We start from the raw sequence: 56,253 nt of genomic DNA, 5'->3' as shown, positions 1-56,253 counted from the left end.
GCGGCCTGGTTGAGTTTGGGTACGGCGTTGGCGGTGACCTGGTCGCTCTGGCCGCCCTTGGGGGCCTGGACCGCCTCCGCCTTGGTGATCTTGCCGCCGTTGACGGTGATACGGACCTGGACCGCGCCGTACTGGGTCTGGACGGCGTCGCCGGTCGCCGTGGCGGCCTGGGCGGAGCCGGACCCCTGCGACGCTCCGGCGCTCGCCTGCGCCTTGTCCAGGGCGGACTGCAGGGATTCCTTGTAGCCGGCGCTGGTGTAGGTCGCTCCGGACACGGCGTCGATGTCGGCGGTGCCCGCTGCGACGGCGGCCTGGTTGAGTTTGGGTACGGCGTTGGCGGTGACCTGGTCGCTCTGGCCGCCCTTGGGGGCCTGGACCGCCTCCGCCTTGGTGATCTTGCCGTTGGCCACGGTCAGCCGTACCTGTACGGCACCGTACTGGGTCCGCGCCGCGTCACCGGTGAACGTGCCGGTGGCCGCCGCTTGGGCGCCGCCCTGGGCCGAGGCCGCAGGCGGTGCGCCGATGCCCGCCGCCTGGGCGGAACCCGGGTCGGAGGCCGGTTTCAGCGACAGCAGCAGCACGATCCCGGACACGGTGGCGGCACCGGCCAGCACGACACGCCGGATGGGGTGACTCTTCCTCATCGCTCCTACAGCTCCTGAAGTCTGAAGTGTGGGTGTGAAGTCCCGTCGCTCACATCTCGAACGACTCGTGATGGATGCGGCGGGCGGGCACACCCGCGCCGCGCAGCGCTTCGTAGACGGACTGCGCGAAGCCGGCCGGCCCGCACATGAACACGTCGTGCTTGTCGATGTCGGGCAGCTTCTGCTGCAACCGCTCCGCCGAGATGTCGGGCCGCTCGCCGTCCGGGCTGTTCACCGCGTACATCAGACGGGCGCCGCGCTCGTCGGCGATCTTGGCCAGCTCGTCCCACAGCGCCAGGTCCTGGGTGCTGTTGGCCCGGTAGAGGAGGGTGATGTCACCGGACGCGCCCGGCAGCGTCTCGAACAGCGCCCGCATCGGTGTGATGCCGACGCCGCCGGCGACCAGCAGCACCTTGCCGCGGCTGCGCCGCTGCGCCGTCATCGCGCCGTACGGTCCCTCGGCCCACACCTTGGTGCCGGGCTTCAGGTCACGCAGCCGCGACGTGTGGTCGCCGATCGCCTTGACCGTGATCCGCAGCATGTCCGGGCGGGGCGCCGCCGACAGCGAGTACGGGTGGGAGCTGAACCGCATCCCGGGCGCCTTGAACCGCCACCGGAAGAACTGCCCCGCCTCTGCGCCCATCCGGTGCAGCTTGCGCCCGCCGATCAGCACCGACACGATGCCCGGCGTCTCCTCGATGACCGCCTCGACGTACATCCGGTGCCGCAGGTTGAGCCGGATCGGGGTGAGGACCCGGTACCAGAGCACCAGCGCGGTCACGATGCCGTACAGCCCGTACCAGAAGGTCTTCGCGGTGGGCTCGACGGCGAACTCGTTGCCGGTGGTGATCTGGTGCCAGAACGTCAGGTACACGGCCGCGTACGTCAGCAGGTGCACGTGGTACCAGGTGTCGTACGGGATCCGGCGGCGGACGCCCCCGATCGAGAGGAACGCGATCAGGAACAGCAGCCCGGTGCCGATGGCCGCCTTGCCCATGTCCGGCAGCGTGTTGACCGAGTCGATCGTCTGCTGCACGACATCGCCCAGCGTCTTTCCGGCCTGGAGCGCGTACGCCCACATGGTCAGGAAGACATGCGCGATGACCAGGCAGATCGTGTAGCGCCCGCTCATCGCGTGCCAGCGGGCGACCCGGTCCGAGCCCACCCGCCGCTCCAGCGCCGGCACCCGCGCCATCTGGAGCACGACCAGCGCCATCAGATACCCGGCGAGCAGCCCGGTGATCCGCCCCGCCGCGAGGATCTTCGCCGTGTTGTCCGCGAGGGACGGCGTGTTGTCCCACCACAGCCACAGCACCGCCGCCGCGCCCGCCCACAGGGCGACCACCAGCGGCACGGCCGGGGAGCGGCGCGGACGGATACGGCGCATCGTCTGACGGCGAGCGGCACGGCCGCCTGCGAGCGTGGTGGTCACGGTTCCTCCGGGGACGGGGCAAGGGGGGTGCGTGTTGGGCTTGGTCCCTTGGCCCTGAGATACGTGCCTCGACGCCCCCGTGTTCAGCCGTCCGTCGAGTTGGAGGCGAATGAGGGTGACCGGCGGTAACCCGTTCTCCGCACAAGACGCCCGAGGTGCCAAGCCACTAGGTGCACGCAGAGACCGGAGTCATCGACTTCACCGTCCGCCCGGGCAGTACGGCCCTCTGCTCCGTCTCGGTGCGCAGCACCACACCATCCGGCCCCGAGCCCAGGAACTCCCCACAGCGCTCGCCGCTCGTCGTCACCACCCGGACGAGATGAGCGGGCGGCGAACCGGTCGTCGCCCAGACGACCACGACAGCGACGGCGACGACGGCCACGCCGGAAACACAGCACACCGCGGCGAGGCCCAGTGACCTGGTCACCCGGGTGATCTCCTGCCGTGTCCAGTCGCGGAGCGCTTGACCCGCCAGCAGCACCCGGTCGCCAGGGCTGCCATGCGCGGCACGGACGGCGAGTACGGAGCCCAGCAGCAGGAGCACGAAGGCGAGCCCGACCAGGAGGCCCACGATGCTGCGCGCGGCCGTCGGTAGCTGTGCCACGTCGTCTCGCCCTTTGAGGGTAACGAGCACGGCGAGGAGCGCGGTGAGCCCGGTCAGTCCGTTACGCCATCCCTCGGCCTGGCGTCTCAACTCGGGGAGCTGGGTGAACTCCAGTTCCTGGGCGAGCCGCGCCCATCGCCGATCGGACTGTGCGCTCACCCGACGTCCCGGTTGCTCAGCTGCCCCACTCGCCAGCTTGCCCCGCAGCCGACGAACGGCGCGTCGGCAGGCAGGTCTGGATGAGGGTGTCCGCACTCGCAGAAGTGCACTTCACGCAGGATGAGGGAATGCGTGTCGTCCTGCGTCGGGGCGACCGGTGTTCTCCTCAGCGCCGAGAACAGCCCCTTGGTGCCGGTGCCCGGAACGCCGTATCGGTACTCGGAAGCGGTGTCGCCGTGACAGCGCGGGCAGGTGCCCTGGACCCGAAGCCCCTCGCCGTCCTCGGCGGTCAGCCGGACGAAGCCGTTCGGGGCCACGCCCAGGTAGCTCTCCAGATACGTCGCGTTGAAGTCGTGGACGGCACCGGATGCCTCAGTCATCGCAGTCGCTCCCGTTCTCGTCGATGACCAGTTCGAACATCGCTGCGTACAGACGCAGCCGGTCGATGACCCATTCCTCGCTCTCGCCCACGGCCTCGGCGGCGAGAGCGATGTGCCTTTGTGGCACACGGCCTTCGACGGCGGGCAGCACGCCGTTGAGGCCTTGCGTGAGCAGAGCCAGGTCCTGCCAGCGAGGGACGACATCCGGTACGGCAGGCAGGACGGACGTCGACGGGCACAGGGGGAGGTAGGGAACGATGCGGGCGGCGGTGCGCGGCAGTGGCTCCCCCAGTCGGCCGGCGATGCTCACGAGGTCGAGCGGGCTGTAGGCGGTGCCGGACTCCGTCACCCGGTGCTCGGCGCCGAGCGCGACGAGGTCGCGTGGGTCCGGCGTGCGGCCGCGTAGCGCGTCCAGGGCACTCTCCGAGAGCTCGGGAACGGGTGCGCCGATCGCACGCAGCGGACGGAGGCGTTCGTACGCCGTGGCCGCGTCGAGTGCGGTACGACTGGCATACCGGGCCAGACCGAGCGGAGTCAGGGGATACCACGTCGCCGTCCTGAAGGTCCCGTAACCGTCCTCAGGCTGATCGACGAGGGCCAGGCATATGTCACCAGTGGGTCGGAACTCAGTCAGGGACGAGGGGAGTGTCGGCACCGTGAGGCCGAAGCGATCGGCATGGCTTGCTGCCAGGTCCCACACTTCGCGCAACGGCTCGTTGAGGCGCTCAGCCGCGAAGACGAGGACGGCGGACGTCAGTTCCGACGCCGGGTAGTCCTCATCCTCCATGGAGGCTTCCTTGCCTGCCAGGACATAGCGGTCGCGCAGCGGGAGACCGTCCCACTCGTGAACGAGAGTCAAGTCGTCCGGGACGGAGACGCCGGCGACCCGCAGGTCCGCGAGGGCTCGCTCCAGGTCGAGATCGTCATCGTCTCCGAACTGGGCGGGGACCAGGTCCTCCAGGTCCACTCCCTGCTCCAGCGCCCGCTCCCTGTGCGCCAACCTGCGCACCAGCACAGCTGCGTCGTACGACGGGACGTGGCGAGCCGCTGCGGAGTCCTGTACGTACCGCCGCTCGTAGTGCAGACCGAGCTTGTCAGCGACTGCGGACAGCTCCCGCTCGGCTTCCCCCAGGCTCGCTTCCAGCGTGTCGGCGTAGTCCACCGTGGCCGCCCAGTGCAGCATCCGGCTCCCGTCGGTCAGCCGGCTCGTGAAGATGGCCGTGACTTCGGAGAGATCCGAGTCCAGTTCTGTCCAGCAGGAGACCTCGGCAAGGGCGGGAGGCGTCCAACCCAGCCAGGAGAAGGCGTCAAGGCGACGGAGGATCTCTCCCGCCGAGAGATCAGAGCCATTGACAAGGTCGCGCACTGCCTCGGGTGTGTCGGCGAGTCGCCACGAAGCGGATCGCGGAGCATCGGCACGGAGGAAAAGACCGCGGATGTCGTCCGAGGTGCACACATGGTCCTCATGATGCGCGGGGACGTCGGGGACGGGACTCGGTAACAGGGGAGCGAACCGGGCCAGTCGCCGGACCAGGTCACCGAGGGGGAGGGAGAGCTCCATCGATGCCTGGACCAGTGCCCCCCAGTGACGGGAGCCGTCGCCGGCCGCGACCGTCCCTGTGTCACCGCCCCGTATCACGCGCGCGAGCCGATGGTCGACGGAGTCGGGAACCCAGTCCAGGGCGCCACCGCGGACCGGCACGGGGGCCTGACCGCGGTGGGTGATGCGCAGGGCTCGTTGACGGCGGAGAACTTCTGACAGTGGCCGTTCGTGCTCTGCCGCGTAGCAGACCACCCTGGTCCAAGAACCCAGCTCTGATTTCGCGATATCGGCATCGCCGGGTTCGGCTACTGGATGCCCGACGAGGTCGGATGGCACGGCGCGGCCGTAACTGCCGCTCACTTGTCCGAGGACAGCGGTGCGCCAGGGTATGAAGGTGTCGTCGTCGATTCCGGAACTTCTGTCACGGGTGACCTTGTCGTCGAGGTGGAACCAGCCCACCTTGTCCAGGTCCATGCCCTTCCCGTTCGGGCTCTGTACACGAACCCCCTTTCCCCGCCACTCGCGAGCCAGAACTCTGGCCAGGGAGTTGCTTCGTTGGTCCAGCCGTCCCAGCCAGCTCAGCGACAGACCGGACCAGTCCACCAGTTCCTTCGCCCCCTGTCGCCACAGCCCCTCGACCCACTCCTCATCGAATGCCTGGAGCTCCTTTCGGCTCACGCTGAGCTTCCCGGCGTGAGCCCCTGCCAGGTTCACCACGTAGCCGAACGGGGTCTGGTCCGTCACGATGCCGTCGCAGAGGATCGCTCCCTCCCCCAGCACCCACCAGAGCGACCCCGGTATTGCCGCCAGAGATTCGTCAGAGTGGTGGTCCAGCAGGGGCTGCAATGTGCCTGGCTCCCACACGTACTCCGGCCCTGCCTCCTCCTGAGCGGTCAGCGTGAAGTCGCTCACCCTGACCAACTTCCGCAGGACCGCGACGCACGACAGCCGTCGGCCCACCGCGTTCTCGCGCAGGTACAGCCGCACCCGGGTGCCGCCTTCGGCGAGGCCGTCGTCCGAGCCGTCGTGACGCTGGATGCGGAACAGGCTTCCGCTGCTGGGGATCTCGACGCGGAGCGCGTGCTCTGCCGGAATGCCGTCCGGGCTGACCTGACGGGTGACGATGCTCATCTCGTCGGCCAACATGAAGTAGCTGAACACACCGATGCCGAAACGGCTGTTGGGGTACAGCCGCAGCGCCGGATCGTGGCGCAGCCATCGGGACTGCTCCTTGCGGAACGCCTTGGACCGTTCGAATCGGCTGCCCGCCCGGGTGAACGTCTGCTTGAGTTGTTCGGCGCTCATGCCCACGCCGTTGTCGCGGCACTCGACGTATGCGCCCCGTTCGTCCCGGCCTTGGGTGAACACGATCTGCCCGGTCCAGAGGGCGGGGCGGGTGCCGACGCCGCGCAGGTAGTCCCAGCGCATGGCGCGGTAACGGCACGCGTCCATGGCGTTCTGATACAGCTCGCGCAGCGCCAACTCGGGCTCGCCGCCGTAGAGTTGCTCACCCATCAGGAGGTCGCGTACCTCCGTGTGGGCGAGGTGGAAGCGCAGGAGGGGAACCTCGTACACGGCCTGGCTCCCCACGTGTAGGGGGCGGAGATCCCGGTCGGTGACGCGATGGGGCACTGCGGCCAGCAGGTCCGTCTCCGGCTCCCTCATCTCGCCGCTCAGTTCCCAGGTACGAGAGACCAGTTGGTCGGCTTCGTCGGCGACTTCCGTGAGCGCCGCGTGCACCGCCTGATGCGGGCAGGGAGCGTCCAGGTGCAGGGAGTTGCCTTCGCGATGCCAACTCAGGCCGCGTGCGATGGCCACGATGTCCTGCGGCAGCACAGGATCCGTGACGGCCAGATGTTCCGCCACGACACCCGGGAGGACACGGACGTCGACGGCCAGCAGTGTGGCGAGCCGGAGCAGGGCGACGAGCGGGCGGACCCTCAGCGGCTGACGGCCGCCTGGCAGGAGCACCATGCGGGACGCTCCGGTGTGCGGGGCGCCGAACGACTCGTCCATGCCGATGCCGGAGGCCGCGGTCCGTAACAGCTGCGAGAGTTCGTGTACCCGGCCGTCGGCCACACCCAGCTGTGCGGCGAGCGACTCGGTCCTGGTCACGGATACGACATCGTCGTCCGTCTGGAATCGGTCCTCGACCCAGCGGTGGACCAACCACATGGTGATCGCGGCCGCGTCCTCGGTGTGCTCGCGGGCCTGGCAGTCGGCCAGTTTGCTCGCGACACGGCCGTACTGTTCGACGATCTGCTCGTAGTGGCGACGATGAGCACCGGCGTGCTTGTGCCGGCCCAGCGCATAGGGACTGATCTCCGCCGCCTGACTCAGCCGCTCGGCCCAGGCCACTTCGTGCAGGAAGGGAGCGGCGACGAGCGCGACCACCTCGATGGCGGAGAGCTTCGCGTCGTCGGACAGCAGGAGCGGAAGCCGGTCGCACAGCACCCTGACCGGGAAGTCGTCGTCGATCCATGGGTCTGGGTGCGACAGGCGCTGTTGCGCGAGATGGACCGTACGCGCGCACTGCTCGACGAACTCGCCCAGGACGCCCTGGAACGAGTGCACGCTCGCCGCGCTGTCGGTGGTGACGTGCTGCCACAGTGGGGTGGAGTGGGCCGCTTCGAGCCAGGCCTCGAGGAGGGGGCGGCCGGCGCAGATCTCCCTCTCCTTCGTCTCAGCCTCGGCGTGGGTGCCGAAGCGGATCCGTGGGGTCTGGGTCAGCCCGTGCCGCAGTGCGGCCTCGCGGGTCTTGGCGCGTGCCGTGGCGAACACGTCCTGGACGGTGCGGGAGGGCGTCAGCGGTCCCAGCGCGTTCGCCATCGCGTGGGTGAAGAAGCTCCCCTCGTCCGTGAAACCGCTGTGTTCCCCGGCGGAGCATCCGGTGAGCACGGCGAAGCCACCGTCGGGCGAGCCGTTCTCGATGCTGTTGCCGAACGCCTCAGAGACGCTCGCGGCGTCTGTCCGGCAGGCGTCGATGACCCACAGGACGGCGCCCGCCCGGCAGTCCTTCAGCAGAGGACTGATGTTGGCGGGAAGCAGCGAATCCAGATACGGCTCCCGCCAGGATCCGTCCGGCGGAGCGATGGCGTCTGCCGGGACGAGGTAGTCGATGCGGTCGATGTTCAGACCGTGCCCGGTGAAGTAGAGCAGAAGTGTTCCACCCTGAGGGGTGTCACGGGACACTTCGTAGATCTTCGACTTGATCTCGCTCCGGCCGGCGTTGTGGAGTGTCTCCACGAGGTAACCCGAGGCGTGCAGAGCAGTGCTCATCACCCTCAGGTCGGCCTCGACGGCCTCGTCGAGCGGCTCCAGCGCACCCCCGGCCGCGGCTGCCTGCCCGATTCCGATCAGCAGCGCCCTGCGCTCCTCGTCCACGTTCCCCTCCCACCAGCAGGAGAACATGATGGCACCGCATGCGGACGGCGGTGGGGAAACGGCCGTTCAGGGGTGCTTCTCAGTAACGGACGATCGCCGTAGGCCCCTTCATGGTCCCGATGGCGATGTGCGGCCGCGCGGACGGCTCGGCCCACTCCAGAATCCTCCGCATGGCATCAGCGGGCACCGACACACAGCCCGCCGTCGCCCCCCGCCCCTTCACATGGAGGAAGATCCCGGCGCCCCTGCCCTTCACGGGCCGCTCGTAGTTGAACCCGATGACGAGCGCGTGCGCGTACAGAGCCCCGTACGAGACGAGGTGCTCGGACTCGGCGGCCCGGCAGTCGCGGGCCCGCGGCTCGGTCCAGCGGTTGTAGGCGCGGGAGTCGGTGTCCTGGCACCACCAGGAGTTCTGGCGCACCCGGCGGTACTCGTACTTCGTCCCGCGCGGCGCCGCCTCGATGCCGAAGGCGTACGGCAGCCCGTACAGGCCGGTCGGCGTGGTGTTCGTGCTCTGCTTGCGCCTGGTGCCCTCGACGAGCCCCTTCGCGCCGAACCGGGCGGACGCCGAACCGGCCTTCACCCAGGTCCCGTCGACCCGGTCCCACCAGGTCACGGTGCCGGAGGTCGCGCCCGCTCGCGGTGCCACGGCGGTGATCAGCTGGGTGCCGCCCCCGGTGTCGGCCATGCGTGCGGGCAGTGGCCGCGGCGGGCCCTCACCCGGCGCGGCGCCGAGTACGAGGAGGGACGCGGACGCTAGGGCGACGACACCGGGGCGCATGGCTCAGACGCTAGACGGGGGGAGCGGCAACGGCACTCCGGGTAGGCCATCCAGGCTGGTCGCGATGGCTCTCTTGGAGAAGTACGCGCTCAACGAGTCGTCGTCCTCGCGCGCGAACCGCCGGCCGTGCAGGTCGCGGTCCTCGTCGTACGTCATGAGCGGGACGGCGTATCCGCAGGAGTCGCGAATGACGTCGGCCCGCACCACGACGATCGCGCGCAGACCGTGCAGGGACGGGTCGATGTCGGGAAAGTGCCCGAGCAGTTCCTTGAACCGTGGGTCGTCACGGAAGACGGCCTCACCGCGGCCGTGCACCCGGACGATGTTGGGCGGGCCCTGGAAGGCGCACCACATCAGGGTGATACGGCCGTTCTCCCGCAGATGCGCGACGGTCTCGGCGTTGGAGCCGGCGAAGTCGAGGTAGGCCAGGGTCAGTTCGTCGAGGATCGCGAACGAGCCCTTCAGGCCCTTGGGGGAGAGGTTGACCGTGCCGTCGGCCGACAGAGGAGCGGTCGCGGTGAAGAAGAGGGGCTGCTCCTCGATGAACTTGCGGAGTCTGCCGTCTATGCGTTCATAAGTTTTTCCCACGTCAACCGATTATGGACGCAGGTCGTTCGTTTGTCTAAAGAATTATGGGTGCGTGCGGAATCACCGCGGCCGCCCCGGCCGGCGTGCCAACGGGGCGGCCACGGCTGCCTGTCACGTCACTGGGTGAGCGTGCAGGCGGCGAACGCCTCCAGTCCCTCGGGCTTCGCGGCCGCGCGGCCGATGGCGGTCTCGATGCGGTTGAGGGCGGCGACGCGCTTGTCCTCGAGCGGGCCGAGGATGGCGTTCTGGACGAAGTTGGGTCCGCCCTGGCCGACGGTGTCGACGAGGCGTTGGTTGGCTTCGTCGATCTGGGTCTGGAGCTGGGCGAGGTTGCGGTCGACCTCGGCCTGCGCGGAGGCCGGGATCGCGGGCAGCTGGCCGGTCACGTCCGGGCAGCTGATCGTGCCGACCCCGGCGTTCCCCGCATCGCCCGCCGCGTCCCCGGCGCCCTCGCCCGCACCGGCCTCGGCGCCTGCGCCCGCGTCCTCGCCGGCACCTGCACCTGCACCAGCCTCGGCGCCGGCACCTGCGTCCTCACCGGCACCGGCTTCTGCGCCGTCGCCGGCACCGGCCTCCTCACCCGCCCCCGCCCCACCGCCGGCGCCCTCGGCGTTGAGCGTGCAGGCGGCGAACGCCTCCAGTCCCTCGGGCTTCGCGGCCGCGCGGCCGATGGCGGTCTCGATGCGGTTGAGGGCGGCGACGCGCTTGTCCTCGAGCGGGCCGAGGATGGCGTTCTGGACGAAGTTGGGTCCGCCCTGGCCGACGGTGTCGACGAGGCGTTGGTTGGCTTCGTCGATCTGGGTCTGGAGCTGGGCGAGGTTGCGGTCGACCTCGGCCTGCGCGGAGGCCGGGATCGCGGGCAGCTGGCCGGTCACGTCCGGGCACGTGATGGTGCCGGGTCCGGCCAGCGTGCGGGCGTTCGTGCCGGCGCTCTTCGAAGACGAGTTCGTCTCCCCGGCGAGGGCGAAGCCGGCGATCACCGTGCCGGACAGCGCCACCGCGGCGGCGCCGCCGATGAACGCGACACGGCGCTTGTTGTACTTCGGAAGAGCCCTGGACATGCGGATGCCTCACTCGGGTTCGGGGGGTCGTCTGTACGTGGTGTCTGTTCCAAACGCGGCGCCTGCGTTCGGCGAGAGGTACGGGTAAGCGGTTTCCCGCGTTCAAAGGGAGCGCGAATTTCCCGCTGCCGTCGACCGACCGGCTGCCTGGATTGACGAATCATGCAGAGCTCTGCATACTCATGCAGGTGAATGTGTGGTCAAGCGCACTAGCCTGACGACCGCCTCCCCGTTCACGCCACGGGGAGGCGGTGCCACATCCAGACCCTCCCGAGGAGCGCAGCAAGTGAGCAGCAACAGCGGTGACGTCCGGCTCTGGGGCGGCCGTTTCGCCGACGGTCCCGCCGAGGCCCTGGCCAAGCTGTCCGCATCGGTCCACTTCGACTGGCGGCTGGCCCCGTACGACATCGCCGGTTCACGCGCCCACGCGCGCGTGCTGCACAAGGCGGGGCTGCTCACGCAGGACGAGCTGACCCGGATGATCGCGGGACTGGACCAGCTCGAAGCGGATGTCGCCGACGGCTCCTTCGTGGGCACCATCGCCGACGAGGACGTGCACACCGCCCTGGAGCGCGGCCTGCTGGAGCGCCTCGGCGCCGACCTCGGCGGCAAGCTGCGCGCGGGCCGTTCCCGCAACGACCAGGTCGCGACCCTCTTCCGGATGTACCTCCGGGACCACGCCCGCATCATCGGCGGCCTGATCGCCGACCTCCAGGACGCGCTGGTCGGCCTCGCGGAGGCCCACCCGGACGTGGCCATGCCGGGCCGCACCCACCTCCAGCACGCCCAGCCGGTGCTCTTCGCCCATCACGTCCTGGCCCACGTCCAGTCCCTGTCCCGGGACGCGGAGCGGCTGCGCCAGTGGGACGAGCGCACGGCGGTGTCGCCGTACGGCTCCGGCGCCCTCGCGGGCAGCAGCCTCGGCCTTGACCCGGAGGCGGTGGCGAAGGACCTCGGCTTCGAGCACGGGTCGGCCGCCAACTCGATCGACGGCACGGCCTCCCGTGACTTCGTCGCCGAGTTCGCCTTCATCACCGCGATGATCGGCGTGAACCTCTCCCGGATCGCCGAGGAGATCATCATCTGGAACACGAAGGAGTTCTCCTTCGTGACCCTGCACGACGCGTTCTCCACGGGCTCGTCGATCATGCCGCAGAAGAAGAACCCCGACATCGCGGAACTCGCGCGCGGGAAGTCCGGCCGCCTGATCGGCAACCTGACGGGCCTCATGGCCACGCTCAAGGCCCTGCCCCTCGCCTACAACCGCGACCTCCAGGAGGACAAGGAGCCGGTCTTCGACTCCTGCGACCAGCTGGAGGTCCTGCTCCCCGCCTTCACCGGCATGATGGCCACCCTCACCGTCAACCGTGAGCGCATGGAGGAACTGGCCCCGGCCGGCTTCTCCCTCGCCACCGACATCGCCGAGTGGCTCGTCAAGCAGGGCGTCCCCTTCCGCGTCGCCCACGAGGTCGCCGGCGAGTGCGTCAAGGTCGCCGAGGCGCAGGGCAAGGAACTGGACGAGCTGACGGACGAACAGTTCGCCAAGATCTCCGCCCATCTCACGCCGGAGGTGCGCTCGGTGCTGAACGTGCCGGGTGCTCTGGCCTCCCGCAGCGGCCGGGGTGGTACGGCCCCCAGCGCGGTCGCGGTGCAGCTGGCAGAGCTGAAGGCGGATGTGGCGGCGCAGCACGAGTGGGCGGCTGCCAAGAAGGGCTGACGGCAACGCCGTGAAGGGGCGCGGGGAACCGCGCGACACGCCACGACGTTCCCGCACCCGCCGGAACACCGCACAACCCGAGCTCAAGGGCGAAGGTCATCCCGGGTTACGTTGGTCGGAAGCCGTACCGGAGCCGACCGAACGGAGCCCCCGATGCCCTTCGCCCGACTGGCGACAGCGACGACCCCCACCTGCCATATCGGCCTCGGCCTCGCCGCAGTCGGCCGCCCCGGCTACATCAACCTCGGCCGGGACCAGGACCTCGGAGAGAACCGCAGCGTCGAAGCGCTGCGCACCCGCACCCACGAACTCCTCGACGCCGCCTACGCCCAGGGTGTCCGCTACTTCGACGCGGCCCGCTCCTACGGACGCTCCGAGGAGTTCCTCGCCGAGTGGCTGAACGCCCGCCCCGCGTTCGACGACATCGTCGTAGGCAGCAAATGGGGCTACACCTACACCGCCGACTGGTCCACCGACGCCGAGAAGCACGAGGTCAAGGACCACACCCTCCAGACCTACGAGCGTCAGCGCGCCGAGTCCGACGCCCTTCTCGGCGACCACCTCGACCTCTACCAGATCCACTCGGTGACCCCGGACAGCCCCGCCCTCACCGACAAGGACCTCCACGCGAGGCTCGCCGAGGCCGCCGCCCAGGGCCTCACGATCGGCTTCTCCACCAGCGGCCCGGCCCAAGCGGCAGCGATCCGCGCCGCCCTCGCCGTGACCGTCGACGGCGAGCCCCTCTTCCGTACCGTCCAGTCGACGTACAACGCCCTGGAGACCTCGGCCGCCCCCGCCCTGGCCGAGGCCCATGACGCCGGGCTCACCGTGATCGTCAAGGAGGGCATGGCCAACGGGCGGCTCGCCGACCCGTACGCGCCGGACGCGCTGAAGGCCGTGGCAGAGGAGACGGAACTCGGCTGCGACGCCGTCGCCCTCGCCCTGATCCTGCGTCAACCCTGGGCCGGCGTGGTCCTCTCCGGCGCCGCGACGACCGTACAGCTCGTGTCCAATCTGCACGCCGCCGCCGTGGACCTCGACGAGTCCCAGCTGGAGCGGCTCGGCTCGCTGGTCGAGGAGCCGGGCGCGTACTGGGAGCGGCGCGGGCAGCTGCCCTGGCACTGACACGACCCGCCGATCCGGAGACCCGACGATCGACGGCCATGAGTCACGCATGCCCAGCATGAGACATCGACGTCTCACATGGTCTACTCTTGTCTCATGGCCGTCGATCGTGACCACGTGCTGCGCACCGCCGCAGCCCTGCTGACCCGTAAATCCACCGCGACCATGGACGAGGTCGCCAAGGCCGCCGGGATCAGCCGCGCCACCCTGCACCGGCACTTCGCCGGACGGGACGCGCTCGTCCGGGCGCTGGAGTCGCTCGGCATCGCCGAGTGCGAGGCCGCACTGCAGGCCGCCCGTCTCGACGAGGGGCCGGCGCGGGACGCCGTGCACCGGCTGGTCCGCGAGATCGAGCCGGCCGCCGGACTGCTCGCCTTCCTGTACACGGAGAACCAACTGTTCGAGGGCGAGCAGCAGAACGAGGGCTGGGCACGCATCGACGAACGGATCGCCGCGCTCTTCCGGCGTGGCCAGCAGAGCGGCGAGTTCCGTATCGACCTCAGCCCGGTCTGGCTCACCGAGGCGCTCTACGGCCTGCTCGGCTCAGGAGCCTGGGCCGTCGCCGAGGGCCGGGTCGCCCGCAACGACTTCACCCACATGATCGTCGAGCTGCTGCTCGGCGGCGCACTACGGAGAGAGGCATCATGACCAGCACCGTGCAGGCGGCGACCACGACCGAGGCGGTGACCAAGCGCCCGGGCCGTTGGCTCGCGCTGTCCGTCCTCGTGCTCGCCGTGCTGCTGGTGGCCGTCGACGCGACCGTCCTCGGTCTCGCGACCCCCTATATCAGCGAGGACCTGAAGCCCTCCGGCACCCAGCTCCTCTGGATCGGCGACGTCTACTCCTTCGTCATCGCCGGTCTGCTCGTCTCGATGGGCAGCCTCGGCGACCGCATAGGCCGCAAGCGGATCCTGCTCGTCGGCGCCACGGCGTTCGGCGCGATATCCGTCCTCAACGCCTACGCGACGACCCCGGAGATGATGATCGTCGCCCGGGCGCTGCTCGGTGTCGCGGGCGCGACCCTGATGCCGGCGACCCTCGCCCTGATCCGCAACCTCTTCCACGACCCGCGCGAACGCAGCCTCGCCATCGGCATCTGGGGCGCGACCGCTTCCGCAGGTACCGCCGTCGGCCCGATCGCCGGTGGCTTCCTGCTCGAACACTTCTGGTGGGGCTCGGTCTTCCTGATCAACCTGCCCGTGATGGTCGTCCTCGTCCTCGTCGGCATCAAGCTGCTGCCCGAGTCGCGCAACCCGAGCCCCGGCCCCTGGGACACGACCAGCGTCGCCCTGTCCCTCGTCGGCATGATCGGTGTCGTGTACGCCGTCAAGGAAGCGGCCGCTCACGGCTTCACCTGGACCACGCTCGCCGCGGGCCTGGCCGGCGGGGCCGCGCTCTACGCCTTCGTGCGCCGCCAGCTCACGCTGCCGTCCCCGCTGCTGGACATGCGGCTCTTCCGGCACCGTGGCTTCAGCGGCGCGGTGCTGGCCGACCTGCTGACCATCCTCGGCCTGTCCGGCCTGGTCTTCTTCCTCTCCCAGTTCCTGCAACTCGTGCAGGGCAGGGGGCCGTTGGAGGCGGGCCTCGCCGAACTGCCCGCCGCGATCGGCGCGGTCGTGGCCGGCCTGATCGCCGGCCGCGTGGCCCGCCGCTACTCGGTTCGCGCCGTCGTCTCCGGCGGCCTCGCGGCGATCGGCCTCGCCCTGGCCGCGCTCACGGTCATCGACCGCACGACGGGCTACCCTCTGCTGGGCGCCGCCCTCCTGGTGGTCGGCGTCGGCGCCGGCTTCTCCTTCACCGTCACCTCCGACGTCATCCTCTCCTCCGTACCGAAGGAACAGGCCGGCGCGGCCTCAGCGGTGTCGGAGACGGCATACGAACTGGGCGCGGCCCTCGGCATCGCGGTACTCGGCTCCATCGTGACGGGCGTCTACCGCGACTTCGCCGGCCCCGCCGGAACCCCGCCCGAGGCCCACGAGTCCCTGGGCGGCGCGGTGGAGGCAGCGGCGGGTATGCCGACGCAGACGGCCGAGCCCATGCTGGACGCGGCCCGAACCGCCTTCATCGACGGCCTCGCCCTGGCGGCAGGAGCGGGAGCAGCCGTACTGCTCGCAGCGGCAGTGGCAGCCTGGTTCATGCTACGAAACCAACGGTTGGACACCGGGCCTCAGGGCCGCGGCAGCGCCTGAGGGGCGCGGGGCTGTACCGATCTGCGGCTCCGCCGCGTGGGGCGCGCCCAGCCACAACGCACCGGCACCGGAAAGCCGGCGGTCGGACCCAAGGGGCGCGGGGAACTGCGCGACCAGCCACGACGAACCCGCGGCCGACACCCGACCCGCACCCCCACGACCCCCCGCCCCAACCAGCGGAGCTACGCCGCTTGCTTGGCCTTCGTGGCGTACATGTCCACATACTCCTGCCCCGACAAGCGCATGACCTCCGCCATCACCGAGTCGGTCACGGCCCGCAGGACATAACGGTCGCGGTCCATCCCCTCGTACCGAGAGAACTCCATCGCCTCACCGAACCGCACCGTCACCTTGCTCGGGCGGGGCATCCCCGCCCCGCCCGGCTGGATCTTGTCCGTGCCGATCATGGCGAACGGGACGACCGGCGCGCCGGTCATCAGGGTGAGCCGCGCGATTCCGGTGCGCCCCCGGTACAGCCGCCCGTCGGGGGAACGCGTGCCCTCGGGGTAGATACCGAAGACCCGGCCCTCCTCCAGGATGCGGCGGCCGGTCATCAGCGCCGCGACACCGCCCTTGCCGCCGTCCCGGTCGACCGGGATCATGCCGACGCCGGTGAAGAACCAGGCCATCAGACGGCCCTTGAGGCCCTTGCCGGTGACGTACTCGTCCTTGCCGATGAAGAGGACCTGACGGTCGCAGACCAGCGGCAGGATCATCGAGTCGATGAACGTGAGGTGGTTCCCGGCCAGGATGACCGGACCGTCGCCCGGGATGTGCTCCGCGCCCTCCACCTGTGGGCGGAACATCAGGCGCATGATCGGTCCGAGCACTGCCTTGATGAGCGCGAAGCGGGACAACGGGCCCTCCGGTGTCAAGGGATTCGGTATAAGTCTGTGCAGGTGAGGACGATACTCGCGGTTCCCGGGGTCCCGCACATCGGGTGGGCCGACTTCACCGAGGTCTTACGCACTGTTGACACAGGTTTACCTGCGGTGACGCGGCGTGGACGGGCGGTAACCCGCCCGACACGATGTGACGGACATCGCCCCGAGGGCCTAAGGGGGTGTTTCGAAAGTCCCGCACAGCACCCACGGCGCCCGCCACGCATCCTCGCCGCACCGGCCAAAGGCCCGAGTACGTCCAGTACGAGGGCCTTCGTCCGGCGCGCCGGGCACGCACCGGACACCGCGGGCACCGCGCGGGGACTTTCGAAACACCCCCCAGCGCACGACTTCCCCGCACTCCCGCACCCATTCCGACGGAACGTCACCTCACCCTCCCCGTACGACATTCAGCGTCACCCGCGAGTTCCGCCGGAGGTCTCCCATCCGTCACGCACGCGCACCTACGATCGGCGCGCACTGAATGAGCGGACGGTCAGGGAGGGCCCACATGGGAACCCAGGAGAACGAGCAGACGGGCGTCACCGGACGGCGGATGCTTCTCGGCGCGGCCGTACTCGGCGCGGGCGGAGCGGTCCTCGGGCTCTCCGGCACGGCGAGGGCGGCGGAGACCCGGCACGGAGGCGGTGGTGGTGGCGTGAAGAGCCTGCCGAAGCCGACGATCATCGGCCACCGCGGCGCCAGCGGCTACCGGCCCGAGCACACCCTCGGCTCGTACCAGCTGGCCCTCGACATGGGCGCCGACATCGTCGAGGCGGGCGACCTGGTGCCCACCAAGGACGGCCATCTGGTCTGCCGCCACGAGCCGGAGATCGGCGGCACGACCGATGTCGCCGCCCACCCCGAGTTCGCCGACCGCAGGAAGACGAAGCTCCTCGACGGCGTCTCCACCACCGGCTGGTTCACCGAGGACTTCACGCTCGCCGAGCTGAAGACCCTGCGCGCCACCGAGCGCATCCCGGCCAACCGCCCGCACAACACCCTCTACGACGGCCGCTGGGAGATCCCCACCTTCGAGGAGGTCCTGCGCTGGCAGGACGAGCAGACCCGTAGGCGCGGCAAGCAGGTCTGGATCTACCCCGAACTCAAGCACCCCACCTACTTCCGCAAGCAGGGCCTCGCCCTGGAGGAGCGGGTCGCCAAGGTGCTGCGCAAGTACGGCCGCGACCGGCGGAACTCGCCGGTCATCCTCCAGTCCTTCGAGCCGACCAGCATCCAGCGCCTGAACAAGCTGGTCGACAACCCGCTCGTGGTCCTGCTCTCCGGCGCGACCTCCCGCCCCTGGGACTTCGTGGAGACGGGCGACCCGCGCACGGTCGCCGACCTGATCAAGCCGGCCGGCCTCAGGGAGATCGCCTCCTACGCCCAGGGCATCGGCCCCACCCTGGACCTGGTCATCCCGAAGGACGCGGGCGGCAACCTCACCACCCCCACCACGCTGGTGAGCGACGCGCACAAGGTCGGCCTGATCCTCCACCCCTACACGATGCGCAACGAGAACCCCTTCCTGCCCGCGAACTTCCGCAAGGGCACCGACGCGGACGCCTACGGCGACGTCTTCGGCGCCTACCGGACGTACTTCGCGACGGGCATCGACGGTGTCTTCACCGACAACCCCGACACCGGTCTGCTGGCCCGCGAGGACTTCGTCAACAGCTGAGCACCACGCCCCGGTTGGGGTGACGGACGGCCGCCCGGGCAACCCCCTGCCCGGGCGGCCGCGTCGTGCCGCATATGACGCACGACCTGGTTGCCGCCCTGCGCCCGCTGCTCCTCGCGGAGGCCTCCGCCGAGGCCCACGCCTGCGGAACAGAGCCGGCCGACCTGGAACAGGCGGTCTGGCTCCGCCTCCTGGAACGCCTCGACACCGACGGCCCGCCCCCGGACCCGCCGAGCTGGCTGCGCCGCGCCGTCCGCTCCGAGGCCCGCCGAAGCCGCCGTACGACACGACGGGAACGGCCGTACGAGCACGAACCCGCCGCCGACACCGACCGGCACGACCCCGAACACCTCGCGCTCATGGCCGCCCGCCGCCGCGCCCTGCACGAAGCGGTCCGCCGACTCCCCGGCCGCTGCCCCCGGCTCGTCGAGGCGCTCCTCTCCCCGCGGGACCCGACATACCGGGAAATCGCGGGGGAGTTGGGTATCTCACAGGGGAGTCTCGGCCCGGAACGTTCCAGATGCCTGGGATGTCTGCGCCGATTGCTCACACCGGAGGTTGCGGCCCGCGGAGCGCGGGGATAGGAGTGGGGGACGACAGGTGATCAGGTGAGCGGGAGGCGTGCGCACATGGGCATGAGCGTGACCATCTCTGCGGCGACCGAGCAGGACGCGGAGCAGATCTTCAGGTTGCAGTACCTGTGCTTCCAGAGCGAAGCGGCGCTGTACGGCAACTACCGCATCGGTCCCCTCGTCCAAACCCTGGACTCGGTCCGGGCCGAGGTCGCCGGGGACTGTGTCTTCGTGGCGCGGCTCGGCGAGGAGGTCGTCGGATCGGTCCGCGGCAGCGTCACCGAGGACGGCTCGGCCGCCATCGGCAAGCTCTGCGTCCACCCCCGCCTCCAGGGCCACGGCATCGGTGCGAGGCTGCTGCGCGCGGCGGAAGCGGCCCTGACCGAACAGCGCGGCGCCAAGAGGTTCCGCCTGGAGACCGGCCACCGCAGCGAGGGCAACCTCCGCCTCTACCGCAAGGTGGGGTACGAGGCGGTCGGCACGTCGAAGGGCGCGGACGGCGTCCCGATGGTCGTCCTGGAGAAGCTGGCGGGGACGTACGCAAAGACGGCGTGACGACAGCGCCCCTTCAGGGGCGCGGGCCCGTATCGACGGGCGCGGGGACGCCGCCTGACCACCTCAGGCGGCATCCCCGCGCGGCGCACGCTTCCGCAGCCAGTAGAGCGCGGACAGCGGCAGGAGCACCGGAATGAACAGGTACCCCATCCCGAAGTCCGACCACACGGTCGCATCGGGGAACGCCGACGGCTCGACCAGCGTCCACGTCCCGACCGTCAGCACCCCCAGCAACTCCGCGACACAGCACACCGACGCCGCCCTGCGCGCCGTCTCCCCACCCCGCACCAGCGAGTACGTGATGAACCCGTACACGAGCCCCGCCACCGCCGACAGCGAGTAGGCGAGCGGCGCCCGGTCGAACTCCGTCGCGATCTGGTACGCCGACCGGGACACGGCCCCGACGACCATCACGCCGTACAGCCACACGAGCAGGATCCCGGGCCCGCTGATCAGCCGCGTCGGCCTGCCCTCGGTCACGGCCACCTCAGCCTCCCCAGATGTCATAGAGCCGCACCTCGAGCACGGCCAGCACCACACCGCCGGCGGCGACCGTCACCGAACCCCACTTGGAGCGCTCGGCCAGCGACATGAAACCCGCGGCCGGAATGCACGCGAACGACCCCAGCAGATACGCCACGAAGATCGTCGTGCCCTGCTCCGGCTTCTCGCCCCGCGCCAGCTGCACGATCCCGACCACCAGCTGCACCAGGGCCAGTGCCGTCACCACGGCCATCCCGATGAAGTGCCAGTCCTTCGTCGGCTGGTCACGGTAGGCCGCCCAGCCGCACCAGGCGGCGAGCAACAGCGCGGCGACCCCGGTCACCAGCGTCAGGGCATCAAACATGCGGCGAGCCTATTACGGCGCAAAAGACCTGATGCCGCCGACCCCGGCGGTCAGGCGGGCAGCTCGTCGGCGACGAGTCCGGTGTTCACGCACCGCTGCCACAACCTGTGCTGCCACGCGTTGGCATCGGGTGCGGGCCGCACCGTGAACACCGGGTTCGGCCCCGTCTCGATCAGATGAAGCAGCGTCCAGGCCACGCCGTAGCAGTCGTCGGGCCCGAAACAGCCGGCCAGCGCGCGGGCCTCGTCGGCCGTCACCGGTTCCGTGATCGCCTCCAGCTGCGCCACCCGCAGGTCGATCTCGTCCTCTTCGGCGTCCTCGTCGGGCAGCGGTCCGGCGGCCAGAAAGGCCTGTACCTCTGGTCTCATGCCGGTCATGATCGACGCCGGAGGGCGGATCCGGCAATCCGCGGCGGCCCCGTAGGGTCTAGACCATGACGATCCACGCACGCGCCCTCCTGTTCGACAACGACGGCACCCTTGTCTCCTCCCTCGACTCCGTGGACCGCTGCTGGGCCCGCTGGGCCGAGGAGTACGGCATCACGGAGGAGTTCGGCCGGGTCGAGCTGCACGGGCGTCCGGCCGCCGAGATAGTCGCCGAGCTGCTGCCCGCCGACGTCGTGCCGGAGGCCCTCGCGCGGATCGAGACGCTGGAGGTCGAGGACGTACCGAACGACGGCGTGCGCCTGCTGCCCGGCACCAAGGACTTCCTCGACTCGCTGCCCGCCGACCGCTGGGCCGTCGTCACCTCCGCCACCCGGCGCCTCGCCGAGGCCCGCCTCGGCGCGGTCGGCATCCTGCCCAAGACGCTGATCGCCGCCGACGACATCACGCGCGGCAAGCCCGACCCCGAGCCCTACCTCCTCGCCGCCCGGCAGCTGGGCGTCGACCCGGCGCACTGCGTCGTCTTCGAGGACGCCCCCGCCGGGCTCCAGGCCGGTCGCGCCGCCGGGATGACCACCGTGGCGTTCACCACAACCCACCAGGCCCATGAGCTCGACGCCGACCTGGTGGTGACGGACCTGTCGGCCCTGTCCGCCCTGGTCACCGACGCCGGTGTCGAGATCTCCGTACGCGGCTGAGAGCTGTCCGCCGCTGTCCGGTATGTGGACGGCGGCGGCCGGTAAGGACCGTAGGTCTGGTTTACTGATCGCATGACCACGACGAGCAGCCGCACCCTTGCGACCGAGGCGACCCTGACGCCCGGTGCTCGTTGTATGTGTCGAATGTGCGCCTTCTAGAGGGCCCCCGCACCACCGCTGAGCCTCGCGCCCCGAAGCGAGAGCCCGCTCAAGTCCGCCCATACGCCCCGCGTAGGTGACTGAGCCGCGCCCCGCGCACACGATCCTCCTCTCCGGCCGCACCGCGCCCTGGAGAACCGTGCTGCGTCCTGGCTGCCTCCGACCATGAATGCCCCGTGCCCGGCGCCCACGACGTGCCGCGCACTCGACAGTGACGGAAACCCCAGTGATCACCACCACGGGCCTGACCAAGGTCTACCGCTCACGCGGCCGTGAGGTCACCGCCCTCGACGGCGTCGATCTCCACGTCCGCGAAGGCGAGGTCTACGGCGTCATCGGCCAGTCCGGCGCCGGCAAGTCCTCCCTCATCCGCTGCGTCAACCTGCTGGAGCGCCCCACCGCCGGCACGGTGACCGTCGCCGGACAGGACCTCACCGCCCTCGCGGGGCGGGGACCCCGGGCCGGCAAGGAACTCCGCCAGGCGCGCAGCCGTATCGGCATGGTCTTCCAGCACTTCAACCTGCTGTCCTCCCGGACCGTCCAGGACAACGTCGAGCTGCCGCTGGAGATCCTCGGCAAGTCCGGCAAGGAGCGGTCCCGCAAGGCACTCGAACTGCTCGACCTCGTCGGCCTCGCCGACAAGGCCAAGGCCTATCCCGCCCAGCTCTCCGGCGGCCAGAAGCAGCGCGTCGGCATCGCCCGCGCCCTGGCCGGCGACCCCAAGGTGCTGCTCTCCGACGAGGCCACCAGCGCCCTCGACCCGGAGACCACCCGCTCCATCCTCCAACTGCTGCGCGACCTGAACCGGCAGCTGGGCCTGACCGTCCTGCTCATCACCCACGAGATGGACGTCGTGAAGTCGATCTGCGACTCCGCCGCGCTCATGGAGAACGGCCGCGTCGTCGAGTCCGGCACGGTCAGCGAACTCCTCGCGACCCCCGGTTCCGAGCTGGCCTCCGCCCTCTTCCCGGTCGGCGGCGAGGCCTCCGCCGACGACCGCACGGTCGTCGACGTGACCTTCCAGGGCGAGGCCGCCACCCAGCCGGTCATCTCCCAGCTCTCGCGCACCTACAACATCGACATCTCGATCCTCGGCGCCGCCATCGACACCGTCGGCGGCCTCCAGGTCGGCCGGATGCGCATCGAACTGCCCGGCCGCTACGAGGACAACGTCGTGCCGATCGGCTTCCTGCGCGAACAGGGACTCCAGATCGACGTACTGGGCCAGGAGCCCGTGCTGCTCAAGGAAGGTGCCCAGCTGTGACCTGGTCCGAGATGCAGCCCCTGCTGGAGCAGGCGTGTTGGGACACCCTGTACATGGTCGGCTGGTCCACCCTCATCGCCGTCGTCGGCGGCCTCCCGCTCGGCATCCTGCTCGTCCTCACCGACCGGGGCGGCCTGCTCCAGAACGTCCTCGCCAACAAGGTCATCGGGCAGATCGTGAACGTCGCCCGGTCGATGCCGTTCATCATCCTGATGGTCGCGCTGATGAGCTTCACGCGCTGGGTCACCGGCACGACCATCGGCCGCGAGGCCGCGATCGTGCCGCTCGCGATCGGCGCGATCCCGTTCTTCGCACGCCTCGTCGAGACGGCTGTCCGCGAAGTGGACGGCGGACTCGTGGAGGCCGTGCAGTCGATGGGCGGCAACACCTGGACCGTCGTCCGCAAGGTCCTCGTACCCGAGTCACTGCCGTCCCTCATCGCCAGCACCACCACCACGATCGTCGCCCTCATCGGCTACTCCGCCATGGCCGGCACGGTCGGCGCCGGCGGCCTCGGCGACATCGCCATCCGCTACGGCTACCAGCGCTTCGAGACCGAACTGATGTGGCTGACGGTCGCGATCCTCGCCGTCGTCATCTCCCTCATCCAGTTCGCCGGCGACTACGCGGCCCGCTCCCTGCACCGCCGCGGCGGCCACTCGGGCCCCGGGCCGAGGCTACGGCTGCTGAAGGCGTCCACGGCGACGACCAAGACCGTCTAGGCGCCCGCCCCCAGATCTCCCCGTAACACCAGCACGGGGTTGCACCACCATAAGGAAAGGCACTTTTCGTGCGTAACACCGCCAAGTTCACCACTGCCGTCCTCGCCGCCGGAGCCCTCACCCTCGGGCTCTCCGCATGCGGCTCGGACAAGGACTCCGGCTCCGACGCGAGCGCCCCGCTGAAGGTCGCCGCCACGCCCACCCCGCAGGGCGAGATCCTCACCTACATCAAGGACAACCTCGCGAAGAAGGCCGGCCTCGAACTCGAGGTCAAGGAGTTCACCGACTACGTGACGCCCAACACGGCCGTCCAGCAGGGTGGGGTCGACGCCAACTACTTCCAGCACCAGCCGTACCTGGACGACTTCAACAAGAAGAACGGCACCGACATCGTCGCCGTGCCGAACGCCACGGTGCACCTGGAGCCGCTCGCCGTGTACTCCCAGGGCGTCAAGAAGCTGACGGACCTGAAGAAGGGCGCCACCGTCGCCCTGCCCAACGACACCACCAACGAGGCCCGCGCGCTGAAGCTGCTCGAGGCCAACGGCGTGATCAAGCTCAAGGCGGGCGTCGGCTACGAGGCGACCCCGAAGGACATCGCCTCCAACCCGAAGAACCTGAACTTCAAGGAGCTCGAGGCCGCCCAGCTGCCGCGCTCCCTCGGTGACGTCGACGCCGCCGTCATCAACGGCAACTACGCCCTGGAGGCCGACCTCAGCCCGGCGAAGGACGCCATCGCCGCCGAGTCGCCCAAGGACAATCCGTACGGCAACTTCCTCGCCGTGAAGAAGGGCAACGAGGACGACCCGCGCGTGCAGAAGCTCGCGAAGCTGCTCACCTCGCCCGAGGTGAAGAAGTTCATCGAGGACAAGTACGACGGCGCGGTCGTCGCCGCCTTCTGACGTATACGGCGTATCGCCACGCACGGGGTCCACACCTTCACCGGGTGTGGACCCCGTGGTGCGGTTCAGTGCTTTCATGCTGCATGCTGGGCAGTTCAGCAGGCCCTGACGGATTTTCAAAGGTTACGGAGCGGCGCATGACTGGCACCTTCCCCAACATCTCCATCAGCACGGAGCGGTTGGTGCTGCGTCCCCTCGACGAGGACGACGTGCCCGCGCTGGCCGAGATGATGAACGACGAGCAGGTCGGCGCCTGGACCGCCGTACCCCAGCCCTACACCGAAGACCAGGCCCGCACCTGGATCACCGAGTACGCCCCCGGCGAGCGGCGGGCCGGTCGCGGCATCGACCTCGCCGTCACCGAGTTCCTCACCCAGCGACTCGTCGGCATCGTCCAGCTCGCCAGGACCAACTGGCATGTGCGGTCCACCGAGATGTCGTACATCATCGCCCCCTGGGCACGCGGCGAGGGGTACGCCTCCGAGGCGGCGCTCGCCACCGCCCAGTGGCTCCTCGGCGACCAGAAGTTCGAACGCATCGAGCTGCGCACCGCCGCCGACAACACCGCCTCCCAGCAGGTCGCCCAGAAGATCGGCTGTATCAGCGAGGGCGTGCTGCGCAACGCGTGCATAGCGCGGGTGCGGGCCGAGGACGGTACCTGGACCGACGTGCGCACCGACTACATCGTGTGGAGCCTGCTCCCGGAGGACCTCGAGGGCGCCGGCGAGCAACTGGCCGACACCGGCGGCTTCACCTCGTTCGGCGAGTGGAACTGACGGGAACCGGACCCCCGCCACCGGCGGCGCCGCCCCGCCGAACGGGTACTCTCACGGAGCCCGCCCCATGGGCTGACCCAAGACGACCTGCGCGAACCAGGAGACTGAGACGATGGCCGACCGCGTCACGGTGATCGGCTGGGACGGCTCACCGCTGACCGCCGCGGCACGCTCCGCTCTCGGCGCCGCCACGCTCGTGGCCGGTGCCGCCCATCACCTGGCGCTCCCCGAGGTACCGCCCGGCGCCGAGCGCATCCGCCTCGGCAGCGTCGCCCTCGCCGCCCGCCGGATCGCCGGCCACCGAGGCACAGCCGTGGTCCTCGCCGACGGCGACCCCGGCTTCTTCGGAGTCGTACGCACCCTGCGAGCACCCGAGTTCGGCCTGGAGGTCGAGGTCGTCCCCGCCGTCTCCTCGGTCGCCGCGGCCTTCGCCCGTGCCGGCATGCCCTGGGACGACGCACAGGTGGTCGTCGCACACCGTCGCACCCTGCGACGCGCGGTGAACGTGTGCCGCGCCCACACCAAGGTCGCCGTCCTCACCTCACCGGGCGCAGGCCCCGCCGAACTCGGACTGCTGCTGGAAGGCGTCCACCGCACCTTCGTCATCTGCGAGGCGCTGGGCAGCGACCGCGAGCAGGTCACCGTCGTCACCTCCGACAAGGCCGCCGACCACACCTGGCGCGATCCGAACGTCGTCATCGTCATCGGCGGCACCGCCGCCGCACGCGAGTCGGGCGACTGGATCGCCGGACGCGACCCGGCCGCCGGCCCCCGCGGCTGGACCCTGCCCGCCGAGTCCTACGGCGGCCTCATGGGCGAAGGCGAACTGGAACCGCTGCGCGCCGCCCAACTCACCCGGCTGGGCCCGCGCGTCGGCGACCTCGTGTGGGACATCGGCTGCGGCAGCGGCGCCTTCTCCGTCGAGGCCGCCCGGGCCGGCGCCGCCGTCATCGCCGTCGACCGCGACCCACAGGCCTGCACCCGCACCGAGGCCAACGCGCGCGCCTTCGGGGTCCAGCTGCAGATCGTCCACGGCGCCGCCCCGCACGCGCTGGAGAACCTCCCCGAACCGGACGTCGTACGCATCGGCGGCGGAGGAGCGGCCGTGGTCTCCGCCGTCGTCGACCGGCGTCCGCAGCGCATCGTCACCCATGCCGCGACCCGTGACGCCGCCGAGATCGTCGGACGCGACCTCACCGCACGCGGCTACGACGTCGAGTGCTCCCTCCTGCAGTCCGTCGAACTCGACACGCGGGCTTGGACGGAGCGCGAGCGCAGCGTCGCGTTCCTGCTCAGCGGGGTACTGCCCGACCGCACGGCGTGACCGCGAACCCGTCCCCGTGATCCTGTTGTCGTACCGCGCGCGGTAGGCTGGCCGATCGTTGTACCGCACTCGGTCGCCCGGCACTTCGTCGGTCAATGTCCGGAAAAACACGCCCCGTTTGGGGTGGGTGTGGTACGGCGAAACCGGAGGACGCGCAACGTGGCGCAGTCCACAGCGGCCTGTCGCGGATCAACCTGTCGCGACGGCCGAACGGCCACGACAATGCCACTCAATGGCTTTGTCGCCTTTTTGGGACGGGTCGTTCGTGCCGCTGGGCACGCACGCTCGTTCTTCACTGCGGGGGCGGTCGGTGCGCCGTCCCCGGTGAGCTGGTCGTAGAAGCACTAACCGATGGGCGAGGGGTACGCATGACCGACACCGGCCAGGTCCCGGGCGAGGGACTGCCGGAGAGCGCAGGCATGGTGGAGCAGCCGGGCGCCCCCGCGGCGCACGGTTCGTACACCTACCTCTCCGAGACCACCGCCGAGGACGAAGACCTGCTGCTCCCCGGCTCCCAGGGCGCCTGGGGCAACGAGGTGGCCCCGCCCGCGCCGGAGCCGGTCGTCGAGGCCGTGCACGAGCCGGACGCGCACGAGATCTCCGGCCGCGACAGTGGCTCGGTCGACCTCAGCGCCGTACGGCTGCCCGGCCCGTCGGCCCCCTCGACGCCGATCCCGCCCATCACCCCGCGCCGCCCCCTGCACCTCGGCCCGCCCATTCCCGACGCCTCCGCCAGCCCGGTCCGCTCGCTCGCCGACCGCGGCGCCGTCGGTGCGCCCGTACGCCAGCCCGGCCAGGCCCCGGCCGGCCCCGAGTACCTCGACGTCCCGCAGCCCCAGGAGGCGGCGGCCCCACAGCCGGCGGCCCCCTGGGGCGCCCCCGCCCCGGCCGCCGTCCAGGTCCAGGCTCCGGCTCCGGTCCAGGTGAGCGCCGAGGGTACGGCTGCCGAAACGGTTGTTCCGACCGGACAGCCGGGTGTGGCGCAGGCGGTGGTGTCCCGGGTGGCTGGCGCCGCCCAGGGCGACGAGGCGCCCGCTGCTGTGCCTGTCGCGGACGCCGGTGAGGTTGCGGCGGGACCCGAAGCGCCGGTGGCCGAGGCGGTAGAGATGGTCGAGGCCGTCGAGGTGGCAGAGGAGGCCGAGGCGGCTCAGGCGCCCCAGGTGGCTCCCGAGGGTTCCGTACCTGAAGCCGCTGCTTCGGTTCCCGACGCCGTTGCCGAGGCGGGGCCGCTTCCCGAGACGCCCCAGGCGCCCGAGGCCGCGGCCGAGGCTGAGGCCGAGATCGGCCAGGTCCTCGAGGTCCCCGCGCCGGAGGCCGCGCAGCCCGCTGCCCCCGAGGCCGACCCCGCGCCCGAGGCCGCGCCGGAGGCCGCGCAGCTCCCCGAGGAGCCCGCCGCCGAAGCCGACGCGACCGCCGACGCCCCTGCCCCTGAGGCAGTGCAGGCGCCTGACGCCCCGGTCCCCGCCCCCGAAGCCGTCCAGGTTCCCGACGCTGCCGAGCCCGAGGAGCCCGAGGAGGCCGAGCCGTCCGCGACCGAGGCCCCGCAGGCGCCCGAGGCCCCCGAGTTCCCGGAGGCCGCGCAGGCCCCCGAGGCCCCCACGTCGGCTGACGCCCCCCAGCCGACCCCGGAGGCCGCCGCCCCCCTCCCGCCCGCATCCGACGTGGCACAGGTCGACGCCGCTCCCGAGCCCGAGGCCGCACCGGCCCCCGAGCCGGAGCACCTCGCGCCCACCGAGCAGCCCACCGACGCGGTCGCCGCCCCTGCCGAAGCCGCCGGCGCCGCCCCCGCCGTCGTAACCCCAGAACCGGCCCCACAGCCCCAGGACGCCGAGCAGCCCGCCCAGCCGGAGAGCGAGGCCGCCGTTCCGGTCGCGCAGCCCGTCGAGGAGCCGCAGGCCCCCGAGGCCGCCGCCGATCCGGAACTCGCGCAGCCGCAGCAGTCGGGCGAGCACGCCGCCCCGACGGACGACCCCGGCGTCGAGGAGCAGGTGGCGGCCGAGAGCGCCCCCCTCCCCGAGGCGGAAGCGCCCGCCGCGGAGCCCGCCGCCGAGTTCCCGCAGGCCCCGGACGTCACCGCCGAGTCGCCCGCGCCGGTCCAGCCACTCGCCGCCGCGAACCCGCTCGTACAGGACCCAGCCGACGAGCGACCGATCCCGGCCGAGAACCCCGAGCCGTTCGTCGCCGAGCCCGCGGGCCCGCAGCTCCAGACCCCGGTCGCCCAGCCCGTGCAGGTTCTCCAGGACCCGGCCCAACCGGCCGTCGAGCCCGCGGAGTCCGCCGAGGCCGAGGCCCCCCAGGAGGGGGCGCCCGAGCAGCCGTTGGGACAGTTCGTCCCGGTCGAGGGTTCGGTGCCGACCACCCCGCACCTCGCCCCGACGCCGCCGCAGCCGATCGTCCTCCCGGCGGAGGAGGCACCGGCCGCCGTCGCCACGGTCCCCGCACACCGCGAGGGCGACCCCGGCCTCGTACAGCACGCGGAGGACCTGGAGACCCGGGCCGCCGACCAGGAAGACCCGCAGGTCCCGGCAGCCCCGGAAGAAGAGAGCACCGCGGCAGTGGAAGAGGTACGACAGTCCACCGGCCCGGCCGCGCCCGCCTACGACGACGCCGAACGCGAGGCCGTCCTCAAGGTCATGCGCGAGCGCCGCGACATCCGCAACGGCTTCCGCAGCGACCCCATCCCGCACGAGGTGCTGCTCCGCGTCCTGGAGGCCGCCCACACCGCGCCCTCCGTGGGGCACTCGCAGCCCTGGGACTTCGTCGTCATCCGCTCAGCGGACACCCGGCACACCATGCACGAGCTGGCGATGCGTCAGCGCGACGCGTACGCCAAGTCGCTGCCCAAGGGCCGGGCGAAGCAGTTCAAGGAACTGAAGATCGAGGCCATCCTCGACACCCCGGTGAACATCGTCGTCACCGCCGACCCCACCCGCGGCGGCCGCCACACCCTCGGCCGGCACACCCAGCCGCAGATGGCCCCGTACTCCGCGGCACTCGCCGTGGAGAACCTCTGGCTCGCCGCCCGCGCCGAGGGCCTCGGCGTCGGCTGGGTCAGCTTCTTCGACGAGCGCGAGATGGTCCGCACGCTGGGCCTGCCCGAGCACCTGGAGGTCATCGCCTACCTGTGCGTCGGGTACGTCGACGAGTTCCCGGACGAGCCCGAGCTGATGCAGGCCGGCTGGTCCAAGCGCCGCCCGCTGTCGTGGGTCGTGCACGAGGAGACGTACGGCCGTCGTGCCCTGCCCGGTGAGGAGCCGCACGACCTGCTCGCCGAGACCGTCGCCCAGATCCGCCCGCTGGACGCCAAGGCGCTCGGCGAGGCCTGGGAGCGGCAGAAGCGGATGACGAAGCCGGCCGGCGCGCTCGGCATGCTGGAGATCATCTCCGCGCAGCTCTCCGGCCTGTCCCGCCAGTGCCCGCCGCCGATCCCGGAGCCCGCCGCCGTCGCGATCTTCGCCGGCGACCACGGCGTGCACGCCCAGGGCGTCACCCCCTGGCCGCAGGAGGTGACGGCCCAGATGGTCGCCAACTTCCTCGGCGGCGGTGCGGTCTGCAACGCCTTCGCCGGTCAGGTCGGCGCCGAGGTGTGCGTGGTGGACGTCGGCGTGGCCGCCGACCTGCCCGCCACCCCCGGCCTGCTGCCCCGCAAGGTCCGCGCGGGCACCTCCGACATGACGACCGGCCCCGCGATGACCCGCGAGGAGGCCAAGCAGGCCATCGAGGTCGGCATCGAGACGGCCCGAGACCTGGTGGCGGCCGGCAACAAGGCGCTGCTGACGGGCGAGATGGGCATCGCCAACACGACCGCCTCGGCGGCCCTGATCTCGGTCTTTACGGACACCGACCCGGCCGACGTGACGGGCCGGGGCACCGGCATCAACGACGAGACCCTGGCCCGCAAGACCGAGGTCGTCCGCCGCGCCATCGAGGTCCACCAGCCCGACCCGGCCGACCCCATCGGCGTCCTGGCGGCGATCGGCGGCTTCGAACACGCCGCGATGGTCGGCCTGCTGCTGGGCGGCGCGTCACTGCGCACGCCGGTGATCCTGGACGGCGTCAGCGCCGGTGCGGCCGCCCTGGTGGCCCGCGCCATCGCCCCCGAGGTCCTGGCCGCCTGCATCGCGGGCCACCGCAGCGCCGAGCCCGGCCACGTCGCCGCCCTGAACAAGCTGGGCCTGCGCCCCCTGGTCGACCTCGACCTCCGCCTCGGCGAGGGCACGGGAGCTCTGCTCGCGCTGCCTCTGGTGCAGAGCACGGCCAGGGCGATGCACGAGGTCGCGACGTTCGACTCCGCGGGCGTCACCGAGAAGTGAGTCAGGGCCGGGCCGGGGGTAGGCGTTCCTGCGCGTCCCCCGGCCCCGCCGTACGCTGAGCCCACGTCTAAAATCCGCACGTCAGGGCTGCTCCAGCGCCGTAGCACCCATCGCACCGCCAGCACGAGGAGCCGCAGCCTCATGGCCGAACACCCCGCCTACCCCGTGGGCCTCCGCCTCACCGGTCGCCGAGTCGTCGTCCTCGGTGGCGGCGAGGTCGCCCAGCGCCGTCTTCCGGCACTCATCGCAGCGGGCGCCGACATCACGCTCGTCTCGCCCGAGGTGACCCCGTCGGTCGAAGCCATGGCGGACGCCGGAGAGCTCACCTGGGAGCGGCGCCCCTACGCGGACGGCGACCTCACCGACATCTGGTACGCCCTCATCGCCACCAGCGACCACGACGCGAACACCCGCGCCTCCGCCGAGGCCGAACGCAACCGCGTGTGGTGCGTCCGCTCCGACGACGCCGACGAGGCCACCGCCTGGACCCCGGCGACCGGCCACAGCGAGGGCGTCACGGTCGCCGTCCTCACCACCGACGCCAAGGGCCGCGACCCCCGGCACACCGCCGCCATCCGCGACGCGGTCGTCGAGGGCCTGCGCGACGGCACCCTGGTCGCCCCGCACCACCGCACCCGTACGCCGGGAGTGGCGCTGGTCGGCGGCGGCCCCGGCGACCCGGACCTGATCACCGTGCGCGGCCGCCGGCTGCTCGCCGCGGCCGACGTGGTCATCACCGACCATCTGGGCCCGCGCGACCTGCTCACCGAACTGCCGCCGAACGTCGAGGTCATCGACGCCGCGAAGCTGCCCTACGGCCGGTTCATGGCCCAGGAGGCCATCAACAACGCGCTGATCGAGCACGCCAAGCAGGGCAAGTCCGTCGTACGCCTCAAGGGCGGCGACCCCTTCGTCTACGGGCGCGGCATGGAGGAGGTCCAGGCGCTGGCCGAGGCCGGCATCGCGTGCACGGTCGTGCCCGGCATCTCCAGCTCCATCTCGGTGCCGGGCGCCGCCGGTATCCCGGTCACCCACCGGGGTGTCGCGCACGAGTTCACGGTGGTCAGCGGTCACATCGCGCCGGACGACGAGCGCTCCCTGGTCGACTGGCCGTCCCTCGCCAAGCTGACCGGCACCCTGGTCATCCTCATGGGCGTCGCCACCATCGCGAAGGTCGCCGAGACCCTCATCGCCCACGGCAAGTCCCCGGACACGCCCCTGGCCCTGATCCAGGAGGGCACCACGGCCGCCCAGCGCCGGGTGGACGCGACCCTCGCGACGGCGGGCGAGGCGGTGCTCGCCCACGAGGTGAAGCCGCCGGCGGTCATCGTCATCGGCGAGGTCGTGAACGTAGGCCCGAACCCCTCCGCGTAACCGCGGGTAACACAATCCGTTCCAACCGTTGGCACCGCACCCAGGACAAGGCAGTATCACCCTGTGGCCGATCTCATCACCGTCGATGACCCCACCGACCCGCGCCTGCGTGACTACACGGGCCTGACCGACGTCGAACTGCGCCGCAAGCGCGAACCGGCCGAGGGCCTGTTCATCGCCGAGGGCGAGAAGGTCATCAGACGGGCGAAGGAAGCCGGCTACGAGATGCGCTCGATGCTGCTCTCCGCCAAGTGGGTCGACGTCATGCGCGACGTCATGGACGAACTCCCCGCCCCGGTGTACGCGGTCAGCCCGGACCTCGCCGAGCAGGTCACCGGCTACCACGTGCACCGCGGCGCGCTCGCCTCCATGCAGCGCAAGCCACTCCCGACGGCCACCGAACTGCTGCGGACCGCGCGCCGGGTGGTCGTCATGGAGTCGGTCAACGACCACACCAACATCGGCGCCATCTTCCGCTCCGCCGCCGCCCTCGGCATGGACGCGGTCCTGCTCTCCCCGGACTGCGCCGACCCCCTGTACCGCCGCAGCGTCAAGGTCTCCATGGGCGCGGTCTTCTCCGTGCCCTACGCACGGCTCGACACCTGGCCCAAGGGCCTCGAATCGGTCCGCGAAGCCGGCTTCACGCTCCTCGCGCTCACCCCCGACGAGAAGGCCAAGACCCTCGACGAGACCGCCCCGCACCGGATGGACCGGGTCGCCCTGATGCTCGGCGCCGAGGGCGACGGCCTGTCCACCCAGGCCCTGGTGGCCGCCGACGAATGGGTCCGCATCCCGATGGCCCACGGCGTCGACTCCCTCAACGTCGGCGCCGCCGCCGCGGTCGCCTTCTACGCCGTGGCCACCGGCCGCCCCGACCTCTAGGTCGTGTCAATGGCGCAGCGCCAGGCGATCGTCGCGGTCCTGCTCCGCGCCGACCGCCTGCTCGCCGTCCGACGCGGCCCCGCCGTCGCACGCCCCGGCTACTGGCAGCCGGTCAGCGGCAGGATCGAGCCGGGGGAGAGCCAACGCGAGGCCGTCGTCCGGGAGGCCCGCGAGGAGGTCGGTCTCACCGTGGTCCCCCTGGCGAAGGTCTGGGAGTCCGAGACGGACGACGGCACCTTCCGCCTCCACTGGTGGACGGCGAACGCCGGCACCGGTGACGTGGTCCCCGACCCCGACGAGGTCGGCGAGGCCCGCTGGGTCACCCCGGCGGAGTTCCTGTCCCTGGACCCGGTCTTCGACGGCGACCGCGAGTTCTTCGAACGGATCCTGCCCGGCCTCTGACGTCCGTCGGGCCGGGACGCCGCCTAATCCGAGATCTCGAACGTCGAGTCGTACGACTCGGAGCCCGGATCCACCTGCTCGTGCTGTGGCCGTACGACGTCTCCGTCGCCGCCGAGACCGCGCTGCGGCCCCTGACAGCCCTGCGCCGCCGCGATGCCCAGCGCCACCAGCAGCGTCACCACGACGAACACGAACAGCCGCTGGCGCAGCAACTGCGGGTTGGCGGGACGGCGACCGGTGCTCGTGTTGCGCTGTGCCGGACGACCGCCGCCGTTGCGCTGCACCGGCCGGCCGCCGTTGCCCGCACGCGGGCTGTTGCGGGAGGCGGGCGTCGACCGGGTCCCGGACCGGGAGGCGGCCGTACCGCTGTTCGCCGCATTGCCGCCCCGTGCCGGAGGAACCCCGTCGCGCGCGGGGCCGGGACCCCGGGGCGCGCCGTGACCGCGCGGTGGCGCGGCGCCGCGCGGAGGGGGAGTGCCCTGCGGACGACGCTGGGCGCGCTGCGGCTCCGGGTAGGTGTCGGCGAGCCGCCCGGTCAGACGGTCCGCCTCGGCCGAACGCGGCGCGGGCGGGCGTACGTCCCCCAGTCCCTGCGCCTCCCGGGCCGCGATCTCCTTGAGGCGCAGCGACAGCTGAAGCGTGCTGGGCCGTTCCTCCGGGTCCTTCGCCAGACAGGCCCGCACCAGCGGAGCCAGCGCGTCCGGTACGCCGTGGAGCTGCGCCTCCTCGTGCACGACGCGGTACAGCATCACCTCGGAACTGCCGTGCCCGAAGGGAGAGTCACCCATCGAGGCGTAGGCCAGCGTGGCGCCGAGCGAGAAGACGTCCGTGGCCGGGGTGACGGCGGCGCCGCGCACCTGCTCCGGGGCGAGGAAGCCGGGCGAGCCGACGGCCGTACCGACGTGCGTGAGCGTCGAGGCCCCCGTCGCCCAGGCGATACCGAAGTCGATGATCCGCGGGCCCTTGGGGGAGAGGAGGATGTTGGACGGCTTGAGATCCCGGTGCACGACCCCGGCCTCGTGGACGGCGACCAGCCCCTCCGACAGGGCGGCACCCACGGCGGCGACCTCCGCCGCGCCGAGCGGGCCCTCGTCCGCGACCTTGTCGTGCAGGGACGGGCCGGGCACGTACTGCGTGGCGAACCAGGGGCGCTCCGCCTCCAGATCCGCGGCCACCAGCCGTGCCGTACAGCCCCCGCGAATCCGCCGGGCCGCCGAGACCTCACGCGCGAACCGCGACCGGAACTCCTGATCCTCCGCCAGGTCGGGCCGGATCACCTTGAGCGCGACCCGCTGCCCCTTCTTGTCGGAGCCCAGGTAGACGACGCCCATACCGCCCGCGCCGAGCCGTCTGTGAAGCCTGAACGAGCCGACGACGCGCGGGTCCTCGCGCCTCAGGCGCATCATCGCCATGTTCATCCCCGCTGCCCGGTCCGTGTGACGAGCCACAGCTTACGTTTCCACGGGCCGCCGTGCGCAGAGGCCGCGCCCTCTCGGGGCGATGGATTGTCAGTGGTGGGTGGGAGACTTGAAGGGTGGTCAGGGGGCTGGCGAGCAGGGCTACTTCGGTGTGCTTTGTCCCCCAACCACCCATCACAGAAGGGGGATTGAGCCCGTGAAGGGTGATCGCGTGGAGATAGTCGTGGACGCGGGAGACACGACGCGCACGTACGAGGTGGTGGCGAGCAGGGCGGGCCGCCGGGTCGAGACGGCGGTGCGCCGAGGTGTCGTGGAAGTGAGCGAAGTCACCCGGAACGGCTCGGTCGTACGTACGGCCCGTTTCATGGCGACCCGGGTCCTGGCGCTGGTCGAGCAGCCGGTGCCGCGTGAAGACAGCTCGGAGAAAGCGGGGCAGAGCGGGCGTCCCCTCCGGGAAGACCCCGAGACCTAGGTCCTCGTCTCCACCCAGGGGAGTACTCCGCAGGTCATGGCTCATCCTCCGGGAGGCCCGCCAATCGGTACGAGGGCATGACGTGCGGGGAGCGCCGGACGCCTAGATTTGAGGTCAAGCGGCGGGTGGCAGCACTCGTCCCCCGAGGTCAGACACCCGCCGCTGCCAACGACAACCGACACAGGTCAGGAGAGGGACCATGGCCCAGACGGCACCGCGGGCAGTGATCCGCATGCAGGAGCGCACGCTGCTGCGTCCGCGTCGCCAGGGCCGCCGCCACCCGCTGGTGGCGACGCTGATGGCCCTTCCTCTGGCGGCCCTTCTCCTCCTCGTCTTCGACGGCTGGGAGACAGTGGCCACACAGGCGTCGTCCGTGGGCGTGATGCTGGGGCGCTGAGCGGCGACCCCAGGCCCGGAAGAGCGGTCCGGGCGGGGACATCCACCCATGAAACCCCGTGGGGACGGGGGTGCGGCGGACGGCACAAATGCCGGCGCAGCTGGGGAGCTGCGCCGGCATTGCTTTTGCCTCCGGGGGCTGCCTGCGGCGGTTGAGCCGGGCCGTGGGCGACCGCGGGGTCGTGCGTCCCGAAGAGGGGCTCCGCACGAGGAACCCCGCGTACCCTCGGCCCAGATCCCCGCATCCAAGGACGCCCGTGACCTCGAACCCCCTCCTGCCCGACCTCGCTGTACATGCCGAGGCCGAGGCTCACTCACGTACGTCCGCCTGTCCTTGCGGAGCGACCGTCACGCTCGCCGACCGGGTCGATGCCACCGTCGTCCGTCATGGCGAGACAGTGGCAAAGGCGCACGCCCAGGGCATGAGCCTCGCTGAGCTCACGCCCCGCCTCCGTACTGCCGCCGCACTGCCCGACCTGCTCCTCGCCCCGCTCACCCCGCACCCCGGCGATCTGCATGGTCGGCTGGTGACCTTCTGGCCGTACGGCACCCCGGTGGATCCGGAAGATCCGGATGCGGCCCCCTGGGAGGCGGCAGCGACGCTTCTGGCTCGGCTGCACAGTACGACGGCTCCCGTTGCGGTGCCCCCCATGCGCGGTCCGCTCAAGGCCGCGTCGGCGGTGGCCCGGCTCCGCGCGGCGGGGGCCGAGGGGGCGGGGGCCGGCGCCGTTCTGCGTGCTTGGGGCACCCTTCCCGAGTGGGCCCGTGCCGAGGCCCCGCAGCCCGACACCGCCACGCTCTGCCACGGCGACCTCCACCTCGGCCAACTCGTGCGTCACCCGGCGCCGCACGGCCCCTGGCTGCTCATCGACGTCGATGATCTCGGCGTGGGCGTGCCGGCTTGGGATCTCGGGCGGCCGGCCGCCTGGTATGCCTGTGGATTGCTGTCGCCCGAGGAGTGGGACCGTTTCCTGGCCGCGTACCGCGCGGCCGGGGGCCAGGCCGTTCCCGGCGACGGTGATCCTTGGTCGGCGCTGGACGTCCCGGCCCGTGCCCTGACCGTGCAGACCGCGGCCCGGGCGATCACCAAGGCCCAGGTCGAGGGACGTCTCCTGGACGAGGTCGAGCAGGCACTCGTGGACGCATGTGACCGAATGGCCGCCGTCCCCCCTGAGTTGGCCCAGGGATACGCAAAGTAGTGTGCAACCGACCGCAGCCGGACAGAGTCTGTCCTGGCGATACACGAAGCAGGACCGACCGGCGAGGAGTTGAGCCGACCATGCAGTGTCCGAAGTGCCGAGCCCCGATGCACACGTACAACCGCAACGGTGTCCAGATAGAGCAGTGCAGCGGCTGCCGCGGGATCTTTCTCGACTACGGCGAGCTGGAGTCGCTGACCCGCCTGGAGTCCCAGTGGGCCCAGCCCGCCCCGCCCCCTCCGGCCGCCCCGCAGGCCTACCCGGCGGCCCCGCAGGCGCCGGCCTGGGGCGCACCGCACGGCGGGCACCACGGCGGTCACTACGGCCACAAGCGGCACAAGAGCTTCGGCCACATGCTCTTCTCCAGCTGAACCGCACCACGACGAAGCCCCCGGTCGCAGGACCGGGGGCTTCGGTGCGTGGACGATACTGGGATTGAACCAGTGACCTCTTCCGTGTCAGGGAAGCGCTCTCCCGCTGAGCTAATCGTCCAGATCAGCCACCCCGTGAGAGGGGCTGCGTGCGCGATACTGGGATTGAACCAGTGACCTCTTCCGTGTCAGGGAAGCGCTCTCCCGCTGAGCTAATCGCGCGGGGCAGACCTTCGATGATCGGTCGAAGATCCAGTGGACGATACTGGGATTGAACCAGTGACCTCTTCCGTGTCAGGGAAGCGCTCTCCCGCTGAGCTAATCGTCCTTGGAGGTGGAGACGGGATTTGAACCCGTGTAGACGGCTTTGCAGGCCGTTGCCTCGCCTCTCGGCCACTCCACCAGGAGTGCAGGGGTTCGGGAAGATCCCCTTGTTCCTTCGAGCGGACGACGAGGTTCGAACTCGCGACCTCAACCTTGGCAAGGTTGCGCTCTACCAACTGAGCTACGTCCGCCTGTCGTTTCGTTCCGCTCCCGCGGCCCGGCGACGTGTTGAACTCTAGCGGATTCCGGGGCCAGTACAAAAACGCGTTTGTGCAGCGTGCTGCGCTGCACCTGCTCAGGGACCTGCCGGAGCCCTCGGAAGGGACATGGTCAGGTCACCCGCAGGACACCCGCCATAGACTCGACTGCGTGCTCGACCTCGCTCCTCTCGCCCGCTTCGGCGACCGCGTCGCCACCGGACTCCTCGATGTCACCAGCGATCCCGCCGCCCTGGACTCCCACGGTTTCTGGGCCGTCTGCACCGACTTCGAGGGCGCTCTGACCTGCGCCCGCTTCCGGGACGTACGGGATGAGCCCGTCCCCGCGCCGGTGCCGGGGCGGTGGGTCGGCCCGGGGGTCGGTGACTGGACGTCGTCGCTGGATCGCGCAGCGTACACGGCGGGGGTGCGGCGCATCCGCGAGTACATCGCGGCCGGCGAGGTCTACCAGGCCAACCTCTGTCGGGTGCTGAGCGCGCCGATCGGGAGGGACGCCGACGTGGACGCGCTGACCGCCCTGCTGGCCCGCGGCAACCCGGCGCCGTACGCAGGAACGATCCGGCTGCCGGAGCACGGTGTGGAGATCGCGACCGCGTCTCCCGAGCTCTTCCTGCGGCGGGACGGGCGGGTCGTCGAGTCGGGGCCGATCAAGGGCACCGGGCGGACCGAGGCAGACCTTCTGGAGAAGGACTACGCCGAGAACGTGATGATCGTCGACCTGGTCCGCAACGACATCGGCCGGGTGTGCGCGACGGGGACCGTCACCGTCCCCGACCTGTGTGCCGTCGAGAAGCATCCGGGGCTTGTGCACCTGGTGTCCACGGTGCGCGGTGAGCTGGACGCCGGGGCCGGCTGGTCCGAGCTGCTCGGTGCCACCTTCCCGCCCGGGTCGGTCACCGGCGCGCCCAAGTCGAGTGCCCTGCGGATCATCGAGGCGCTGGAGACGGCGCCGCGTGGGCCGTACTGCGGTGGCATCGGGTGGGTGGACGCCGACCGGGGGGCCGGCGAGCTGGCCGTCGGGATACGTACGTTCTGGATCGACCGGGGCGAGGGCGTGTTGCGGTTCGGCACCGGCGCCGGGATCACCTGGGGGTCGGATCCCGAGGGGGAGTGGCGGGAGACCGAGCTGAAGGCGGCCCGGCTGCTCGCGGTAGCGTCGGGAGCGTACGAGGTGAGTGGAGAGGGACTGCAATCGTGAAGATCTGGCTGGACGGCGGGCTCCAGGACGTCGAGTCCGCCCGTGTCTCCGTCTTCGACCACGGGCTGACCGTGGGCGACGGCATCTTCGAGACGGTGAAGGCGGTGGACGGCCGTCCGTTCGCGCTGACCCGACACCTCGACCGGCTGACACGTTCGGCGCGCGGACTCGGTCTGCCCGATCCCGACCACGACGAGGTGCGCCGTGCCTGCGCCGCGGTGCTGGAGGCCAACCCGATGCCGCTCGGCCGGCTGCGGATCACCTACACCGGCGGCCACGGACCCCTCGGCTCCGATCGCGGCGAGCACGGCCCGACCCTCGTCGTGGCCCTCGGCGAGACCACCCGGCGACCCGACTCCACGGCCGTGATCACCGTGCCCTGGACCCGTAACGAGCGCGGCGCGCTGACCGGTCTGAAGACGACCTCGTACGCCGAGAACGTCGTCGCGCTCGCCCGCGCCCACCAACACGGTGCCTCCGAGGCCCTGTTCGCCAACACGGTCGGGCAGCTCTGCGAGGGCACCGGCTCGAACGTCTTCGTCGTGCTGGGCGGCGAGATCCACACCCCGCCGGTCGCCTCGGGCTGCCTCGCGGGCATCACGCGCGCGTTGGCCGTCGAGTGGACCGGCGCCAAGGAGACCGACCTGCCGCTGGACGTCCTCGCGCGGGCCGACGAGGTCTTCCTTACCTCCACCCTGCGGGACGTGCAGGCCGTGCACCGCGTCGACGACCGCGAACTCCCGGGCGCGCCGGGCCCCGTGACCGCCAAGGCCATGCGGGTCTTCGAGGAGCGGTCCGGGGACGACCTGGATCCGTAGGAGCCGGAAAATGGGCTGCCGAGGGTCCGCGTCGTGGGTAGAACACCCTTGATGACCACGACCCTGCGGCCGACCGAGCCGCTTCAGCACAATGAGGACGGGACCCGTTCGCGCCACTACCAGGTGTGTGTGAACGGCCGTCCCGTGGGCGCCCTCCACCTCGGCACGCATCCCGTCTTCGGCGCGGCGGTGGCCCGGATAACGACGCTGCGGATCGAGGAGGCGGACCGGCGCCGCGGCCGCGGCACGGTGGCCGCCCTCGCCGCGGAGGAGGTGGCGCGCGGCTGGGGATGCCGGCGCATCGAGACGACCGTCCCCGGCGACGCCGGACCGGCGCTGCGTCTCGCCACGGCGCTCGGCTACGTCGTCCGCAACCGCGGCATGGCGAAGGTGCTCGGCGACACACCGCCCGAACTGCCGCCGGGCAGCCGGGCGCGTCCCATGACGGAGGCCGAGTACGGGCCCTGGCTGGCCGAGAGCCACGAGGGCTACCTCCGCAGCTGGGCCGAGCGCGGGGTGCCGGAGGCCGAGGCCCGGGCCAGGTCCGAGCGGGACCACGCCGCACTGCTGCCGGATGGCCGGCGCACGCCGAAGGTGTTCCTCAGCGTCCTCGAGCACGAGGGCGTCCCGGTGGGCACCCTGTGGGTGGCCGAGCGTGACGGCGGCGCCTATGTCTACGACGTCGAGACCGACGCGGCCCACCGCGGCCAGGGACACGGCCGCAGCCTGATGCTGCTGGCCGAGGCCCAGGCGATCGGCGCGGGGTACCGGACCCTCGGCCTCAACGTCTTCGCGGGCAACGCTCCCGCCGAGCGACTCTACGAGTCACTCGGCTACGAGGTTCGGCAGTACGGCTTGTACAAGACGCTGCTGTAGCTGCCGGTGGGGTTGAGGGCGCGGGGGCCACAGACCCACTGGGCGGGGTCAGGCGCCCTGCTCGGCCAGCAGTCGGTCGGCGATCTCCTCGATGCGCTCGCGCAGCCCCTCCTGGCTCTTGCCGCCGTCCAGGCGCTCGCCGCCGATCACATACGTGGGCGTTCCGGTCACGCCGATCGCCTTGCCCTCGGCCTGGTCGGCGTCGACGATCAGGATGTGCCGGCCGTCGATCAGCGCGGTGTCGAACTCCTCGGCGTCCAGGCCGAGTTCCCGGGCCGTCTCGACCAGGAAGGGTTCTCCCTTACGGTCCAGCTCCTCGACCCGGCCCAGCACGGCCTCGACATACGGCCAGCCCTGCCCCTGCTCCGCGGCCTCCTCGGCGGCCTGCGCCGCGGCGAAGGCGTGCTTGTGCTTCTCCAGCGGGAAGTGCCGCAGCCTAAGCTCCAGCCGGTCGCCGTAACGGGCGCGCAGGGCACGGACGTCGTCCAGGGCGCCGCGGCAGTCGGGGCACTGGAGCTCGCACCAGATGTCGAGGACGGGCGCGGCGGGACGGTCGGAGGAGGAGTCGCTCATGGCCCCAGTCTCCCAGCAGCGGCCCCGGCGCCCCAATCCGACCTGGTCGTACGCCCTCGACCGGCACCTGCGGAGGAGGTGACCCGGAGATGTCCCTGATGTCGGACGGAGGCATGGCCGGGTGGGCTTGCCACGGTGCAGGATGGAAGGGACGAAAGTGCCCTGCCCGACCCAGCCTGCCTGGAGGACCGGATGATTGCCGAGACCGTCTGTTCCGCCGTCGCCGCGGCCGGCCTGGGCATCGCGGCGGTCACGGCGTACCGCAAGCGTTTCCTCGCGGCCACGCGCATCGCCGCGTACTCACTGGTGCCCCTCGGGCTGGTGATGACCGGTGTCGTCGACTGGCTGGCGGACACCGCGTTCAGCCCGACGGCATGGGCCGGCTTCGGAGTCCTGGGGGCGTCCTGGCTGCTCTTCGCGAGCACCCGCGCGGTGGAGCGCCGGCGCGGGGGCACCCGCAAGGAGCGCAAGGAGGCTCGAGCCGCCGCGCAGCGCGAGGCGGTGGCTCCTGCGGCCTCGGCGCCCTCGCTGGGGGCGGGCTCCCGGCCGTCCACCAAGCCCGCGACCGCGCCCCGAGCCGACGCCTCGGACGACTTCAGCGACATCGAGGCGATCCTCAAGAAGCACGGGATATGAAGGCCCCTGCGAGGGCCTGAAACGACACAGTGGGTCGCCGCCCGGCCGTAAGCGATCACGACTCGAACCGGACATCACGGAATCCAGCGAACTCCCGCTCATTCCGGGCGTGTTGATCGCGGGACCAGGCGCAACTGCGCCATCATCGGCGCGAGATGCTGGACACGACACAGAGCGAGGCCGCGCCGGCTCAGGACGAACCTCGCGGGTGCCTTTTCGCCCTTTCCCAGCCACCGCTGATGATCTTCCTTGCGGTGATCGGGTGTCTGCTGCTCATGGCTGCGCTGCACGATCTGCTGTTGCTCTGAGCCGTACCCGCGGTCCCCGGCGCCACCCGCCGGGGTCCGCGTCGACACACCCGTCGTGTCAGCCCGCCGCTTCCTTGCGTCGCGCCCGGTAGGCGGCCACATGCAGACGGTTTCCGCAGGTACGGCTGTCGCAGTAGCGCCGTGAACGGTTACGGGAGAGATCCACGAAGGCATGCCGGCAGTCCGGCGCCTCGCAGCGCCGCAGTCGCTCCTGCTCCCCGGCGACCACGAAGAACGCCAGCGCCATGCCGCAGTCGGCCGCCAGATGGTCGGCGACGGAGGCGCCGGGGGCGAAGTAGTGCACATGCCAGTCGTAGCCGTCGTGGTCCGTCAGCCGGGGAGTGGTGCCCGCGGCGGCGACGAGCTCGTTGATCAGCCCGGCCGCCCGGCGCGCCTCCGGCTCCGCGAAGATGGCGGCGAACCGTCCGCGCACCTTGCGCACCGCCGACAGGTCGAACTCCGACAGCACACCGACATCACTGATCTCGTGCTTTCGTACGAAATCGGCGAGAGCCGCGACATCCGACAGTCCGTCCGGCGTGTCGTCGCCCTCCGGCGAGGTGTTCACCAGATCCACCACGGCATCGAGTGCACACCGGGTGTCATGGGTGATCAGCACGTTTCGCTCCCTGGCCTGGGGTCGGGCGGGGCGCCCGCCGATGCTGGCCGATGGTAGTGGCTCACGGCGCCCACACATCGGCCGAGCCCGCACATGGCTTCGAATACAACGCCGGGGAAGCCCCGACGGTTCCCGTCGTTCCCATGTCGGCCACTACTCACCGTCACCCTCGCACCAGTGCCCCCATGGGTCACAGGCACACCAACGCCGCCCCCGTGGAGCGGAGGCGGCGCGATGTGTGCCGTATGCGGTTGTCTTGGCCCGAGCCGTCTCCCCGAGTCGACGGCGCCGGGCGGTCTTGAGGGAGCGCCTCGCCCTAGCTTTCCGCCAGGATGTGCGAGAGCTCCTGATCGAGATCGAAATGCCGATGCTCCGTACCGGGGGGCACGGCGGCATCCGTCCGCTTCAGGAAGGACTCCAGAGCCCGTGCCGGGGCCTCGAGCAGCGCCTCGCCCTCCGGAGAGCTCAGGGCGATGCAGACGACGCCCTGGCCATGGCTGCGCGACGGCCAGACGCGGACGTCGCCGGTTCCGGTGGGCCGGTGGAGGCCCTCCGCGAGAAGGTCGCGGGCGAACACCCACTCGACGGTCTCTTCTGCTCCGGTGTGGAAGGTGGCGTGCACGGCGTAGGGGTCGGCCGTGTCGTACCGCAGGCCTGCGGGGACAGGCAGGGAGGACTCGCTCGACACAACGAGGCGCAGGTGCAGCTCGCAGCTGACCGTGGTGTTCATAAGCGCCAGGGCCTTTCGCTCAGTGTGCGCTCGGGGATTCGCACGTCGGCGAAATCGACATGCCACCTACGGTGCCGTTGTAAACCCCTCTGAGTGTTTTGCCTGTGTTTACGTAACTCTTCCGGCCGAGAACCAGTTCGCGAGGTACGCCCATTCCGGTGACTGGTTTCTGTCCGGTAGGGTTTGGCCGTATGAATACGGGGAGTAACGAGCCGGGCGAGGTTGCCGTGGCGACGGGACAGATCGAAGTGGACGGTGTGAAAGGCGACAGCGAGCAGGGGCTCGGTTCGAGAGCGCCGGAGTTCATCAAGGCGCGCCGCGTACTGCATGTCAGCTGGCAGGTGGGTGTCTTCGTCATCGGCCTCGCGGTCGTGGTCGCCGGCATCATCATGCTGCCGCTGCCCGGTCCCGGCTGGGTCGTGATCTTCGGGGGCATGGCGATCTGGGCGACCGAGTTCGTCTGGGCCCAGCTGGTGCTGCGCTGGACCAAGCGCAAGGTCACCGAGGCGGCCCAGCGGGCCCTCGACCCGAAGGTGCGCCGCCGCAACATCATCCTGACGACGATCGGCCTCGTGATCGTGGGCGCGCTCGTCGGTTTCTACGTCTGGAAGTTCGGCATAGTCATGCCGTGGAAGATCAAGGACCAGTGATCCGCGACGGGGGTGCGGACGTCGTCCGGTGCGGGTTCGCGCTGGTCACCCGCACCCCCTGACATGGGGTAATGTTCTTCCTGCGCCCGGGCGATTAGCTCAGTGGGAGAGCGCTTCGTTCACACCGAAGAGGTCACTGGTTCGAACCCAGTATCGCCCACCCGGGTACGACGGCCCGTCTGCGAGAGCAGGCGGGCCGTCGTCGTTTGTGCGCGTCGGCAGGCGGGCGAGCCCCGGCTGATCGGCACCAGTCGGCGCAGGTTTGCGTCCAGCGAGGGTCTGCCGGTCCCGGTCGGCCTGGGCCGGTGCCGGTCAGTGCGTGTCGGTCCGGTCCGCTCTGGGTGGGAGCCGGTCGACGCGCCCGTCGAGCCCGTGGCGCGCCCGGCGAGGAGCCGGTCGGCGCCCGTCAGAGTCGGTCCGCGCCGGTGAGGGGGTCAGTCGGCGCCAGCCGATGCCGACGCGCCGGTGTCCCGCGCCGGCGAGCTGGTCGCGCGTCGGGGGCGGCGCGGTCCGCGTCCCCGACTCAGCTCCTGACCAACCCGGCTGGGCTCCCGCCTCCCGGCTTGGCTGGGCCCACTCGGCTCGGCCGCACCACCCCCGGATCAGTCCCTCCAGCCCGCTCGCCCCACCCCCGCCACACGCCCATCGCCCGCCACTCAGGCAGGCCAATTCCAGCCGACCAATTTCCCCGCACAAGTGGCCGGTTTGCGTTCGACTGGCCGACCGCACCTTCCCTACCTGCGGAGTTGGACGATCCGGTGTCCGAATCGTTCCCGACGGGCCGTCAACTCGCCGCGCGGGTCCACAAGAAATTCCTGTCCGAATCATTGACGCACCACGAGGCCCCTCGTAACTTGTGCCAGCAAGCGCTTACTTGAAACGATTCATGCAGTCGGCGATGACGCTGCGGGGAGGGGGCCCAACCATGGGAACCAGCAGGAATGTTGAGAGGCGTACGATCCTGAAGGCGGCCGGGGCCTCCGCGGCCGTGGTCGGCCTGGGCGCGACCACCGCGTGCGGCGGTGACAGTGGCTCCGGAGACGGGACGGTGACGCTCCGTTACGCGTGGTGGGGTGGCGAGCCGCGCACCATCGCCATCAAGAAGACGATCGCGCTCTTCGAGAAGAAGTACCCGAAGATCAAGATCAAGCCTGAATTCACGGACTATGAGGCGTTCTGGGAGAAGTTCCAGACCCAGGCCTCCGGCGGTAATCCGCCGGACGTTTTCCAGAATGCGGTCGGCTTCCTGCGCAAGTACGACAAGCGCGGCGTGCTGATGGATCTCAAGACGCAGGCGGACGCGGGCAATCTGAGCCTGGACAACTTCCGCAACGGGGTTCTGTCGGCCGGTCAGGCCGACGGCAAGCAGCTCGGTGTGCCCGTCGGCGCCAACACCATGGCGCTGGTCATCGACCTCAAGGCCTTCGAGAAGGCGGGCGTCGAGGCCAAGATGGGCTGGACCTGGGACGAGTACTTCGACGCGCTCCAGACGATCCAGGACAAGCTGAAGATCGCCGGTGACACCGGCTACTTCAGCATCATGTACCTCTACGACCTCTATCTCCGGCAGAACGGCAAGGCCTTCTTCACCGACACCGACCTCGGCTTCACCGAGGACGACCTGACGCAGTGGTGGGAGGACGGCTACAAGCGCGTGCGATCCGGCCTGGTCGCCGACCCGAAGAAGATCGAGCAGGCCAAGCCCAAGTCCGGTCTCTCGGCGGGGCTCGCCGCTTCCGAGTTCACCTGGGACAACTTCTCCATCCGCTACGAGGGCGAGGGCGAGTCGGACTACGGTCTCGCGCCGATCCCCACCTCGGACGGCAAGAACACCGGCCAGTACCTCGGCTCGCTGATGCTGAGCGCCTTCACCGGGACCAAGCATCCCAAGGAGGTCGCCCAGTTCATCGACTTCATGGTCCACGACCCCGAGGTCGGCAAGATCATGGGCTACGACCGCGGCATCCTCGCCACCACCGAGCAGTACGACGCGTTCACGCCCACCGACGACAACAACAAGGGCGTCAAGGCGTACGAGGAAGAGGTCGCCAAGGCCGGCGTCCTCGGCAAGATCACCCCGCACCCGTCCGGCGCCGACGTCATCGAGGCGGCGTTCCTGCGCATCGGCGGCGAGGTCGCCCAGGGCAAGACCAAGCCGGCCGACGCCGCCAAGGCACTGTTCAGCGAGGCCAAGGCCGCGTTCGCGGGCTGAGGGGACGTACCACCATGACGCTCGTCAAGGAAGCGCCCGTGCGCCCGGCCGGGAAGCGGTCCGCCGCTCCCGCCGCCGGGCGGCGCGGGCGGCGCCGCGAGAACCTCGCCGGCTATCTCTTCATGTCGCCGTGGATCGCGGGGTTCCTGCTGCTCACGGCGGGGCCGATGATCGCGTCGCTGTACTACGCGTTCACCAGCTACAACCTGTTCACCCCGCCCCAGTGGGTGGGGCTGGACAACTTCACGACGATGTTCCAGGATCCGCGCTGGCAGAAGTCGGTCGAGGTCACGCTCAAGTACGTCGTCGTGGCCACGCCTCTGAAGCTGCTGCTCGCGCTCGGCGTGGCGCTGCTGCTCGCGCAGAAGCGGCGCGGACAGGGCCTGTACCGGGCCGCCTTCTACATGCCCTCGCTCATCGGGGCCAGCGTCTCCGTCGGCTTCGTGTGGCGGGCGCTGTTCTCGGACGACGCGATCGTGGACCGCGGGCAGAAGATCCTCGGGCTCGACGTGGGCGGCTGGATCGGCAACCCGGACTACGTCATCTACGCCCTGGTCGCCCTGAGCATCTGGCAGTTCGGCGCGCCCATGGTCATCTTCCTGGCCGGCCTCAAGCAGGTCCCGCAGGAGCTGTACGAGGCCGCCGAGGTGGACGGGGCCGGCCCGCTCAGGCGGTTCTGGAACATCACGCTGCCGATGATCTCCCCGGTGCTGTTCTTCAACGTGCTGCTGGAGTCCATCCACGCGTTCCAGGTGTTCGGCTCCGCCTATGTCGTCTCCGACACCCGGTGCGGACCCGCCGACGCCACGCTCGTCTACACCTGTTACCTCTACCAGAAGGGCTTCAAGGAGGCCCAGATGGGCTTCGCCTCCGCGATGGCCTGGACGCTGGTGATCGCGGTGGCGCTCGTCACGGCGGTCCTGTTCTGGTCGCAGAAGAAGTGGGTGCACTACGAGGAGGCCGCCAAGTGACCACCGCCACCAGCCCCGCCCTGCGCACCGCGAACGAGCGGCGGCGCTTCGGCTCGATCGCCTGGCACGTGGGCGCGCTCGCCGTCCTCGCGGTCGTCCTCTATCCCGTGATCTGGGTGGTCGGCGCCTCGTTCAAGCCGAGCAAGGACATCATCGCCAGCCTCGACCTGCTGCCGACCAAGCCGGTCTGGGCGAACTTCTCAGGACTCGCCGACGGTATCTCCGGCATCTCCATCAGCAGCTTCTTCTGGAACTCGCTGATGTACGCCGGCCTCGCAGTGGTCGGTGTCGTGCTGTCCAGCTCGCTGACCGCGTACGCCTTCGCCAAGATCCGGTTCGCCGGACGGAACCTGCTCTTCACCCTGATGATCGGCACGCTTCTGCTGCCGTACCACGTGCTGCTGATCCCGCAGTACGTGCTCTTCCGCAACCTCGAACTCACCGACACCCTGGTGCCGCTGGTCGCGGGCAAGTTCTTGGCCACGGAAGCCTTCTTCGTGTTCCTGATGGTGCAGTTCATGCGCGGTCTGCCGCGTGAGCTCGACGAGGCCGCCAAGCTCGACGGCTGCGGGCATCTGCGCACCTACTGGTCGATCGTGCTGCCGCTGAGCCGGCCCGCGATCATCACCAGCGCGATCTTCACTTTCATCAACGCCTGGAACGACTTCATGGGGCCGCTGATCTACCTCAACACCCCCGAGAAGTACACCGTCTCGCTCGGCCTGATGATGTTCCGCGACCAGGAGGGCATCTCCAACTACGGCAGCATGATCGCGATGTCGCTGGTGGCGTTGGTGCCGGTCATCGCCTTCTTCATGGCCTTCCAGCGCTATCTCATCGACGGCATGGCGACCTCCGGACTGAAGTGAGAAGGGCTGAGGCGGTCACCATGACGCAAGCACACGTGAAGGCCCGCGCACCGCGCAAGGAGTCCCCGCGCAAGGAGTCCCGGCGCAAGGAGCCCGTGTTCGGCGAGCGCTTCGCGGTCTTCGCCGAGACCCTGCTCACCGGCGTGTGGATCGCCGTCGCCTGTCTCGGGATCGTCACCTACCCGGCGGCCTTCGCGGCCGGCGCCCGGCACCTGCGGCGGCGTACCACCCACGAGGGCGGTGGTCTGCGCGAGTTCGTCGCGGACTTCCGGGCGGCCGTGCGCGGCGGGTGGGCCGTCGGGCTCGCCGGGTGGGCGGCGGGCGTCGCGGTCTGGGTGGACGTGCTGGCCGCGCGGGCCGGGATTCCGGGCGGACCGCTCGTCGGAGCCGTCGGCGTCTTCGCGCTGATCGCGGCCACCGTCGCCCTGCTGCGGGCAGCAGCCGTCTGGACGCCGGGCGCGGCCTGGCGGGCGCTGCTCGCGGACGCCGGACGGCGCACCGTACTCGATCCCGCCGGGTCCTTCCTGGTCGTCTGCGGACTGGCCGTCGTGGCCCTGTCCGCCTGGTTCGCCCCGCCGCTGGCGGTCCCCGTCCTGGGGGCCGTCGCGGCGGCCGCCGTCGCCGTGGAGCAGCGCTACCGGCACCGCTGACGCGCGGCGGTCCCCGCACCAGGTCGGCGCCCCGGGCGCCGCACCTCGCGCTGTCATGCCCTGATCACCCACCCCTCGCATTCCCCGTACGGAAGGAAAGGCTGGACTTCTCATGTCTCCCATCCCCCGTAGGTCCATCCTCAAGGCGGCCGCCGTAGCAGGAGCCGCCGCGCAGTTCAGCTGGGCGCTAGGAGCCAAGGACGCGCAGGCCGCCCCCAGAGCCGCCGAGGCCGACGAAGGCCCCGTCACCCTGGACTGGCTGGAAGACGGCGGCCTCGGCGCGGCGCCCGGCTCCACCGTCGGCGTGCCCTGGCCGAAGGGCGCGTACCAGCAGGACCAGACCTTCGCGCTCACGGACGCGGACGGCAAGTCCGTGCCCGTGCAGTCCTGGCCGATCGCCTACTGGCCCGACGGCTCCCTCAAGTGGACGGCCCACGCGGTGAGTTCGGGCAACGGCAAGCTCACCCTCGCCGCCGGCGACTCCGCCGTACCGGAGAAGAAGGTCACCGTCGACAAGAGCGGCGGGACGATCGACATCTCGACCGGCGTCATCACGGCGAAGATCGGCAAGTCCGGCGCCACCCTCGTCAAGTCGGTCACCCGAGGCTCGACGGAGATCGCCAGGAACGGCCGTCTCGTCCTGATCCGCCAGCCCGAGATCGAGGACGAGGACCAGGGCTCGGTCAAGACCGAGCGCTTCGAAGGGGCCATATCGAAGGTCGAGGTCGAACAGGAGGGCCCCGTCCGCGCGGTCGTCCGCATCGACGGCAAGCACCGCAAGGGCAGCCGCAGCTGGCTCCCCTTCTCCATCCGGCTCTACTTCTACGCGGGCGCCGACTCCTTCCGCATGGTGCACACCATCACCTTCGACGGCACCCAGGAGCCCGGCAAGGCCAGCGGCGACTTCATCCGCGGCATCGGCGTGCGCTTCAGCGTGCCGATGCGGGACCAGTCCTACGACCGCCACATCCGCATCGGCGGCGACGGCACCGGCATGCTCCGCGAGGCCGTGAAGGGCATCACCGGACTGCGCCGCGACCCGGGAGCCGCCGTACAGGCCGCCCAGTTCGCGGGCGAGAAGCTGCCCGACCCGTCCACCTGGGACCAGCGGGTCACCACCCGCCTCCAGTACATCCCCGAATGGGGCGACTACACCCTCTCCCAGCTCTCCGCCGACGGCTTCACGCTGCGCAAGCGGACGAAGAACGGCCACGGCTGGATCGGCGCCGGCGGCGGCAAGCGTGCCTCCGGCTTCGGCTACGTCGGTGGCGTCAGCGGCGGACTCTCCTTCGGGCTGCGCGACTTCTGGGAGAAGTTCCCGGCCCAGCTCGACATCCGCGACGCCCAGACCGACGCGGCCGAGGTCACCATGTGGCTCTGGTCGCCCGAGGCACAGCCCATGGACCTGCGCTTCTACCACGACGGCATGGGCCAGGACACCTACCCCGAGCAGCTCGAAGGCCTCAACATCACCTACGAGGACTACGAGCCGGAGTTCGGCACCCCGTACGGCATCGCCCGTACGTCGGAGCTGCTGTTCTGGGCCAACGAGTCCACGCCGTCACCCGAGGCCCTGGCCCAGCAGGTCGAGGCCGTACGCGTGCTGCCGCAGCTCGCCGCCCCGCCCAAGCAGCTCATCAAGGCCAAGGTCTTCGGGCCGGGTCTGTACTCCGAGCCCGACCGCTCCACCCCCGCCAAGGCGAAGATCGAGGACCACCTCGACTTCCTCTTCACCTACTACAAGGACCAGGTGGAGCAGCGCCGCTGGTACGGCTTCTGGGACTACGGCGACATCATGCACACCTACGACACCGTCCGGCACCAGTGGCGGTACGACATCGGCGGCTACGCCTGGGACAACTCCGAGCTCTCGCCGGACCTGTGGCTGTGGTTCGCGTACCTGCGCTCCGGCCGCGCGGACATCTTCCGGTTCGCCGAGGCGATGACCCGGCACACCGGTGAGGTCGACGTCTACCACCTCGGCAAATGGGCCGGTCTCGGCACCCGGCACGGCGTCCAGCACTACGCCGACAGCGCCAAGCAGCAGCGCATCGCCAACACCACGTACCGCCGCTACTACTACTTCCTCACCGCCGACGAGCGCGTCGGCGACCTCATGCACGCCAACGTCGACTCCGACGAGACGTTCCTCGTCCTCGACCCGATCCGCAAGATCCGCACCGAGCCGTACACCCCCGACCGGCACGCGCTGTCGATCGGCTTCGGCACGGACTGGAGCGGGCTCGTGTCGGCCTGGCTGACGGAGTGGGAGCGCAAGGGCCCGAAGTGGGAGAAGGCCAAGGCGCGGGTGCTGTCCACCATGGAGACCATCGCCGCCCAGCCGAACGGGTTCGTGCAGGGCACGGGCCTGTACGACCTCGACACGGGGAAGTTCGCGGTCGCCGCGGAGCCGGTGGTCGGCGTCTCCCACCTGTCCGCGGTGTTCGGGCTCAACGAACTGTGCGCCGAGCTCATCGACCTCGTCGACATGCCGAAGTTCAACGAGGCGTACTTCGACTACTGCCGTTACTTCAACGCCACCAAGGCCGAGCAGGCGGCGCGTTACGGCTCCAACTTCGGCACGCTGCTGCTCTTCCAGGGGCACTCGCGGCTCGACGCGTACGCCGCCGTGCAGACCGGGGACGAGAAGCTGGCCAAGCGGGCGTGGGAGAAGTTCTACAACTCCGACGGGTACAAGGAGTCGGCGCCCTGGAAGACGGAGGAGCTGAGCGGGCCGGCTGCCTTGGTTCCGGGGAGTGAGGCCGCTTGGGTGTCGACGAACGACACCGCGCTGTACGGGCTCGCGGCCATCGAGAACCTGGCGCTGCTGGGGGACCGGATGCCGTGACGGTTCGTGGGGAACTGCGGGACCGTTGTGGCTGGTCGCGCAGTTCCCCACGCCCCTGACGGGGCGCTTCAGCGCATGTTGCCCAGGAAGTCCCGCATCCTTCGGGCGTCCCTGAGGCGTTGCTCGTACGTCGCTCCCAGGGCGAGCAGCAGCAGACCGGCCAGGGCGGGCGGTGCCCAGCGGGGGAGGGCATCGGTCACCTGGACGAGGTACGGGGCGAGTTCGTGCAGCGCGTCCAGGGCGAGGACCGTGCCGCCGAGGAGCAGCGGGGCCTGGAGGTGGTGGCCGGCGCCCAGGAGGGTGAGGGCCAGGGCGGCGAGGCCCAGCAGCAGGGGACGCTTCCAGTCCGGGTCGCCCCACGCCGTGACGAGACTCGGCAGGAGCGTGGCAGCGAGACCGGGGCCGTACGCCGTCCAGGACGAGGCCTGTGGGTCGCGGCGCCTGCGCAGGGCGCCGACGAGCAGCGCAGGGACCGTGACCGGCAGGGTGTACGCCTCGGGCGTGTCGACGTCCCAGGCCGCCAGGCGCACCCAGGTGGCGAGCACGCAGAGCGCGGCGGAGGCGTAGGCGACGGGGCGGCGGTCGGTGCGGATCGCCGTACCGGCGGTGACCACCCCGCACACAGCCAGGACCAGGGCGAGCATCGGCAGGTCGGCCGAGGCCGTGGCCAGCGCGATGGCGAGCAGTCCGGCGAGCGCGCCGGTGATTTCCACCGGGAGCGTCGTGGGCGACTTCCCGAGCCGTGCCGCGAGCAAGGCCGCCGCCACCGGGACCGTCAGGACCAGCAGGGCCGTGTACTGCGGCTGCCAGTCGGCCGCGGCACCTGTGGCGCAGGCGAGCACGGCGGCGTACGCGAGTGCGGTCGACGCCGTGACCGGGGCGAGGTGCGGCCTCCAGGAGGCGCCCGCGAACAGTGCCGTGAGCGAGCAGAGCACGGCGAGCGTCGCGGGCTCGCCGGTCAGGGAGAGGAAGGTGAGGGTGAGGGAGGTGAGAACGGCGAGGACCGTGGCGGTCGGACGCGGGGTGGGGAAGCCCGGGGCGGGGGTCGGCTGAGGGGCCGGACCCGTCTCCGGCCGCTCGGACGGGCGGGTCCACGCGGCTGCCGCGAGGGCGCCGGCCGTGGTGAGGCCGAGGGCCACCAGGCCTGCCACGTACGGGACTTCGAGCACCGACGGCAGCACCAGCGCGGTCGCCCAGGCCAGCACCAGCACACCGGTCAGGGCACGCGGCCGCCAGACGCCGTCCCGTACCGCGAGGACCAGGACCACGGCGACGACGGCCAGGACGACCGGCACCGTTTCCGCGTGGGGCGGCCACGGCATGGACACCGTCACGGCCGCACGCACGTCATCCGGCGCCCCGGACCACACCTGCTCCGCCCACGCGAGCGGACCCAGCAGCGTGACGCCCACCAGGGGCAGCGTCCAGAGCAGGGCGAGTGCCTGCACGGCGACGGAGGCCCGGGTCAGCCCGAGCCGTACCGTCTGCGGCAGCCGGCCCAGCCGCACCGCCGCCAACAGGGCGATCCCGCACGCCAGATACGCCGGAACCGTCCACGCGTCCGGCAGCACGGAGCGGGCCGTACCGCCGACCGCGGCGACCGCGAGCAGGCCGGCGGTCACGGTGAGCCCCGGCGCCTGCTTCTCGGCGACCTGATGCCACGCGGCCGTCAGCGCTACGCCGGCGGCGAGGAGGAGGAGCGCCGCCGCACGGGCGGCGGCGCTCGGGCCGGCGGCCGTCCAGGACAGCCATCCGGCGGCACACACGCCCCACGCGCCCATGCCGTACGCACCGGTCATCGCGGTGATCCGTACGGACTTCGCGGGCACCCGGAGCGCCACGCCCGTGTCGAACCCGGCCGTCACCAGCACGGCCGCCGTGATCCCGGACAGGCCGGCGTCGGCCGCCACCGCCCAGAGCGTCAGGGGCAGTTGGGCGGCGACCAGGGCGGCGGGCAGGGGCAGACGCAGCGTGGAGGCGCGCGGCAGCAGGGCGTACGCCGTCCACAGGGCGGCCAGCGCGGCGGAAGCGGCAGCGACGTAACCCGTCGCGTCCACGTCGGTCAGCGCGACCTTGTGCAGGGCGTACGCGTCGAGCACGGTCAGCGCGAGTCCGAGACCCGCCACCGATTCGGCCGTCGACCGCAGCCCGCGCTTCAGCAGCGGCACCGGCGCGGCCAGCACCGCCACCGTGATCCCGCCGAGCACCAGGGCCCGCCCGGTGATCCCCAGGTGCCCCCAGCTGACCAGCGTGAACGCCATCGCGGCGATGGTGAGCAGGACACCGCCGAGCACCAGCAGCACGTTCTGGACCCGGGGCGCCGAGGTCTCGGGGCGCCGGGATACGACCGGCGGCGGAGCCGAGGCCGGCATGGCCGCCGTGTGCAGGGCCGTGACCAGCCAGGCGCGGCGGTGCAGCAACTGGGCCCGGCGGGCGTCCAGTTGGCGCAGCTCGTGGTCGAGGAGCCGCAACTCCTCGGCCGGTGGCGGAATGTGCGTCATGCCTGGAGTGTGGCCCGCGTCACGCCGCACGGCATGAGTGCGGGTACTCAGAACCTACTCAGATACGGGGGAAACCCGCCGCGCACGGGCAGACTCGTGCCATGGACTGGAGCCACTACCGCTTCCGCAGCCTGTGGGCCCTGCCCGCCCCGCCCGGCGTCGTCCACGACCTGCTGGCCCAGGCCGAGGACTACCCGCGCTGGTGGCCCCAGGTGCGCGAGGTGAACCGGATCGACGACACCAGCGGTGTGATCACGATCCGCTCCCTCCTGCCGTACGACATCACCTTCACGGCGCGTGAAGTGCGGCGGGACCGCGCGGCCGGGATCGTGGAGATCGCCATGACCGGAGACCTCGAGGGCTGGGCGCGCTGGACGATCACCCCGCACGGCTCCGGCACCCTCGCCCGCTACGACCAGGTCGTCGACGTGAACAAGCCGCTGCTGAGACGGCTCGCGGTGCCGGGACGCCCCTTCTTCCGCGCCAACCACCGGCTGATGATGCGCGCCGGACGGCGGGGGCTCCTCGCCGACCTCGCCGGTCGGCGGGAAGCGGTTTGAAGGAAGCGCGCCGGGACCTGTATTGTTCAGTCCGTTCCCGGGCGATTAGCTCAGTGGGAGAGCGCTTCGTTCACACCGAAGAGGTCACTGGTTCGAACCCAGTATCGCCCACCGGGAAAGGCCGGTCCGCCGCAGCGGACCGGCTTTTTTGTTGCCCGGCTCCTTGTCGCTCGGCATTCCGTCGTTCCGGACCGCCTAGGCCGCCGCCGGCAGATCGGGGCGCAGTGGCCACGCCGGGTCCACCGCCTCGTCGCTGCCGCTGCGGGCGAACCACGCCTGGAGCCCGCGAGCCTGCGCCGCGTGCCACACCGCCTGCAGCGTGTGCAGCTCGGCCGGTGACAGACGCTCCAGCCGGGCCGCGAAACGACGCCCCACCGCCCGTACGACCTCCAGCGAGGCCAGTGCGTCGGCCGCCGCGTCGTGTGCGCCGTCCAGCGCGACACCGTAGTGCTCGCACAGGTCCGTCAGGGTGCGGCGACCCTTGCGGTAGCGGTCCAGGTGTTTGTCCAGGACCCGTGGATCGAGCACCAACAAGGGCGTCGCCTCGAACCAGTGGTCCAGGGACGAGGCGCGGTGGCGACGCAACTCGCGGTCGAGCAGCGTCAGATCGAACGGCGCGTTCATCACCACCACCGGCCGTCCCCGGGCCGCCTGTTCCGCCAGCTCGCCGGCTATCTCATGCACCACCGGCGCGGGCCAGCGGCCGTTGCGCTGCAGATGCTCCTCCGTCAGTCCGTGCACCGCCGTCGCCGCCTCCGGCACCGGCACGCCCGGGTTCACCAGCCACCGGGTCACCCTCGGCCGGGTCCCCGGGGCGTCCTGGACGACGACGGCCGCCGAAACGATCCGGTCGGTCTCGACGTCCACGCCTGTCGTCTCCGTGTCGAATGCCGCCAGCGGGCCCTCATACCAGCACGCCATACCTACACAACCCCTCGTTCACCGACGGCAGCTGACGTTCCGTCTTCTGCCCGTTTGGTGATACCCGGGCCGTTTGCGGCGTACGCCGGAAGGACACAACAGGAGTGCGGGTCTTTGCAGTTCAGCGGCCCGCCACGGGGATTCACTTTGCTTGGAAGGCTGTTGGCCATGGCGATAGCGCAGCCCGAGCGGGGCGGGCTGCTGCCCGAACGAACGGGCCCCCATCGCGGTTCACTCGCCACTACCGCCTGCATGGAGACACTGCAGGTGGGCTATCTGCACGCGGTCGCGGCGGCGTCCGGGTGCTCGCTGTCCCAGCCATTTCCGGACAACGGCATCGACTGGCACGTCAGTCACGGCTCGCCCGGTCACACGGTCGACGACGAGGTGACCATAAAGGTGCAGCTCAAGGCCACCTACCAGCTCGCGCCGAACCCGCCGGGACGCTTCTTCTCCTTCACGCTCGACAACGACCACCTGGCGAAGCTCGCCCGCACGCCGGTCTCGGTGCACAAGATCCTCGTCGTGATGATCGTCCCGCGCTTGCAGGAGCAGTGGCTGCGGGCCGGCCAC

General features: G+C 70.8%; 52 protein-coding genes and 7 tRNA genes (1 of these 59 running past the window's edge). 36 read left to right on the top strand and 23 right to left on the bottom strand.

Annotation, left to right across the window (positions count from 1 at the left end; translation table 11 throughout):
• The 8 genes from ACFZBP_RS31020 to ACFZBP_RS30985 form a co-directional block, all read right to left on the bottom strand.
• A partial coding sequence (locus ACFZBP_RS31020; RefSeq protein WP_391417856.1) for an FMN-binding protein occupies positions 1-644 on the bottom strand: 644 nt, incomplete at its 3' end.
• 49 nt (positions 645-693) lie between these two features.
• Positions 694-2,076, bottom strand: coding sequence for a ferric reductase-like transmembrane domain-containing protein (locus ACFZBP_RS31015; RefSeq protein ID WP_383459236.1), 1,383 nt, complete (start codon positions 2,074-2,076; stop codon positions 694-696).
• A 166-nt stretch (positions 2,077-2,242) separates the two neighbouring features.
• On the bottom strand, positions 2,243-2,839 hold the full coding sequence (locus ACFZBP_RS31010; RefSeq protein WP_383459233.1) for a hypothetical protein: 597 nt from the start codon (positions 2,837-2,839) through the stop codon (positions 2,243-2,245).
• The gene (locus ACFZBP_RS31005; RefSeq protein WP_391417853.1) at positions 2,836-3,219 is read right to left on the bottom strand and encodes a hypothetical protein; all 384 of its coding nucleotides are present in this window, start codon (positions 3,217-3,219) and stop codon (positions 2,836-2,838) included. Before ACFZBP_RS31005 ends, ACFZBP_RS31010 begins: the two co-directional genes overlap by 4 nt.
• On the bottom strand, positions 3,212-8,173 hold the full coding sequence (locus ACFZBP_RS31000) for a caspase family protein (RefSeq protein WP_391417851.1): 4,962 nt from the start codon (positions 8,171-8,173) through the stop codon (positions 3,212-3,214). Before ACFZBP_RS31000 ends, ACFZBP_RS31005 begins: the two co-directional genes overlap by 8 nt.
• A 52-nt stretch (positions 8,174-8,225) precedes the next feature.
• Positions 8,226-8,927: a L,D-transpeptidase family protein gene (locus ACFZBP_RS30995; protein ID WP_391417849.1), complete on the bottom strand. Its 702-nt coding sequence runs from the start codon at positions 8,925-8,927 to the stop codon at positions 8,226-8,228.
• Positions 8,928-8,930: 3 nt separating this feature from the next.
• Complete coding sequence (locus ACFZBP_RS30990; RefSeq protein WP_383459222.1) at positions 8,931-9,515, bottom strand: pyridoxamine 5'-phosphate oxidase family protein; 585 nt, start codon at positions 9,513-9,515, stop codon at positions 8,931-8,933.
• A gap of 116 nt (positions 9,516-9,631) precedes the next feature.
• Positions 9,632-10,576 carry a hypothetical protein gene (locus ACFZBP_RS30985; protein WP_391417847.1) on the bottom strand — a complete coding sequence of 315 codons (945 nt, stop codon included), beginning with the start codon at positions 10,574-10,576 and terminating at the stop codon, positions 9,632-9,634.
• Positions 10,577-10,862: 286 nt separating this feature from the next.
• Here ACFZBP_RS30985 and argH point away from each other — a divergent pair, with 286 nt between their 5' ends.
• The 4 genes from argH (at position 10,863) to ACFZBP_RS30965 (ending at position 15,607) form a co-directional block, all read left to right on the top strand.
• A complete protein-coding gene (gene argH, locus ACFZBP_RS30980) occupies positions 10,863-12,293 on the top strand; it encodes an argininosuccinate lyase (protein WP_391417845.1) in 1,431 nt (476 codons plus the stop codon).
• Positions 12,294-12,446: 153 nt separating this feature from the next.
• Positions 12,447-13,418 (top strand): aldo/keto reductase, encoded by a 972-nt coding sequence (locus ACFZBP_RS30975; RefSeq protein WP_391417843.1) that lies wholly within the window; start codon positions 12,447-12,449, stop codon positions 13,416-13,418.
• A 96-nt stretch (positions 13,419-13,514) separates the two neighbouring features.
• Entirely contained in the window at positions 13,515-14,066 is a 552-nt protein-coding gene (locus ACFZBP_RS30970) for a TetR family transcriptional regulator (RefSeq protein WP_391417841.1), read from the top strand.
• A complete protein-coding gene (locus tag ACFZBP_RS30965) occupies positions 14,063-15,607 on the top strand; it encodes an MFS transporter (RefSeq protein WP_383459207.1) in 1,545 nt (514 codons plus the stop codon). The genes ACFZBP_RS30970 and ACFZBP_RS30965 overlap by 4 nt, the downstream gene beginning before the upstream one ends.
• Positions 15,608-15,789: 182 nt before the next feature.
• On the opposite strand, the gene ACFZBP_RS30960 is transcribed toward ACFZBP_RS30965, so the two are convergent.
• Positions 15,790-16,464: a 1-acyl-sn-glycerol-3-phosphate acyltransferase gene (locus ACFZBP_RS30960; protein ID WP_391418279.1), complete on the bottom strand. Its 675-nt coding sequence runs from the start codon at positions 16,462-16,464 to the stop codon at positions 15,790-15,792.
• A gap of 535 nt (positions 16,465-16,999) precedes the next feature.
• Between ACFZBP_RS30960 and ACFZBP_RS30955 the strand changes: the two genes are divergently transcribed.
• The 3 genes from ACFZBP_RS30955 to ACFZBP_RS30945 all read left to right on the top strand — a co-directional run bounded on the left by ACFZBP_RS30955 (position 17,000) and on the right by ACFZBP_RS30945 (position 19,296).
• Positions 17,000-18,169 (top strand): glycerophosphodiester phosphodiesterase family protein, encoded by a 1,170-nt coding sequence (locus ACFZBP_RS30955; protein ID WP_391417838.1) that lies wholly within the window; start codon positions 17,000-17,002, stop codon positions 18,167-18,169.
• Positions 18,170-18,243: 74 nt separating this feature from the next.
• Positions 18,244-18,753 carry a sigma-70 family RNA polymerase sigma factor gene (locus ACFZBP_RS30950; RefSeq protein WP_391417836.1) on the top strand — a complete coding sequence of 170 codons (510 nt, stop codon included), beginning with the start codon at positions 18,244-18,246 and terminating at the stop codon, positions 18,751-18,753.
• A 45-nt stretch (positions 18,754-18,798) separates the two neighbouring features.
• A complete protein-coding gene (locus ACFZBP_RS30945; protein ID WP_383459285.1) occupies positions 18,799-19,296 on the top strand; it encodes a GNAT family N-acetyltransferase in 498 nt (165 codons plus the stop codon).
• Between the two features lie 63 nt (positions 19,297-19,359).
• Here the strand turns inward: ACFZBP_RS30945 and ACFZBP_RS30940 are convergent, their stop codons facing one another.
• The 3 genes from ACFZBP_RS30940 to ACFZBP_RS30930 are packed head-to-tail and all read right to left on the bottom strand — an operon-like array spanning position 19,360 to position 20,511.
• Entirely contained in the window at positions 19,360-19,803 is a 444-nt protein-coding gene (locus ACFZBP_RS30940) for a hypothetical protein (protein ID WP_383459197.1), read from the bottom strand.
• Positions 19,784-20,143: a hypothetical protein gene (locus tag ACFZBP_RS30935; protein ID WP_391417834.1), complete on the bottom strand. Its 360-nt coding sequence runs from the start codon at positions 20,141-20,143 to the stop codon at positions 19,784-19,786. The genes ACFZBP_RS30940 and ACFZBP_RS30935 overlap by 20 nt, the downstream gene beginning before the upstream one ends.
• A 50-nt stretch (positions 20,144-20,193) precedes the next feature.
• A complete protein-coding gene (locus ACFZBP_RS30930; protein WP_391417832.1) occupies positions 20,194-20,511 on the bottom strand; it encodes a hypothetical protein in 318 nt (105 codons plus the stop codon).
• Between the two features lie 65 nt (positions 20,512-20,576).
• Here ACFZBP_RS30930 and ACFZBP_RS30925 point away from each other — a divergent pair, with 65 nt between their 5' ends.
• The 10 genes from ACFZBP_RS30925 to ACFZBP_RS30880 all read left to right on the top strand — a co-directional run bounded on the left by ACFZBP_RS30925 (position 20,577) and on the right by ACFZBP_RS30880 (position 33,342).
• A complete protein-coding gene (locus ACFZBP_RS30925; protein ID WP_391417830.1) occupies positions 20,577-21,224 on the top strand; it encodes an HAD-IA family hydrolase in 648 nt (215 codons plus the stop codon).
• A 385-nt stretch (positions 21,225-21,609) separates the two neighbouring features.
• Positions 21,610-22,647 carry an ATP-binding cassette domain-containing protein gene (locus tag ACFZBP_RS30920; RefSeq protein WP_391417828.1) on the top strand — a complete coding sequence of 346 codons (1,038 nt, stop codon included), beginning with the start codon at positions 21,610-21,612 and terminating at the stop codon, positions 22,645-22,647.
• Complete coding sequence (locus ACFZBP_RS30915; protein ID WP_383459183.1) at positions 22,644-23,369, top strand: methionine ABC transporter permease; 726 nt, start codon at positions 22,644-22,646, stop codon at positions 23,367-23,369. The genes ACFZBP_RS30920 and ACFZBP_RS30915 overlap by 4 nt, the downstream gene beginning before the upstream one ends.
• Positions 23,370-23,437: 68 nt before the next feature.
• Positions 23,438-24,271 carry a MetQ/NlpA family ABC transporter substrate-binding protein gene (locus tag ACFZBP_RS30910; protein ID WP_391417825.1) on the top strand — a complete coding sequence of 278 codons (834 nt, stop codon included), beginning with the start codon at positions 23,438-23,440 and terminating at the stop codon, positions 24,269-24,271.
• 137 nt (positions 24,272-24,408) lie between these two features.
• Positions 24,409-25,047 carry a GNAT family N-acetyltransferase gene (locus ACFZBP_RS30905; protein WP_391417823.1) on the top strand — a complete coding sequence of 213 codons (639 nt, stop codon included), beginning with the start codon at positions 24,409-24,411 and terminating at the stop codon, positions 25,045-25,047.
• Positions 25,048-25,159: 112 nt separating this feature from the next.
• Entirely contained in the window at positions 25,160-26,371 is a 1,212-nt protein-coding gene (gene cbiE / locus ACFZBP_RS30900; protein ID WP_383459176.1) for a precorrin-6y C5,15-methyltransferase (decarboxylating) subunit CbiE, read from the top strand.
• Positions 26,372-26,739: 368 nt separating this feature from the next.
• On the top strand, positions 26,740-30,684 hold the full coding sequence (cobT, locus tag ACFZBP_RS30895; protein ID WP_391417821.1) for a nicotinate-nucleotide--dimethylbenzimidazole phosphoribosyltransferase: 3,945 nt from the start codon (positions 26,740-26,742) through the stop codon (positions 30,682-30,684).
• 141 nt (positions 30,685-30,825) lie between these two features.
• Complete coding sequence (gene cobA, locus ACFZBP_RS30890) at positions 30,826-32,058, top strand: uroporphyrinogen-III C-methyltransferase (protein ID WP_383459172.1); 1,233 nt, start codon at positions 30,826-30,828, stop codon at positions 32,056-32,058.
• Positions 32,059-32,121: 63 nt separating this feature from the next.
• Positions 32,122-32,940 (top strand): TrmH family RNA methyltransferase, encoded by an 819-nt coding sequence (locus ACFZBP_RS30885; protein WP_383459169.1) that lies wholly within the window; start codon positions 32,122-32,124, stop codon positions 32,938-32,940.
• A gap of 9 nt (positions 32,941-32,949) precedes the next feature.
• Entirely contained in the window at positions 32,950-33,342 is a 393-nt protein-coding gene (locus tag ACFZBP_RS30880) for an NUDIX domain-containing protein (RefSeq protein ID WP_383459165.1), read from the top strand.
• Positions 33,343-33,365: 23 nt separating this feature from the next.
• Here ACFZBP_RS30880 and ACFZBP_RS30875 read toward each other — a convergent pair whose 3' ends face one another.
• Complete coding sequence (locus ACFZBP_RS30875) at positions 33,366-34,760, bottom strand: protein kinase (RefSeq protein WP_391418273.1); 1,395 nt, start codon at positions 34,758-34,760, stop codon at positions 33,366-33,368.
• Between the two features lie 196 nt (positions 34,761-34,956).
• On the opposite strand from ACFZBP_RS30875, the gene ACFZBP_RS30870 reads away from it, so the two are divergent.
• The 4 genes from ACFZBP_RS30870 to ACFZBP_RS30855 all read left to right on the top strand — a co-directional run bounded on the left by ACFZBP_RS30870 (position 34,957) and on the right by ACFZBP_RS30855 (position 37,198).
• Positions 34,957-35,232, top strand: a complete 276-nt coding sequence (locus tag ACFZBP_RS30870) for a hypothetical protein (protein WP_383459162.1) — start codon at positions 34,957-34,959, stop codon at positions 35,230-35,232.
• A gap of 199 nt (positions 35,233-35,431) precedes the next feature.
• Positions 35,432-35,629, top strand: coding sequence for a hypothetical protein (locus ACFZBP_RS30865; protein WP_383459159.1), 198 nt, complete (start codon positions 35,432-35,434; stop codon positions 35,627-35,629).
• Between the two features lie 256 nt (positions 35,630-35,885).
• A complete protein-coding gene (locus tag ACFZBP_RS30860; protein WP_391417817.1) occupies positions 35,886-36,827 on the top strand; it encodes a phosphotransferase in 942 nt (313 codons plus the stop codon).
• A gap of 80 nt (positions 36,828-36,907) precedes the next feature.
• On the top strand, positions 36,908-37,198 hold the full coding sequence (locus ACFZBP_RS30855) for a zf-TFIIB domain-containing protein (protein WP_383459154.1): 291 nt from the start codon (positions 36,908-36,910) through the stop codon (positions 37,196-37,198).
• 49 nt (positions 37,199-37,247) lie between these two features.
• On the opposite strand, the gene ACFZBP_RS30850 is transcribed toward ACFZBP_RS30855, so the two are convergent.
• The 5 genes from ACFZBP_RS30850 to ACFZBP_RS30830 form a co-directional block, all read right to left on the bottom strand.
• Positions 37,248-37,319 (bottom strand) — tRNA-Val (locus ACFZBP_RS30850).
• Between the two features lie 29 nt (positions 37,320-37,348).
• Positions 37,349-37,420, bottom strand: a tRNA-Val gene (locus tag ACFZBP_RS30845).
• 34 nt (positions 37,421-37,454) lie between these two features.
• Positions 37,455-37,526, bottom strand: a tRNA-Val gene (locus ACFZBP_RS30840).
• Position 37,527: 1 nt separating this feature from the next.
• Positions 37,528-37,601: transfer RNA gene (locus ACFZBP_RS30835), tRNA-Cys, on the bottom strand.
• Positions 37,602-37,640: 39 nt separating this feature from the next.
• Positions 37,641-37,713, bottom strand: a tRNA-Gly gene (locus ACFZBP_RS30830).
• Between the two features lie 178 nt (positions 37,714-37,891).
• Between ACFZBP_RS30830 and ACFZBP_RS30825 the strand changes: the two genes are divergently transcribed.
• Genes ACFZBP_RS30825 through ACFZBP_RS30815 form a run of 3 tightly spaced genes read left to right on the top strand, consistent with a single transcriptional unit; the run spans position 37,892 to position 40,632 of the window.
• Positions 37,892-38,938, top strand: a complete 1,047-nt coding sequence (locus tag ACFZBP_RS30825; protein WP_391417815.1) for a chorismate-binding protein — start codon at positions 37,892-37,894, stop codon at positions 38,936-38,938.
• Positions 38,935-39,756 carry an aminotransferase class IV gene (locus ACFZBP_RS30820; protein WP_383459149.1) on the top strand — a complete coding sequence of 274 codons (822 nt, stop codon included), beginning with the start codon at positions 38,935-38,937 and terminating at the stop codon, positions 39,754-39,756. Before ACFZBP_RS30825 ends, ACFZBP_RS30820 begins: the two co-directional genes overlap by 4 nt.
• Before the next feature lie 51 nt (positions 39,757-39,807).
• A complete protein-coding gene (locus tag ACFZBP_RS30815; protein WP_391417812.1) occupies positions 39,808-40,632 on the top strand; it encodes a GNAT family N-acetyltransferase in 825 nt (274 codons plus the stop codon).
• A gap of 48 nt (positions 40,633-40,680) precedes the next feature.
• On the opposite strand, the gene ACFZBP_RS30810 is transcribed toward ACFZBP_RS30815, so the two are convergent.
• Entirely contained in the window at positions 40,681-41,205 is a 525-nt protein-coding gene (locus ACFZBP_RS30810; protein WP_383459144.1) for a DsbA family protein, read from the bottom strand.
• A 192-nt stretch (positions 41,206-41,397) separates the two neighbouring features.
• Here ACFZBP_RS30810 and ACFZBP_RS30805 point away from each other — a divergent pair, with 192 nt between their 5' ends.
• Both ACFZBP_RS30805 and ACFZBP_RS30800 read left to right on the top strand, forming a co-directional pair.
• Entirely contained in the window at positions 41,398-41,841 is a 444-nt protein-coding gene (locus ACFZBP_RS30805) for a hypothetical protein (RefSeq protein ID WP_383459141.1), read from the top strand.
• A 155-nt stretch (positions 41,842-41,996) separates the two neighbouring features.
• Positions 41,997-42,149: a hypothetical protein gene (locus ACFZBP_RS30800; RefSeq protein WP_167366237.1), complete on the top strand. Its 153-nt coding sequence runs from the start codon at positions 41,997-41,999 to the stop codon at positions 42,147-42,149.
• Positions 42,150-42,207: 58 nt separating this feature from the next.
• Here the strand turns inward: ACFZBP_RS30800 and ACFZBP_RS30795 are convergent, their stop codons facing one another.
• Together ACFZBP_RS30795 and ACFZBP_RS30790 are read right to left on the bottom strand one after the other, a co-directional pair.
• Entirely contained in the window at positions 42,208-42,768 is a 561-nt protein-coding gene (locus ACFZBP_RS30795; RefSeq protein ID WP_062722617.1) for a CGNR zinc finger domain-containing protein, read from the bottom strand.
• 316 nt (positions 42,769-43,084) lie between these two features.
• Entirely contained in the window at positions 43,085-43,498 is a 414-nt protein-coding gene (locus ACFZBP_RS30790; RefSeq protein WP_004002642.1) for an SsgA family sporulation/cell division regulator, read from the bottom strand.
• Between the two features lie 191 nt (positions 43,499-43,689).
• Between ACFZBP_RS30790 and ACFZBP_RS30785 the strand changes: the two genes are divergently transcribed.
• The 7 genes from ACFZBP_RS30785 to ACFZBP_RS30755 all read left to right on the top strand — a co-directional run bounded on the left by ACFZBP_RS30785 (position 43,690) and on the right by ACFZBP_RS30755 (position 51,698).
• Positions 43,690-44,148 carry a TIGR02611 family protein gene (locus tag ACFZBP_RS30785; RefSeq protein WP_217214528.1) on the top strand — a complete coding sequence of 153 codons (459 nt, stop codon included), beginning with the start codon at positions 43,690-43,692 and terminating at the stop codon, positions 44,146-44,148.
• Between the two features lie 88 nt (positions 44,149-44,236).
• Positions 44,237-44,308, top strand: a tRNA-Val gene (locus tag ACFZBP_RS30780).
• Positions 44,309-45,073: 765 nt separating this feature from the next.
• Entirely contained in the window at positions 45,074-46,360 is a 1,287-nt protein-coding gene (locus ACFZBP_RS30775; protein WP_391417808.1) for an extracellular solute-binding protein, read from the top strand.
• 14 nt (positions 46,361-46,374) lie between these two features.
• On the top strand, positions 46,375-47,331 hold the full coding sequence (locus tag ACFZBP_RS30770; protein WP_383459133.1) for a carbohydrate ABC transporter permease: 957 nt from the start codon (positions 46,375-46,377) through the stop codon (positions 47,329-47,331).
• Positions 47,328-48,200: a carbohydrate ABC transporter permease gene (locus tag ACFZBP_RS30765; RefSeq protein WP_383459130.1), complete on the top strand. Its 873-nt coding sequence runs from the start codon at positions 47,328-47,330 to the stop codon at positions 48,198-48,200. The genes ACFZBP_RS30770 and ACFZBP_RS30765 overlap by 4 nt, the downstream gene beginning before the upstream one ends.
• Before the next feature lie 20 nt (positions 48,201-48,220).
• On the top strand, positions 48,221-48,850 hold the full coding sequence (locus ACFZBP_RS30760; protein WP_383459126.1) for a hypothetical protein: 630 nt from the start codon (positions 48,221-48,223) through the stop codon (positions 48,848-48,850).
• Positions 48,851-48,962: 112 nt separating this feature from the next.
• Positions 48,963-51,698: a Tat pathway signal sequence domain protein gene (locus ACFZBP_RS30755; protein WP_391417804.1), complete on the top strand. Its 2,736-nt coding sequence runs from the start codon at positions 48,963-48,965 to the stop codon at positions 51,696-51,698.
• A 68-nt stretch (positions 51,699-51,766) separates the two neighbouring features.
• Here ACFZBP_RS30755 and ACFZBP_RS30750 read toward each other — a convergent pair whose 3' ends face one another.
• Positions 51,767-54,199, bottom strand: coding sequence for an SCO7613 C-terminal domain-containing membrane protein (locus ACFZBP_RS30750; RefSeq protein ID WP_391417802.1), 2,433 nt, complete (start codon positions 54,197-54,199; stop codon positions 51,767-51,769).
• Positions 54,200-54,300: 101 nt separating this feature from the next.
• Between ACFZBP_RS30750 and ACFZBP_RS30745 the strand changes: the two genes are divergently transcribed.
• Complete coding sequence (locus tag ACFZBP_RS30745) at positions 54,301-54,759, top strand: SRPBCC family protein (RefSeq protein ID WP_391417800.1); 459 nt, start codon at positions 54,301-54,303, stop codon at positions 54,757-54,759.
• Between the two features lie 39 nt (positions 54,760-54,798).
• A tRNA-Val gene (locus ACFZBP_RS30740) sits at positions 54,799-54,870 on the top strand.
• An 84-nt stretch (positions 54,871-54,954) separates the two neighbouring features.
• Here the strand turns inward: ACFZBP_RS30740 and ACFZBP_RS30735 are convergent.
• Positions 54,955-55,680, bottom strand: coding sequence for a 3'-5' exonuclease (locus ACFZBP_RS30735; protein ID WP_383459113.1), 726 nt, complete (start codon positions 55,678-55,680; stop codon positions 54,955-54,957).
• A 168-nt stretch (positions 55,681-55,848) separates the two neighbouring features.
• On the opposite strand from ACFZBP_RS30735, the gene ACFZBP_RS30730 reads away from it, so the two are divergent.
• Positions 55,849-56,253, top strand: the 5' portion of a protein-coding gene (locus tag ACFZBP_RS30730) for a DUF4365 domain-containing protein (RefSeq protein ID WP_391417798.1). The gene runs 162 nt beyond the window's last position; 405 of the gene's 567 nt are visible here — the first part of the coding sequence; it begins with the start codon at positions 55,849-55,851; its stop codon lies beyond the right edge, outside the window.

It is taken from the genome of Streptomyces sp. NPDC008086, assembly GCF_042957325.1.
Lineage (GTDB): Bacteria > Actinomycetota > Actinomycetes > Streptomycetales > Streptomycetaceae > Streptomyces.
The sequence above is the reverse complement of the archived record's forward strand: the minus strand, read 5'-3'. Positions and strand labels throughout refer to the sequence as shown.

Bases quoted from the DNA above. Each gene is read 5' to 3' on its own strand.
- ACFZBP_RS31005 (WP_391417853.1), bottom strand. From the start codon at position 3,219: ATGACTGAGGCATCCGGTGCCGTCCACGACTTCAACGCGACGTATCTG.
- ACFZBP_RS31000 (WP_391417851.1), bottom strand. From the start codon at position 8,173: ATGTTCTCCTGCTGGTGGGAGGGGAACGTGGACGAGGAGCGCAGGGCG.
- ACFZBP_RS30995 (WP_391417849.1), bottom strand. From the start codon at position 8,927: ATGCGCCCCGGTGTCGTCGCCCTAGCGTCCGCGTCCCTCCTCGTACTC.
- ACFZBP_RS30985 (WP_391417847.1), bottom strand. From the start codon at position 10,576: ATGTCCAGGGCTCTTCCGAAGTACAACAAGCGCCGTGTCGCGTTCATC.
- ACFZBP_RS30975 (WP_391417843.1), top strand. From the start codon at position 12,447: ATGCCCTTCGCCCGACTGGCGACAGCGACGACCCCCACCTGCCATATC.
- ACFZBP_RS30970 (WP_391417841.1), top strand. From the start codon at position 13,515: ATGGCCGTCGATCGTGACCACGTGCTGCGCACCGCCGCAGCCCTGCTG.
- ACFZBP_RS30965 (WP_383459207.1), top strand. From the start codon at position 14,063: ATGACCAGCACCGTGCAGGCGGCGACCACGACCGAGGCGGTGACCAAG.
- ACFZBP_RS30955 (WP_391417838.1), top strand. From the start codon at position 17,000: ATGGGAACCCAGGAGAACGAGCAGACGGGCGTCACCGGACGGCGGATG.
- ACFZBP_RS30950 (WP_391417836.1), top strand. From the start codon at position 18,244: ATGACGCACGACCTGGTTGCCGCCCTGCGCCCGCTGCTCCTCGCGGAG.
- ACFZBP_RS30945 (WP_383459285.1), top strand. From the start codon at position 18,799: ATGGGCATGAGCGTGACCATCTCTGCGGCGACCGAGCAGGACGCGGAG.
- ACFZBP_RS30940 (WP_383459197.1), bottom strand. From the start codon at position 19,803: ATGACATCTGGGGAGGCTGAGGTGGCCGTGACCGAGGGCAGGCCGACG.
- ACFZBP_RS30935 (WP_391417834.1), bottom strand. From the start codon at position 20,143: ATGTTTGATGCCCTGACGCTGGTGACCGGGGTCGCCGCGCTGTTGCTC.
- ACFZBP_RS30930 (WP_391417832.1), bottom strand. From the start codon at position 20,511: ATGAGACCAGAGGTACAGGCCTTTCTGGCCGCCGGACCGCTGCCCGAC.
- ACFZBP_RS30925 (WP_391417830.1), top strand. From the start codon at position 20,577: ATGACGATCCACGCACGCGCCCTCCTGTTCGACAACGACGGCACCCTT.
- ACFZBP_RS30905 (WP_391417823.1), top strand. From the start codon at position 24,409: ATGACTGGCACCTTCCCCAACATCTCCATCAGCACGGAGCGGTTGGTG.
- cbiE (WP_383459176.1), top strand. From the start codon at position 25,160: ATGGCCGACCGCGTCACGGTGATCGGCTGGGACGGCTCACCGCTGACC.
- cobT (WP_391417821.1), top strand. From the start codon at position 26,740: ATGACCGACACCGGCCAGGTCCCGGGCGAGGGACTGCCGGAGAGCGCA.
- cobA (WP_383459172.1), top strand. From the start codon at position 30,826: ATGGCCGAACACCCCGCCTACCCCGTGGGCCTCCGCCTCACCGGTCGC.
- ACFZBP_RS30880 (WP_383459165.1), top strand. From the start codon at position 32,950: ATGGCGCAGCGCCAGGCGATCGTCGCGGTCCTGCTCCGCGCCGACCGC.
- ACFZBP_RS30875 (WP_391418273.1), bottom strand. From the start codon at position 34,760: ATGAACATGGCGATGATGCGCCTGAGGCGCGAGGACCCGCGCGTCGTC.
- ACFZBP_RS30865 (WP_383459159.1), top strand. From the start codon at position 35,432: ATGGCCCAGACGGCACCGCGGGCAGTGATCCGCATGCAGGAGCGCACG.
- ACFZBP_RS30855 (WP_383459154.1), top strand. From the start codon at position 36,908: ATGCAGTGTCCGAAGTGCCGAGCCCCGATGCACACGTACAACCGCAAC.
- ACFZBP_RS30815 (WP_391417812.1), top strand. From the start codon at position 39,808: ATGACCACGACCCTGCGGCCGACCGAGCCGCTTCAGCACAATGAGGAC.
- ACFZBP_RS30810 (WP_383459144.1), bottom strand. From the start codon at position 41,205: ATGAGCGACTCCTCCTCCGACCGTCCCGCCGCGCCCGTCCTCGACATC.
- ACFZBP_RS30805 (WP_383459141.1), top strand. From the start codon at position 41,398: ATGATTGCCGAGACCGTCTGTTCCGCCGTCGCCGCGGCCGGCCTGGGC.
- ACFZBP_RS30800 (WP_167366237.1), top strand. From the start codon at position 41,997: ATGCTGGACACGACACAGAGCGAGGCCGCGCCGGCTCAGGACGAACCT.
- ACFZBP_RS30790 (WP_004002642.1), bottom strand. From the start codon at position 43,498: ATGAACACCACGGTCAGCTGCGAGCTGCACCTGCGCCTCGTTGTGTCG.
- ACFZBP_RS30785 (WP_217214528.1), top strand. From the start codon at position 43,690: ATGAATACGGGGAGTAACGAGCCGGGCGAGGTTGCCGTGGCGACGGGA.
- ACFZBP_RS30775 (WP_391417808.1), top strand. From the start codon at position 45,074: ATGGGAACCAGCAGGAATGTTGAGAGGCGTACGATCCTGAAGGCGGCC.
- ACFZBP_RS30770 (WP_383459133.1), top strand. From the start codon at position 46,375: ATGACGCTCGTCAAGGAAGCGCCCGTGCGCCCGGCCGGGAAGCGGTCC.
- ACFZBP_RS30760 (WP_383459126.1), top strand. From the start codon at position 48,221: ATGACGCAAGCACACGTGAAGGCCCGCGCACCGCGCAAGGAGTCCCCG.
- ACFZBP_RS30755 (WP_391417804.1), top strand. From the start codon at position 48,963: ATGTCTCCCATCCCCCGTAGGTCCATCCTCAAGGCGGCCGCCGTAGCA.
- ACFZBP_RS30750 (WP_391417802.1), bottom strand. From the start codon at position 54,199: ATGACGCACATTCCGCCACCGGCCGAGGAGTTGCGGCTCCTCGACCAC.
- ACFZBP_RS30745 (WP_391417800.1), top strand. From the start codon at position 54,301: ATGGACTGGAGCCACTACCGCTTCCGCAGCCTGTGGGCCCTGCCCGCC.
- ACFZBP_RS30735 (WP_383459113.1), bottom strand. From the start codon at position 55,680: ATGGCGTGCTGGTATGAGGGCCCGCTGGCGGCATTCGACACGGAGACG.